At 46.8% G+C, this 57671-nt stretch carries 42 protein-coding genes; 14 read left to right on the forward strand and 28 right to left on the reverse strand.

Annotation, left to right across the window (positions count from 1 at the left end):
* Positions 1–85: 85 nt before the first annotated feature.
* Complete coding sequence (locus tag QUA99_RS11375) at positions 86–1384, reverse strand: MFS transporter (RefSeq protein WP_333245613.1); 1299 nt, start codon at positions 1382–1384, stop codon at positions 86–88.
* Between the two features lie 354 nt (positions 1385–1738).
* Here QUA99_RS11375 and QUA99_RS11380 point away from each other — a divergent pair, with 354 nt between their 5' ends.
* Positions 1739–2077, forward strand: coding sequence for a P-II family nitrogen regulator (locus QUA99_RS11380; RefSeq protein WP_265234570.1), 339 nt, complete (start codon positions 1739–1741; stop codon positions 2075–2077).
* Positions 2078–2195: 118 nt separating this feature from the next.
* On the opposite strand, the gene rdgB is transcribed toward QUA99_RS11380, so the two are convergent.
* The 8 genes from rdgB to QUA99_RS11420 all read right to left on the reverse strand — a co-directional run bounded on the left by rdgB (position 2196) and on the right by QUA99_RS11420 (position 10931).
* A complete protein-coding gene (gene rdgB / locus QUA99_RS11385) occupies positions 2196–2786 on the reverse strand; it encodes an RdgB/HAM1 family non-canonical purine NTP pyrophosphatase (protein ID WP_333245610.1) in 591 nt (196 codons plus the stop codon).
* 15 nt (positions 2787–2801) lie between these two features.
* Entirely contained in the window at positions 2802–3068 is a 267-nt protein-coding gene (locus QUA99_RS11390; RefSeq protein WP_333245607.1) for a hypothetical protein, read from the reverse strand.
* A gap of 892 nt (positions 3069–3960) precedes the next feature.
* Complete coding sequence (locus tag QUA99_RS11395; RefSeq protein ID WP_333236749.1) at positions 3961–5385, reverse strand: phosphoglucomutase/phosphomannomutase family protein; 1425 nt, start codon at positions 5383–5385, stop codon at positions 3961–3963.
* Positions 5386–5589: 204 nt separating this feature from the next.
* A complete protein-coding gene (folE, locus tag QUA99_RS11400) occupies positions 5590–6324 on the reverse strand; it encodes a GTP cyclohydrolase I FolE (protein ID WP_333236751.1) in 735 nt (244 codons plus the stop codon).
* Between the two features lie 244 nt (positions 6325–6568).
* Positions 6569–7294, reverse strand: coding sequence for an SDR family oxidoreductase (locus QUA99_RS11405; protein ID WP_333236753.1), 726 nt, complete (start codon positions 7292–7294; stop codon positions 6569–6571).
* Positions 7295–7543: 249 nt separating this feature from the next.
* Positions 7544–8524 carry an acetyl-CoA carboxylase carboxyl transferase subunit alpha gene (gene accA, locus QUA99_RS11410; RefSeq protein WP_333236755.1) on the reverse strand — a complete coding sequence of 327 codons (981 nt, stop codon included), beginning with the start codon at positions 8522–8524 and terminating at the stop codon, positions 7544–7546.
* Between the two features lie 535 nt (positions 8525–9059).
* Complete coding sequence (locus QUA99_RS11415) at positions 9060–10082, reverse strand: long-chain acyl-[acyl-carrier-protein] reductase (protein ID WP_333236757.1); 1023 nt, start codon at positions 10080–10082, stop codon at positions 9060–9062.
* A 156-nt stretch (positions 10083–10238) separates the two neighbouring features.
* Entirely contained in the window at positions 10239–10931 is a 693-nt protein-coding gene (locus tag QUA99_RS11420) for an aldehyde oxygenase (deformylating) (RefSeq protein ID WP_015174838.1), read from the reverse strand.
* Positions 10932–11424: 493 nt separating this feature from the next.
* On the opposite strand from QUA99_RS11420, the gene QUA99_RS11425 reads away from it, so the two are divergent.
* Positions 11425–12243, forward strand: a complete 819-nt coding sequence (locus QUA99_RS11425) for a carbohydrate ABC transporter permease (protein WP_333236759.1) — start codon at positions 11425–11427, stop codon at positions 12241–12243.
* 283 nt (positions 12244–12526) lie between these two features.
* Positions 12527–12859, forward strand: coding sequence for a transporter suffix domain-containing protein (locus QUA99_RS11430; protein WP_333236764.1), 333 nt, complete (start codon positions 12527–12529; stop codon positions 12857–12859).
* 60 nt (positions 12860–12919) lie between these two features.
* Here the strand turns inward: QUA99_RS11430 and QUA99_RS11435 are convergent, their stop codons facing one another.
* From QUA99_RS11435 to treZ, 10 genes are all read right to left on the reverse strand, one after another.
* On the reverse strand, positions 12920–13948 hold the full coding sequence (locus QUA99_RS11435) for a hypothetical protein (protein ID WP_333236766.1): 1029 nt from the start codon (positions 13946–13948) through the stop codon (positions 12920–12922).
* Positions 13949–14242: 294 nt separating this feature from the next.
* A complete protein-coding gene (locus QUA99_RS11440; protein ID WP_333236768.1) occupies positions 14243–17446 on the reverse strand; it encodes an efflux RND transporter permease subunit in 3204 nt (1067 codons plus the stop codon).
* Between the two features lie 186 nt (positions 17447–17632).
* Complete coding sequence (locus QUA99_RS11445) at positions 17633–19417, reverse strand: efflux RND transporter periplasmic adaptor subunit (RefSeq protein WP_333236770.1); 1785 nt, start codon at positions 19415–19417, stop codon at positions 17633–17635.
* 275 nt (positions 19418–19692) lie between these two features.
* A complete protein-coding gene (locus QUA99_RS11450) occupies positions 19693–20304 on the reverse strand; it encodes a PadR family transcriptional regulator (RefSeq protein WP_333236772.1) in 612 nt (203 codons plus the stop codon).
* A gap of 619 nt (positions 20305–20923) precedes the next feature.
* Entirely contained in the window at positions 20924–21436 is a 513-nt protein-coding gene (locus tag QUA99_RS11455) for a DUF4112 domain-containing protein (RefSeq protein ID WP_333236774.1), read from the reverse strand.
* A 340-nt stretch (positions 21437–21776) separates the two neighbouring features.
* Complete coding sequence (gene dnaK, locus QUA99_RS11460) at positions 21777–23693, reverse strand: molecular chaperone DnaK (RefSeq protein ID WP_333236776.1); 1917 nt, start codon at positions 23691–23693, stop codon at positions 21777–21779.
* Between the two features lie 425 nt (positions 23694–24118).
* Positions 24119–24643 carry a GNAT family N-acetyltransferase gene (locus QUA99_RS11465; protein ID WP_333236778.1) on the reverse strand — a complete coding sequence of 175 codons (525 nt, stop codon included), beginning with the start codon at positions 24641–24643 and terminating at the stop codon, positions 24119–24121.
* 17 nt (positions 24644–24660) lie between these two features.
* Positions 24661–24894 (reverse strand): hypothetical protein, encoded by a 234-nt coding sequence (locus tag QUA99_RS11470; protein ID WP_333236780.1) that lies wholly within the window; start codon positions 24892–24894, stop codon positions 24661–24663.
* A gap of 115 nt (positions 24895–25009) precedes the next feature.
* Entirely contained in the window at positions 25010–27805 is a 2796-nt protein-coding gene (gene treY, locus QUA99_RS11475) for a malto-oligosyltrehalose synthase (RefSeq protein ID WP_333236782.1), read from the reverse strand.
* A gap of 220 nt (positions 27806–28025) precedes the next feature.
* The gene (treZ, locus tag QUA99_RS11480; RefSeq protein WP_333236784.1) at positions 28026–29855 is read right to left on the reverse strand and encodes a malto-oligosyltrehalose trehalohydrolase; all 1830 of its coding nucleotides are present in this window, start codon (positions 29853–29855) and stop codon (positions 28026–28028) included.
* Between the two features lie 317 nt (positions 29856–30172).
* On the opposite strand from treZ, the gene QUA99_RS11485 reads away from it, so the two are divergent.
* Both QUA99_RS11485 and QUA99_RS11490 read left to right on the forward strand, forming a co-directional pair.
* Positions 30173–32239, forward strand: coding sequence for an amylo-alpha-1,6-glucosidase (locus tag QUA99_RS11485; RefSeq protein ID WP_333236786.1), 2067 nt, complete (start codon positions 30173–30175; stop codon positions 32237–32239).
* A 35-nt stretch (positions 32240–32274) separates the two neighbouring features.
* A complete protein-coding gene (locus QUA99_RS11490) occupies positions 32275–33315 on the forward strand; it encodes a glucokinase (RefSeq protein WP_333236788.1) in 1041 nt (346 codons plus the stop codon).
* A gap of 310 nt (positions 33316–33625) precedes the next feature.
* Here the strand turns inward: QUA99_RS11490 and QUA99_RS11495 are convergent, their stop codons facing one another.
* The 6 genes from QUA99_RS11495 to QUA99_RS11520 form a co-directional block, all read right to left on the reverse strand.
* Positions 33626–34213, reverse strand: coding sequence for an REP-associated tyrosine transposase (locus tag QUA99_RS11495; protein ID WP_333236790.1), 588 nt, complete (start codon positions 34211–34213; stop codon positions 33626–33628).
* 146 nt (positions 34214–34359) lie between these two features.
* Complete coding sequence (locus QUA99_RS11500; protein WP_333236792.1) at positions 34360–34809, reverse strand: EVE domain-containing protein; 450 nt, start codon at positions 34807–34809, stop codon at positions 34360–34362.
* Positions 34806–37166 carry an FHA domain-containing protein gene (locus QUA99_RS11505; RefSeq protein WP_333236794.1) on the reverse strand — a complete coding sequence of 787 codons (2361 nt, stop codon included), beginning with the start codon at positions 37164–37166 and terminating at the stop codon, positions 34806–34808. The genes QUA99_RS11500 and QUA99_RS11505 overlap by 4 nt, the downstream gene beginning before the upstream one ends.
* Positions 37167–37241: 75 nt before the next feature.
* On the reverse strand, positions 37242–38981 hold the full coding sequence (locus tag QUA99_RS11510; protein WP_333236795.1) for an ABC-ATPase domain-containing protein: 1740 nt from the start codon (positions 38979–38981) through the stop codon (positions 37242–37244).
* A 168-nt stretch (positions 38982–39149) separates the two neighbouring features.
* Positions 39150–40187 carry a M20/M25/M40 family metallo-hydrolase gene (locus QUA99_RS11515; protein ID WP_333236797.1) on the reverse strand — a complete coding sequence of 346 codons (1038 nt, stop codon included), beginning with the start codon at positions 40185–40187 and terminating at the stop codon, positions 39150–39152.
* A gap of 356 nt (positions 40188–40543) precedes the next feature.
* Entirely contained in the window at positions 40544–41122 is a 579-nt protein-coding gene (locus QUA99_RS11520) for a hypothetical protein (RefSeq protein WP_333236799.1), read from the reverse strand.
* 343 nt (positions 41123–41465) lie between these two features.
* Here QUA99_RS11520 and QUA99_RS11525 point away from each other — a divergent pair, with 343 nt between their 5' ends.
* The 3 genes from QUA99_RS11525 to QUA99_RS11535 all read left to right on the forward strand — a co-directional run bounded on the left by QUA99_RS11525 (position 41466) and on the right by QUA99_RS11535 (position 45536).
* Complete coding sequence (locus tag QUA99_RS11525) at positions 41466–44468, forward strand: PAS domain S-box protein (protein WP_333236801.1); 3003 nt, start codon at positions 41466–41468, stop codon at positions 44466–44468.
* A gap of 90 nt (positions 44469–44558) precedes the next feature.
* A complete protein-coding gene (locus QUA99_RS11530) occupies positions 44559–44708 on the forward strand; it encodes a ribbon-helix-helix domain-containing protein (protein ID WP_333236803.1) in 150 nt (49 codons plus the stop codon).
* Positions 44709–44756: 48 nt separating this feature from the next.
* Positions 44757–45536 carry a DUF429 domain-containing protein gene (locus QUA99_RS11535; protein WP_333236805.1) on the forward strand — a complete coding sequence of 260 codons (780 nt, stop codon included), beginning with the start codon at positions 44757–44759 and terminating at the stop codon, positions 45534–45536.
* Positions 45537–45751: 215 nt separating this feature from the next.
* Here the strand turns inward: QUA99_RS11535 and glgP are convergent, their stop codons facing one another.
* Positions 45752–48310, reverse strand: a complete 2559-nt coding sequence (gene glgP, locus QUA99_RS11540) for an alpha-glucan family phosphorylase (RefSeq protein WP_333236865.1) — start codon at positions 48308–48310, stop codon at positions 45752–45754.
* Positions 48311–48727: 417 nt separating this feature from the next.
* On the opposite strand from glgP, the gene QUA99_RS11545 reads away from it, so the two are divergent.
* On the forward strand, positions 48728–49180 hold the full coding sequence (locus QUA99_RS11545) for a hypothetical protein (RefSeq protein ID WP_333236807.1): 453 nt from the start codon (positions 48728–48730) through the stop codon (positions 49178–49180).
* A gap of 97 nt (positions 49181–49277) precedes the next feature.
* Here QUA99_RS11545 and QUA99_RS11550 read toward each other — a convergent pair whose 3' ends face one another.
* On the reverse strand, positions 49278–50168 hold the full coding sequence (locus QUA99_RS11550; protein WP_333236809.1) for a hypothetical protein: 891 nt from the start codon (positions 50166–50168) through the stop codon (positions 49278–49280).
* A gap of 83 nt (positions 50169–50251) precedes the next feature.
* Here QUA99_RS11550 and QUA99_RS11555 point away from each other — a divergent pair, with 83 nt between their 5' ends.
* The 4 genes from QUA99_RS11555 to QUA99_RS11570 all read left to right on the forward strand — a co-directional run bounded on the left by QUA99_RS11555 (position 50252) and on the right by QUA99_RS11570 (position 55070).
* Positions 50252–50842 carry a hypothetical protein gene (locus QUA99_RS11555; RefSeq protein WP_333236811.1) on the forward strand — a complete coding sequence of 197 codons (591 nt, stop codon included), beginning with the start codon at positions 50252–50254 and terminating at the stop codon, positions 50840–50842.
* Positions 50843–50981: 139 nt separating this feature from the next.
* Entirely contained in the window at positions 50982–51482 is a 501-nt protein-coding gene (locus QUA99_RS11560) for a hypothetical protein (RefSeq protein WP_333236812.1), read from the forward strand.
* Entirely contained in the window at positions 51479–51898 is a 420-nt protein-coding gene (locus tag QUA99_RS11565; RefSeq protein WP_333236814.1) for a type II toxin-antitoxin system VapC family toxin, read from the forward strand. The genes QUA99_RS11560 and QUA99_RS11565 overlap by 4 nt, the downstream gene beginning before the upstream one ends.
* Positions 51899–52004: 106 nt before the next feature.
* Positions 52005–55070, forward strand: a complete 3066-nt coding sequence (locus tag QUA99_RS11570; RefSeq protein ID WP_333236815.1) for a tetratricopeptide repeat protein — start codon at positions 52005–52007, stop codon at positions 55068–55070.
* Positions 55071–55307: 237 nt separating this feature from the next.
* Here QUA99_RS11570 and QUA99_RS11575 read toward each other — a convergent pair whose 3' ends face one another.
* Positions 55308–55895, reverse strand: a complete 588-nt coding sequence (locus QUA99_RS11575; protein WP_333236817.1) for a hypothetical protein — start codon at positions 55893–55895, stop codon at positions 55308–55310.
* 66 nt (positions 55896–55961) lie between these two features.
* Between QUA99_RS11575 and QUA99_RS11580 the strand changes: the two genes are divergently transcribed.
* Positions 55962–57539 carry an NAD(P)/FAD-dependent oxidoreductase gene (locus QUA99_RS11580; protein WP_333236868.1) on the forward strand — a complete coding sequence of 526 codons (1578 nt, stop codon included), beginning with the start codon at positions 55962–55964 and terminating at the stop codon, positions 57537–57539.
* Positions 57540–57671: the final 132 nt, after the last annotated feature.

Here is a 57671-nt window from a genome sequence, read left to right on the forward strand (position 1 = left end):
CCTTCTTCCTTCTTCCTTCTTCCTTCTTCCTTCTTCCTTCTTCCTTCTTCCTTCTTCCTTCTTCCTTCTTCCTTCTTTGCAAAGTTCACAGAACATCCTGCAAGACTTTGCGGGTATGTCGCCAAGCTGCCATGCCCATCACCGATACCAAAAAGCCCAAACTCAGCAACACGATCCGCAAGCCGAGGTCATCAGATCGGACGGCTTTGCTGACAGCATCAGTCAGCGGGCCGGTAATCGCTAAAGGCAGGCTCAGAGCAATATTAATCGCATTGTTTTCCAATCCAAAGACTTTGCCCCGCATAGATTCTGGAGTTTTTTCTTGAATCAGAGCCTGCATCGGCCCGTTAATTAAGGAAGCACCAAAACCGAACAGAGCACTCAATACGAATCCCACCCACAACTGTCGGGTAAAGGCAAACATTGCTAATACAAAACCCATCATCAAGAAACCGATTAACGGCAGAGGTTTGTGGTGGAAGCGACCGCCCCAGTGTCCCAAAAAGGCTGCGCCGAAGACCATTCCGACTCCCGCAGCAGCCAGCAAAAAGCCAAATTGAGTTTCTTTGAGACCTATTTTGCCTGAAAGTGCGATCGCCAGCACCTGAAGCGCAGCAAACACGGAATACAAAATCGTCAACTGCACCATCGCGTTGCTGACAAGGTGATTGTGTTTCAAATAGCGCAAACCTTCTTTGAGGTCTTGCCAAGGATGGACGTTTTTGCCACTGCTGCCGGCGTGACTTTCTTTGATCCGCATGGCATAGATCAAACCTGCCGATATCAGGTACAGCCCGCCGAGCAAAAACTCTTGAGAAGCCGAGCCGAAGCTGTGTTTGACCCAACTAAACAGCGGTTCGCCGATCGTCATCCCGACAATAATCCCGCCCATTGTGGACGAGGCGAACAGCGCATTTGCCGACATCAGTCCCTCTCGTCCCACAACCAGGGGGATTGCAGCCTGCTCTGCCGGAGCAAAAAATTGCGTTACGGTAGAGATCAAAAACGTCATCGCCAACAAAACGGCAAAAGCTTTGGGCAAAAACGGCAAAGCTATAATCAGCACGGCTCGAATTGCGTTGCAGCCGATCAGCATTTGCTTTTTGGAAAAGCGGTCTACGACGATACCGGCGGCCGAACCAAATACGATTGCCGGCAGCGTGTAGGCAATCATCACCGCTGACAGCATAGAATTTTCCGAATGCTGCCAAGAAACAGGCCAGGGTCGGTAGTCGCCTGTTTTCAGCAGAATAATCAGCAATACGTAAAAGATTTTATCCGCCACTTGGGCCAATAACTGGCCCGTCCACAAGGCGAGGAAGGGGCGATTTCTCAGTAGGGCATCAAGCCCGCTGCGGTCAGGGGGAGGGCTGGCTGGGTGCATAGGAATAGTTTAACTGACCGCCTCTGGCAATTATAGTTTTCAGCAATACGTGCAAATCTCACATAGCAAAGCGGAACCTCGGAAAACTCCTGTCTCCTGCGTTCTTTTTCTGTTGTAGCAGATGGCGGGGCAGGGCTGCTGCGGCTGTCTTCTTAACTCTACCGCGATCTACCGGAGCCGAGAACCCCCACTCCCGGAAAATCCGAGAAGATTGTTAAAGGTTGGCGTGCATTTCATCGCGAGTACAACATAGGGTAATATATTTGACAAAATACTTGCTGTTGGCAGCGACATTAAAAGATGTCACGCCGATTAAGTAATATAACGAAAGTAGTAATGTTAGGAGTGAGAAAGTTGAAAAAGGTTGAAGCTATTATTCGCCCCTTTAAACTAGACGAAGTGAAAATCGCGCTCGTCAATGCTGGCATTGTGGGGATGACTGTTTCTGAAGTTAGAGGTTTTGGGCGTCAGAAGGGCATGACTGAACGCTATCGCGGTTCGGAGTACACCGTTGAGTTTTTGCAAAAGCTCAAGGTCGAGATTGTTGTGGAAAACGATCAGGTTGACATGGTGGTTGATAAAATTATCGCTGCTTCCCGCACGGGCGAGATTGGCGACGGCAAGATTTTCATCTCTCCTGTAGAACAAATTATTCGGATTCGGACTGGGGAAAAAAACCAGGAAGCAATCTAAGATATTGGGGCAGCGGGCAATCGGTCATCTGTCATCGGTAATTGGTAATGGAGAAAGCCTCTTCCCTATTCAGTTCTGATGTCTGATTGCCAATTCCCATGCCCCTGTTTTTTTTGCCTCAGTTTGGGTTGACAATATTCGCCATTTGTGGTATTAAAGCATGGAAGGCTCGACCGCGATGAGAGTGCGATCGCTTGATATCGGGTGTCATTTCGGCAAAAGTCTGTTGCTGTGCGGGTACGCAGAAAATGGGGTCATATCCGAAACCTCCGGTACCGCGTGGAGTGTGGAGGATTTCGCCGCGGCAAATTCCTTCTACTTGCACGGCAATTGTACCGTCGGGACGGGCGATCGCGATCGCGCAGACAAATTGTGCTTCCCGGTTTTGTTCGCTTCCCAATTCTTTGAGGAGTCGAGATATCCTGTCAGCATCTGTTTTCCCGTAGCGCGCGGAATAAATCCCGGGTTGACCGTCGAGAGCATCTACCATTAAACCAGAATCATCCGCGATCGACCATTGGCCGGTTGCTTTTGCCACTTCAGACGCCTTCAAGCAAGCATTAGCAATAAAAGTTTCGCCTGTTTCCTCGATTTCCAACTCTTCCGGTTTGAGTTGCAATTCCCATCCCAAATCCTGAAGATAAACTTGCATTTCCTTGAGTTTACCCGGATTGCCCGTAGCTACAACTAGCAATTTATGATTAGTCATTATTTCCCTTAAAACTTACCCATTGATATTAACAAAAGATTCAGAAAATGGTTGCAACAAAATTCCCAAAATCTTATCAACATCTTGAATATAGTATTCAATCGGATCGATATAAACAGTAGTTTCCTCCAAAATCAAGAATTTCCAGTTAGTTCCCGTTGTCACCGCGCCGTAAATGCGATCGACCTCACTGTCTTGGTTTTGATTGAAACATTGAGCCGCTACCATTGCCGCCGCGCATTGCCCCAACCCGCCAATAATATCTTCCTTATTTTGCCTCAAAAATTGTTATAACCGGAGCACTGATGAACAATAGTTCTGGATATCCGCTAATAATATAATCGCAAAATCCTTGCAAGCCTCTTTCTGGATCGACAGTAAAATTCTTACCGGAAAAAAGAGAAACTCGTTTGTTTAACAATCGCCGAACTTCTGCTAAAATCGGGGCAATCAAAAATTCCGCTCGAGCTTTTTATGTGAAATAAAAGTTGCTAGCGGTACATAATCGCTCAGGATTGTTGTTAAGATTTCTGATGGGCAACTGGTTTTGTATAAGCAAATAAATTGCGGCTTTCATCTAAGGTTAATCGGAACTTACCCCTGCAGGGGGTAGTTTCGGTGGCTGTATTCTTTGAGCTGTATTCGTTTTAGCTATTTGGCAGTTCCAATTTTGTAGCCATGTATTTAAGATTTTCTTAATATTTAGAACCAAAGTATTGCTGTATCATAAAATTAACTCAAACCCGCTCCACATAAGGGTTGTAAAAAGTTGTAGTCATGTACTTGATTTTCCCGCTCCAGGAAAGTATTGCCCTGTAATGGTTTCAGAAGAAATGAATCTTATGTGCGGGGTAAGTTCCGGTTAATCCAAACTCTTTTTTGACTCTCGCAAGGCTAAAATCGCTGTATGCCATCTTCTTTTATCCTAAAATTAACCCGATCTAGCAATAGTATTTCATTTGTGAGTAAGATTTTTTTACGAACCGCGAAGACGCGAAGGAAGAGAAGACAAGAGAAAGAGTTGACTATTGAGGGGAGGGTTGCTATGGCAATACTATTTTATTTATGAAGAAGATTTTTTAAACCGCAGAGGACGCAGAGGACACTGAGAAAGAGAGATTTGATATCAAGTCATCCGCGTCTATCTGCGTCGATCTGCTGTCAAAAATTCCGATTAATTATGCGCCCAAGTTTTCGCCCAGTTTAAGTTTTGCATAACTTCTTTCAAGGTTGCCGCTTCTGAATACAGCCGCAACACGGGTTCGGTTCCGCTAAAGCGAATTAACAGCCAACTTTCGTCAGCTAAGCGGTATTTATATCCGTCAACTTTGTTGCAATCTACAACTGCTTTGCCGGCGATTTCTGTTAATGGTTGATTTTGCAGCAGCGACAGCAAACGCGACCTTTCTTCCATGTTTGCTAAGTGCAAGTCGATTCTGTCATAAGCTGAAGTAAAGCTGGTTTCTTGTTGCAGTCGGCTGTAAATTGCGCTTAAGTCTTCCCCGGATTTGACAACTGCTTCTAACAAGTACAGCGCTGACAGCAAAGCATCTCGTTCGGGAATGTGCGTACCGTAGCCAATTCCTCCCGATTCTTCGCCGCCGACTAAGACTTGGGTGGTTAACATTCGATCGGCTATATACTTGTAACCGATCGGCGTTTCAAATAATGGCAAGTCGTACAGCTTGGCAATTTTGGGAATTATGTCTGAACCGCTGACTGTTTTGATGACTTCCCCGGTCAAGCCGCGCCGTGAAGCTAAATGTTCGATTAATATGGGAACTAGGATTTGTGAACTGAGAAAGTTGCCGCTAGAGTCAACGGCTGCAATTCGATCGCTATCTCCGTCAAATACAAATCCGATTGACAAACCAGAACTTTTTCGCTGGTGAGTGCGCATCACCCGAAATAACTGCGACAGGTAGCGCGGCAAAGGTTCGGGTGCACCGCCGCCGAACAGCGGATCTCGATCGCTGTTGACTTCGTGCACTGTTTCTTCTAAAATTTGAGCTAGTCCTCCGGCGGCGGCCCCGTGCATTACATCTACAAATACTGTAATTTTGCCGCTGGCGATCGCTTCTTTAATCGCCTCAATATCTACCATTTCCCGCAAGGTTTTGCAGTAAGCCGGCCAAGGATTGAAATTCTCTAATTTGCCTGGAGTTGCTGAAAGTGCCGCCGGATTTTCGAGTTTTGCTTCTATCTGTTGAGTAACTTCGGGCGACACTGAACCGCCAAATCCGCCCTTGACTTTTAACCCTAAATATGCACCGGGATTGTGGCTGGCTGTCAGGACGATCGCACCCAAAGCATTTAATTGTTTGGCAGCTAAACTGAAAGCTGGAGTGGGGGCGTAGGATTCGCTCAGCAGCACGTCAAATCCTGCGTTTTGGATGGCAGCAGCCGCTGTGAAGGCAAATTCTTCAGCTAGAAATCGGCGGTCGTGACCGACAATTACGGTACCGCTGCTGCCATCGCTGCCGCCGGTTTGTGCGAGAACTTGTGCCGCTAAGGGAGCGACTAACGCTACGCGATCGAATGTAAAATCGTCAGCAATGATGCCGCGCCAGCCATCAGTACCAAATTTAATTTGATTCATTAGTCACAAGCCATGAGTCACCCGTCTATTTTATGGGTTTATCAGTCGATCGTCATCTGATTTTAGATTTTAGATTTTAGATTTTAGATTGCGACTGCGGATGAATCTGGGGGCTAGTGACCAAATTGCTTAACTGCTAGCCACCACCCAAAAAGTGATTGACTAATGACTAATGACTGATGACTGATGACTGATGACTAATGACTAAAAGAATGCAGGTTGGTGGCGGATCAAATTCAGGAATTCTTCCCGAGTTTTCTGTTCTTCTTGAAACACGCCCAACATGGCACTCGTAACCGTCCAAGCACCGGGTTTTTGCACGCCCCGCATCGTCATGCACATATGGCTGGCTTCCATGACTACAGCTACTCCCTTCGGTTCCAATATTGTCTGAACTGCTTCGGCAATTTGACGTGTCAAACGTTCCTGCACCTGCAACCGACGGCTGTACATCTCGGCTATTCTGGCTAATTTGCTCAGTCCCACTACTTTTTGGTTGGGAATGTAAGCTACGTGAACTCTTCCCATAAACGGCAGCATGTGGTGTTCGCACATACTGAATACGCTGATGTCTCGCACCAGTACCATTTCGTTGTGACCTTCGTCAAAGATAGCGCCGTTGAGGAGTTCTTCGAGGGATTGAGTGTACCCGCTGGTGAGAAACCGCATTGCTTCTGCTACCCGCTTTGGGGTTTTGAGCAATCCTTCGCGTTCGGGATCTTCTCCTACTCCCAGCAGCATTGTCCGAACGGCGGCCATCATTTCTTCCTGGCCTACTTCTGAGGGTACGGGTACGCTGGATTCGTGACCGTTGGAGGAATTGCGATCCGGTCGAGTGGGGATGCGCGGGGAGTTGTTCTCTGCGGTTTCTGAAAGTTTCATGCTGTCAGTCGAGATTGAGTTCGAGCCATTGGAATTGGTGGAAGATGCAATTGTCATAAAAAGTTGGTGTGAGGGTGAATCGATTTTCGATTTTCGATTTTCGATTTTCGATTTTCGATAGGAGGGATATAGCTAGAGATTCAAAGATTGTTGAATTCGATAAAAATTCAGCAGTCTCAAATCTCAAGTTCACAAAACTCCTGCGATCGATTTTCGATTTTCGATTTTCGATAGGGGGATATAGCGAGAGATTCAAAGATTGTTGAATTTGATAAAAATCCAGCAGTCTCAAATCTCAAGTTCACAAAACTCCTGCGTTGGACATGAGGGTGATTTCTTCAATTACTGCACTTGCTGGCAACTGAACTGCGTGCAGAATTGATTGGGCGACGATTTCTGGGGTTAACATGGCGGTGCGATCGAAGTCGGCGTCCACGGTGTCTGTGTCCCACATGGGAGTATTGACAGAACCCGGACAGATTGCTGTTACGCGAATTCCGCGAGCCCGTTCTTCGGCGGCTAAGGTTTTAGACAAAGCCATGAGACCGAATTTACTGACGCAGTAGGCTCCCCAGTTGGGGAAGGTTTGGCTGCCGGCGATCGAGGAAACGTTGATGATGATTCCCGATCCGCGATCGCGCATGGACGGCAAAACTCCTAGAATGCACTGCCAAACGCTAGTAAGATTGAGGTCTAAAACGCTCTGCCAGTCGGCTAAGGGCGTTTCCGTCAGTGAGCCGGTGTAGCCCATACCAGCGCTGTTGACCAGGATATCTATGGGGCCGAATTGAGCTGCAATCGCGCTGATGCTGCTTTGCACTTGCTCAATTTTTGCCAAGTCTGAGGGATAAGCTTCTGCTTTCACTCCGACTTCTCGGGCTGCTGCGGCAACGGCTTCTAAGTTTTCTGACTCTCGGCTAACTAAGGCCAAATTTATGCCCTCGGCGGCGAACGCTAAAGCCGTCGCTTTGCCAATACCGCTGCTGGCTCCGGTAATCAGAGCCTGCTTTGTTGTTGGATGGTTCATTCAGTGTCCTAATACTTTCGCTCGGCAACTCCCTAAAGCGTTGCAGCCTTTTTCGGCAATTTAGACAACTGTCTGCTGCGGGAGATCCCAGTTAATTATGAGATCGACATTAAGAACTGTTAAGCCGGTGTCACCTGAGAAATTATAACACTGCTGACTGATTCGCAGAATAGTGACTGGTGAGTTATCAGTTATGAGTTGGAAGTTAAGAGATTTTCACTCATAACCGATAACTCTGAATCGATCGGCTCAAGCAGAAATTTCAGTGAATACACCGATGTGGCGAAACTTTTGATACCGGAGCTGGCGTCGCTGCTGACTCGTAAGCTGTGTGAGTTCTGCTAAGTTTTCCAACAAAGCTTGTTTGAGTATGGAAGCGGCTTTGAGGGGATTTGAGTGAGCGCCGCCGATCGGCTCTGGTACTATTTGATCGAGAACGCCGAGGTTTTTCAAATCCCAGGAAGTTATTTTCAGGGCTTCTGCGGCCAAGTTAGCTTTGCCAGCGTCTTTCCAGAGGATGGCCGCACAAGCTTCGGGAGTGGCGACGGTGTAGACGGAATGTTCCAGCATCAACAGCCGCTCGCCGACACCGATACCCAATGCGCCGCCGGAACCGCCTTCGCCGATGACGGTGCAAATAATGGGAACGTCGAGGCGAAACATTTCTCGGAGGTTACAGGCGATCGCCTCTCCCTGTCCTAGCTGTTCTGCTTCTAAGCCCGCCCAAGCCCCGGGAGTGTCGATAAACGTGAAAATTGGCATTCCGAAGCGATCGGCGTGTTCCATCAACCGCAGGGCTTTCCGGTAGCCGCCGGGAGCTGCCATACCGAAGTTGCGGGCGATATTATCTTTAGTGTCGCGCCCTTTTTGATGGCCGATGATGACTGTGGGACGCCCGTCTATGCGGGCAATTCCGCCGACGAGGGCCGGGTCGTCTCCGCCGCGCCGATCGCCGTGAAGCTCGATCCACTCGTCGCTAATTGCCTGAATGTAATCGAGGGTGCTGGGGCGGCGCGGGTGACGGGCGAGTTGCAGTCGCTGCATGGGGGACAAGCTGCTGAAAATCTCTTGTCGCAGTTGGGTCGAACGCGCTTCGAGTTTGCGAATTTCGTCGGTGACATCGACGCTGTTTTCTTCGGCGAGTTGGCGAATCTGGTGAATTCGGGTTTCGAGTTCGGCCAGAGGCTTTTCAAAATCTAAGAGTAGTGGTTTGCGGTCGGGGTTTGCCACGCTGATAATTTCTATAAGGTTTTAAGGTTTTGTCGATCGACTATTTCCCGATCCTACCCTGTCAGGGGATGCTGAAAAAGAGGGGAAGTTTTGAATTTTGAATTTTGAATTTTGCTTTGCTTTGTAACCTGGTTGAAAACCCGAGGCTTGAGCCTCGTTTTTTGCTACACTATTTTTGCTTGCTTCTGATGTTTGCGCGGGTATTACTCAGCGCCGCTCGGCTCCGGACAGCCACAAAAGACCTAACGCTGAACTGTTGGCAAGTCCAATCAGCGACACCAGCGCGATCGATCTCACCTCTACGGAAGCTTTAACAGCCCTGTCTGTATTAGCTGTTGTCGCCGACCATCGAATATCAGAAAAAAGACCAACTTTTGTCGCGAATCCCCCGGGCTGGTTGAGAACTACACACAACTTTTGTTTTCGTGGTGCGATCGGGCATGATGTTAACTGTTAACTGTTAACTCTCTAAAAAAAGTTACTGGTTATTATCAGAAAAACTTTCTTCAATAACCAATAACCACAAAAAATCACATCAAAATGACATTAAAGGCCGGAAACCGTGTTTAACTGAAATCTCGCCGATTTGCTCCATCTTTTCGACAGTAATTTGATTCCGTCCCCAAGAAAAATTGGTATACAATTTTTCAAATTCCAGCAGCATTGATTCGGCAAAACAGGCAAACAACTGTCTGCCCGGCACATCCATATTGACAATCTTCATAATTTTCCACTCAATATCGAGGGAATGCTCCACAATGCCGCCATTGAGTACGTAAATTTCTGGATGCTGAACCTGAGTTGCCAAATTTTTCGGATAGCCACCGTCAATCAATAAACAGGGTTGCTTCAATGTCTTAGGGTCAATTTCTACTCCCTTTGGCATACTGGCTACCCAGACCACTATATCCGCTTGGGGCAGGGCTTCTTCCAAATCCATGATTTTGCCTCGCCCCAATTCCGATTGCAAATCTTGCAATCGTTCTTTGTCGCGGGCAATCAGCAACAATTCTGCTACATTTGTTTTAACATTGAGCCAGCGACACACCGCACTGCCAATATCGCCAGTAGCACCGCAAACCGCTACAGTGGCTTTTGAAAGTTCAATCCCCAATTTGGGAGCTGCTTGTTCTACTTGGCGGCAGAGGATGTAAGCCGTGTGAGTGTTACCAGTGGTGAAGCGTTCAAACTCCAACTTGAGATTGCGAATTTGCTTAATTTGCTGCAAATTGAAAGTCTCAAAAATGATCGAAGAAAAGCCGCCTAAAGCAGTGATGTTAATCCCGTTTTTTTGAGCGTGTGCCATCGCATTAAGGATTTTGCGAGTGGCTGCTTTAATCCGGCGAGTGGCTAGCATTTCTGGCAGAAAACAGGACTCGACATAGCGCCCTTCTATTTTTTGTCCAGTGATGCTTGTTACCGTGATATGATCAACTATTTGGGGCGGTGCGCTGCACCAAAAATCGAGACCTTGATCGCCATATTCTGGATAGCCCAGCTCGTTAGCTACTGATTGGGCGTGTTCTAAGCTGGTTAAGTGACCGATTAGACCAAACATTAAGTTGTCAAATGAAGGAAGATTGAAGATTGAAGATTGAAGATTGAAAATGGAAGAGGGAAGATGGGAAGATTAAAAATTTATATTTTAAAATGAGGTATCCCATTTTTAATTTTTAATTTTTAATTTTTTTCCCATTCCTTATGTCCGAATTAACTAGGCTGCTAAGCCTTGTGCTGACATCCGCATGATATCGCGGTTGTTAAAGCCTATGTTGCCTAGAGCTTCGCCGTAGGCAATCATAAAGTCTTCGATTAAAGCGTCTTTTTCCATTCCTAAAACGCGGGCATCGTCTGCGACAGCGTTTAGCAGCTTCCAGATGATGGGCAGGTTTTGGCGGTTGGCGGCTTCTAGTTCGGCTTTGGATTCCTCAAAGTGAGCTTGCAGCCAGACTTCCCCAAAGTTGAGGTGGCTGTATTCTTCTTTGACGACGCCTTCGGTGATTTTGCGGGCAAAGTCATCGGCGACGGGGATGTAGATGTTGTAAGCTGCGATCGCAAAACACTCAATAATTAGCGATTGAATCAACAAGCAAGTTACAATCTGACCTTGGGCCGCAGCCGTTTGGAAGTTTCTGTGCAGTTCCGAAAAGAACTCTTTGGCAAATGCCATGTCGGGCGTGACTTTAAGATTCCGGCCACAAGCTTGGAAGCCTTTCATGTGGCGGTTCTCCATCTTGGACAAGCCAACTAACTCTGCTTTTTTGTCAGCCAACAGTTCGGCCAGTGTCAGGTAATTGTCGTGAGCTTCTTGTTCGCCTTCAATCACAATGGCGTTGATGCGGCTGTAAGCATCTTTGTAAGTTTCGGTTTGAAAGTCAATTGTTGGGCTGGCCTCAAGCTGGGGCATAGATATGTAGTCTCCTTATATAAGCTTGCGGGATGTTTGGAAACCCCTTTAAAATTAGGGGTCAGTGACAGTGCACTTTACCTTTTTTGAACGCACCCCATCTAAATCAGAGATTATAGCTGAGGGTTCTTTCGACAAAGAACTTTTCTTTGACTTTCCGGGAAAAACTGGCGTCCTCAGTGTGTTTGGCAGACTTTTGCCGTCGAACACTCCAGAAAGACTATCGCTAGAATGCTATCTATTTACTAATTACTTGAATTAGTCGTTAGTCGATCTTTTGCCCGGAAATAGATGATAGAAATACGGTCTATGTCTCCCCCTTTAAGGGTTTTATAGTACCAACTCTATCTATAACATTATATCCTAATCACAACTTCCTCCCTAGGTACTCCTTCTTTCCCTCTACGACTATTATGTTGTTGTATGGGAATCTGGGAGGCGATCGGGTTGGAGAACCTCACAGGCTTATTATTTTAGGTTAATTCAGAAATTTATGGGTAAATCCTTTGACAGGTCTCAAGCGCTGGAAATGCTGAGTTTTATTTGGTTGCTGGCGGGTGCTGCGCTGGTGCTGCTGCCGCTGGCTGCTGTATTTTTGGTTTCGATATCACCATCTGGTGTCGGTGTCAAGACCACAGGCCTGACTTTTGCAAACTATCAGGAGGCTTGGCGACGGGGCAATTTTTTGTTGGCATTTGTTAATTCTACTCTAGTGGCGATCGCAGTAACTGCTTTTCAGGTTGTGACTTCTGCTTTGGCCGGTTACGCCTTGGCCAGGCTGAAGTTTCGCGGGCGACAGGCGATTGTGTTAGGGGTTTTGGCGACGTTGGTAATTCCGTTTCAGCTTTTGGTGATTCCGATTTTCTTGGTTTTGAAGTGGGGCCACCTGCTGAATACTTACGGGGCGCTGATTTTGCCGACGGCGGCTAACGGTTTTGGGATTTTTTTGCTGCGCCAGTATTTTATGACTGTTCCGGTGGAGTTGGAGGAGGCGGCAATGCTGGACGGGGCTAACCGCTGGCAGGTGTTGTGGCAGGTGATGTTGCCTTTGGCCCGCCCTGCTTTGGTGACGCTGTTTTTGTTTACTTTTATCGGGGAGTGGAACGATTTGTTTAAGCCGCTGGTGTTTACGACGCGGCCGGAGTTGCGGACTGTGCAGTTGGTTCTGGCCGAGTTTCAGGAACAGTTTACTAGCAGTTGGCAGTTGTTGATGGCGGCGGTGGTAATTGGAACTGTACCGGTGGTGTTGCTGTTTTTGGCCGGTCAACGGCAGTTTATACGGGGGATTGCGGCGACGGGGATTAAGAATTGAGGTGGAGAGAGATTGGCGATTAAGTTTCTAGTCACATCTTGAACCATTCTCCAGAACAGGCTTTCCGACCTGTTCCACAAGAATATTTAGTATTTGTGGAACAGGCCGGAAAGCCTGTTGCTGACATGGGTAAAAAGTGTGAATTTGTAGTAACACCGGAATGATATAGAGGACACGGCAGTGCCGTTTCCCTACCGGGATTCATTGTAGGGACACGGCACTGCCGTGTCCTGATTTCGGGTAATATTAATTCCGATGCTACCGGATTTGTAGTAACTCGGCGATGGAAATTGCTACGATACAAACCACGTCCACTTTCAGCAGACTAACAGATAAAGGGAATATCAAAGCTGTATTATGTGAATCTATGCAAAAACTCGGTTTATTTTTATTTGTCATATCTTTTCTGCCCTGGCTGGCAATCTTGTTTGTTGTGCCCTTCCTGCCGCTGGACATTACACAAAAAACTACTTTATCTGTCGTTCTGGCTGTTGGGGCAGAAGTTTGTTTTTGGATTAGCGTAGTGCTATTGGGAAAAGAAGTAGTTACCAAATATCGGCGTTATTTGCATCCCCGCTATCTTTGGAAAAAACTCATAAATTTTTACCGCAGATGAACAGGAATACACGCCGATAATGAGCCTGGAGATTGGCGTTTATCTGCGGTCAAGGTTGAGCTATTCGCTAAAAATTTGCAAGCGAATAGAGCGTTCTCCGTCTCCGAAATCAACTTCAATCTTTTCTCCCGAAAGAGTGTCCAAGCATCCCAAAAGCAACCGCAAATTGGGTGTGCTTGCTCCTGTATCCACGTACAATCTATCTGCCAAACTGCCTAAACGCTTCCAAATCGTGTATAGTTTGACTACTGTTTGTTCTAGCTGTGCGGCTTGTTTTACAACGTCGGCTGTCGTGCCCAAACAGCCTACTCGCAAAGATTCTTCTAAGGCCATTTCCATGTCAAGGTGCGACTGATTGAGAGCTTGCACTTGGGCGGCGGCGTCGAGATATTTTGATAAGTTCTTGGCGTCGGATGTTAGCTGTTTGACAGTATCTACGTCGGGATTTTCTGCTACTTCTTTTTGAATTTCGCTTTGGTGAGATGGGGAGAGTTTCTCCATTTCTTTGACTAAAGGAGCGAGGTAGCGGGAAGGTAGAGAACCGGTAGATGCTTTTTCTTTGACTTCTTCTGGCAATAAATCTGAGTTCATTGCCATCCATTCGTCGGAGAGTTGTTTGACTTCGCGGCGGGTGATGCGATCGCCACTTGCTGCGGCATCTGTTACCATTTGCTGCACTTCGGGAGATGCTTTAGCCGTTTCTACAAAGGCTCTTTTGCTGAAGTTTCTAATGGAATCTGGGTCTAAATCTCCTTGCTGGATCAGAGTATCGGCACTATTAGCTAATTCTATCAAAGAATAGGCTTGACTTTTGCCAATTTCTCTTTCTTTGAGCCAGTTCAAAAATCCTGTGCCCCGTCCTTCGCCGCCTTTTTTTTCTCTGTCTCGGACTGTTCGGAGAATGCGTCCCCGCCAAATGTCGGTTTGCAAGTCGAAGCGATCGCACACTTTCCAGGCATTGTCAACCTGATTGTCAAAATCAAAGTCTGGTATTTGTTCGTCTTCGGGGTCTGGCAATTGGAAATTGATATCGGTAAAGCCGTTGAGGGCTTCTGCAAGTTCTGCGGGATTTAGGGGGACTTCAGCCATTAGGAAAAATTTGTGTAGTGCAACAGCCGGTTTAATTGGGAACTTGCACGGGTTGACAGTTGAGACGCTATATGTAGCGGTAAAGTAGGCAATATTTACCTACTAATAGAGCTTTTGTGCAAGTCATATCATTATTGCACGATGGGGGGCGATCGGGCGATCGCTACCTCCACAAAAAATCTTCTCCGAGAGTGACCCCACAGCGTCGCAACAATAAAAAAGTCGGTAGCACAGATAGTCGGGTCTTGTGAATAAAGAACCACTAACCGGATAGTTAAAGGAACTAATTACCAACTAAAACGGCGATACTTTATCGCGTTCAATCTCCTCGTGGGGAGTTGTTTTGCCGTTCAAAATTGTGCCATCATCGGGGAGATTGTCTAGTCGATCGCGCTTCTTAAAGCGATCGCGAGCCGAGACAACCACCACATACAGAACCGGCACTATAAACAAACTCAAGACAGTAGAAACAACCATCCCCCCCGCGATCGCATTTCCTAGTGATCGGCGGCTGGCTGCACCCGCACCCTCCGGGTTAACCAGAGGAGCAATACCCAAAATGAAAGCCAGAGAAGTCATCAAAATCGGTCGTAAACGCTCTTGAGAAGCCTCAACTGCCGCCTTAGCAATTGAATATCCCTGCTCCCGTAACTGGTTCGCAAACTCCACAATTAAAATCGCATTTTTACTAGCCAATCCAATCAACATCACCAAACCAATCTGGCAATAAACATCATTCGCCAAACCCCGCAACGACTGAGCTAAAAGAGCACCTAAAATCGCCAGAGGCACCGATAGCAAAATAATGAAAGGATCGACATAATTTTCGTACTGAGCCGCCAACACCAAAAACACAAAAATCAGCCCCAAACCGAAAATAATCGGTGCTTGACCTCCCGATTCAATTTCTTCTAAAGAACTCCCCGACCATTCATAGCCAAAACCCGATGGCAAAACTTCAGCCGACACCTTTTCCATCGATTTTAGCGCCTGCCCAGAACTCGCTCCCGGCGCAGGAGAGCCAGTAATTTCAATTGACCTATACAAATTGTAGTGGTTAACAGTTTGCGCTCCCACCACCGGAGTAATCTTCACCAAATTGCTCAAAGAAATCATTTCATTCTTTCCAGAACGCACATACAATTTCCCAATATCTTCCGGGTTATCGCGAAACTGTTTATCCGCCTGAACATACACCCGATAATTGCGCTGCTGGAGGTTAAAATCATTCACATACTGAGCACCCAGAGCCGTTTGTAACGTACTGAAAACATCATTAATCGGAATATCTAGAGCCTTAGCTCGATTGCGGTCAACCTCCACAATTAACTGAGGTGTATTCGCCGCAAACGTACTAAATACCGCTTGCAATCCCGGTGTCTGATTTGCCTGCTTCAAAATCCCGCCCATGGTCTGGACTAAGCCATCTAAACCGCTGTTACCTTTGCGGTCTTGCAATTGAAATTGGAAACCCCCAAATTGACCTAAACCTTGAATAGCCGGCGGATTCACTGGGAAAATCCTCGCTTCTGGAATCGCGAAAAACTTACCCCGCAACTTACCAATAATCGCTTGTACAGTTTGATCTTCTCCGTGACGTTCGTCCCAGGGTTTCAGTGTAGTAAATATAATGCCTTGATTAGAAGTGCTACCGCTAAAACCAAATCCACCCACTGAAAAAGTCCCGACAACTTCAGGAAGCTTGAGGATTTCTTGTTCTACTTGATCCATTACTTTCTGAGTGTATTGCAGCGAAACACCTTGGGGTCCTTGAATAATTGTCATAAAATAGCCCTGGTCTTCTTCCGGGATAAATGCTGTGGGCACTGATAAATAAAGCCAAGCTGTTACTCCCAGAGAAGCGATGAACACGAGGGTGACAATAGTCTTAATTCCTGTGAGAAATATTAAGGATTTCCGATATTGCCGCTGTACCCAATTGAGAACTCCATTAAAACGGTCAAAAACCCAACCTAGCGGGCCCCCAAACTTCGGCCCTCGACGCAGTAATATAGCTGAAAGTGAGGGCGTGAGAGTAATAGCAATAAAGGTAGAAAGCAATACTGAAAAAGCAATTGTCAGCGCAAATTGTTTATAAAGCGCTCCTGTAGTTCCCGGGAAAAATGCCACTGGCACGAACACTGCCATCAACACTAAAGAAGTCGCAATTACAGCGCTAAAAAGCTCCCGCATTGACTCAAAAGCTGCTTCGCGGGCATTCATTCCTTGGCGGATAAGGCGGTCAATATTTTCTACTACAATGATAGCGTCATCAACCACTAATCCCGTCGCTAATGTCAGACCAAACAGAGATAAACTGTTAATCGTAAATCCGAAAACTTTGATAAAGGCAAACGTCCCAATCAAAGAAATTGGAATTGTGATGATAGGAATAATAGTGGTGCGCCAGTCTTGCAAGAAAACAAAAATCACTATCACCACTAGCAAGACTGCTTCAAATAAGGTCTTGACTACTTCTGCCATCGACTCTTCTACAAACAAAGTCGTGTCCAGCGCTACTCTATGTATCAACCCCGGAGGGAAAGCAACAGCTAGTTTTTCCATTTCTGTCTTGACGGCATGGGCAACATTCAAAGCATTACTTCCAGGCAGTTGGTAAATCCCTAAACCTACTGCATCATTGCCTCGAAATCGCAGAAATGAGCTGTAATTCTCTGCCCCTAGTTCTGCTCTCCCCACATCTTTTAATTTAACTAACGTTCCATTGGTTTCTGTTTTGAGGACAATTTCTTCAAATTCTGCTGGTTCTTTGAGGCGACTTTCAGCACGCAAGTCAATTTGATACATTTGTCCCTGCGGAGCAGGTTCTTGACCAACTCTCCCAGCACCAACTTGCAAGTTTTGTTCGTTGAGAGCGCTCGTTACATCTTGCATTGTGAGACGGCGAGCTGCTAATTTATTGGGGTCTATCCATAAACGCATTGCATAGCGTCTTTCCCCAAAAATTCGCACGTCGCCAACACCTTTTACTCTTTTTAAGGCATCGGCTAAATATAGGTCAGCGTAGTTGCTTAAAAATATGGTGTCGTATTCTTTATTTTCTGTAAATAAGCCGATCGCTAATAGGAGACTTGTAGATTGTTTTGTAACTCTAACTCCTGTGCGTTGTACGGCATCTGGTAATTGGGGTTGAGCAACTGCAACTCGATTTTGAACATCGACGCCGGCAATGTCTTTGTTGCGCGAGGAATCAAAGGTAGCTGTAATGGTGCTGGTGCCATCGTTACTACTACTGGAAGTTAGATATTTTAGTCCTTCAACGCCGTTGATTTGCCTTTCTAGGATGTTGGTAACTGCATTTTCGACAATTTCAGCACTCGCCCCGCTATAGTTAGCTGTGACGTTGATTTGGGTAGGGCTAATGTCGGGGAAGCGCTCGATCGGCAGGCTGGGAATGCTGATTGCGCCTACCAAGATAATAATTAAGGCGCAGACGCTAGCAAAGACAGGTCGTTTAATAAAGAAATCTGCAAACATTATTTGGGTAATGGGTAGTTGCGGATGGCTAATTGCTAATTGCTAATTTACCCGATATTGTAGGGGTCGTGCCCCCGTGCCGACCCCCATCCAGAAGGGATCGGGGCAGGGCAGCGACGGGGGGCAGCCCCTACAAGAATGAAACAGCCCTACTTAAAAAGGGAGACAAGAACTGGAGGTAGCATATTAATTTTTGCCCCCCACTGGTAAATTTTTCCCTACTTCTTTCCCTTCCTCTTGAGCCATAATGGGAACCCCGTCTGTCAGGTTAAGGATGCCGGCAGTAACAATTTTTTCCCCGGCTTTCAAACCTTCGATAACTTGATAATTATTCCCCTCAATCGCTCCCAATTTCACGGCTTTTTGGTGCGCTACTAAAGGAGGCATTCCAGGTTTTGGCTGTTCCGGCTTTTGAGCTGTGAAGACAAAAGTTTCCCCACCTAAGCGAGTGACTGCTGTGACTGGAACTAAAATTCCGGGGTTCTGTTTCCAGATAACTTTAGCTTTTACAAACTGGAGATTAAGCAGTTCGCCGGTGGGGTTGGGAAAGGTGGCTTTAGCTAAAATTGTTTGGGAATTGGCGCTGACGTTGGGGGAGATAAAACTGATTTGACCTTGGGCGATCGCCTTACCTTGAGCGTCGAGCATTTGTACTGGCAGCCCTAAGCGTAATTGAGGCTGCCGTTCCAAAGGAATTGATAACCGCAAGTCTAGCAATTGGTTCTCAGTCAGGGTGGCAATGGCGTTACCTTTTTGCAAGTTATCACCTACTTTCACTGGTATGTCGCCGATGACTCCCGCGAAGGGCGCGATGACAGCAGTTTCTTGCAGTTGTACTTCAAAGCCGCGCACTTGAGCGGCGGCCTCGGCAACTTGCGCTTCAGCTTGATCGAGCTGTTCTTGGCGCGTACCGTTGGCTAACTGCGCTAATCTGCTCTTGGCTTGTGCGACTTCTGCTTCGGCTTTGGCTATTTCCTCTGGGCGCGAACCGTTTTGCAATTGCCGCAAAGCTTGCCGCTGCTGTTGCAAGGCTGCTGTCCGGCGCTCGATCTCGGCTTGTCTGTTCTTTTGCCGCTGCTCAAACCGCCTTTGAGCTTCTCGGAGGTTGGCTTGGGCGGTGCCTGCTTTTTGGGTGTATTGTTCCAGGGTGTTCGCGGATTCTGCGCCTTCTTGTGCCAATGCCTGATATCTGGCAAGCTGCTGGCTGGCTAACTTTGCTTCGGCTGTGCTTGCTTCTATTTGCGCTCTGGCTTGGGCGATGTCTTCTAAGAGGCTACCTGTTTGGGCGTCGGCGAGGTCGGCTTCAGCTTGGCTAACGCGGGCTTGGGCTTGACCAATTTCTTCTGGCCGAGAGCCCGATCGCAGTTGGGCTAGGTTGGCTTGGGCTTGGGCGACTTGGGCTTGAGCTTGGGCGATTTCTTCGGGCCTGGTTCCTGCTTGCAATTCGGCTAAGTGGGATTGAGCGCGGATCAGGTTGGCTTGGGATTGCCTCAAGTCAGCTTGGGCGCTGTCGCTTTTCATGCGGGCGATGACTTGCCCTTGGTTTATGAAGTCCCCGGATTTGACAAAAATCTCAGTGACTAGCCCTTCTACTTCGGGTTTGATTTCTACCGAACGCTTGGCTTCTAAGCTGCTGACAAATTCCGAGGCATCTTGGACTGAACTGGTTTCTACGGCTGCCAGCTTGACTGGTATGCCTTGGGGTTGGGCTGCTGCTGCCGGTGGCTGTGCGCGATTATGACCCGATTGCCACGAGTACCAGCCGATACCTGCTGCGCCTGCGGCGATCGCGAGCGCGGCAATTAGAGGCCAGCGCGATCGCGGTTTACCAGGTTCGGGGCGATCGGCAACGGGGGTCAAATCCTGCGGTCGATCGCTGTCTGCATCTGCATCGGTTGGGTGAAGTTCCGGTGTGGCAGATTTTTGCTCTTCAGCTTCAACCACGGATTCTGGGGATTTAGAATAACTCATTGGCAGCACCACTTAGATTTTTTTTTACGTCTGACTGACTGAGACTTTGGCGGAATTTTTCATCCCCGGGCGTCCCCTGAAAAAAGGGGGAATCAGGACAAGCGCTTTGAAACAGGATGGAATCTGGAAAGTCTCTTTTTAATGGGGTTGGGGTATGTGAAGCGCTTTAGTCTGCCGATGATGGCAGTTAGCCAAGCTAGGGAGGGATTATTTTTAGGAAAGTTGTTTTTTATCTTTCAAAAGCTACGCTATCCAGGGAAGATTACACATCCTTCTTATGACTCACCTGAGTGGGTGAGTTGCAAGGATTTTCCCTTGGCTTCAGCGGATTCAGCGGAGGTTGGGGAGTCACGCACTCCGGCGGCGATCGCGCTTTTTTCCTTAGCTAGTTGCTCGGTTAACCACTCTATCTCTGACGCCAGCACTGACTTGCAGCGATCGCGAGAGGCGAATTGATAGTCGTCGGTTAGCGGATATTCGCTCTTGAGGCTTTCGATGTAGTCTTGTCGGGTGTAACAAGCTCGCAAGCGGTGTTCCAACAATTTCAGCCGTTCAGCGGGTTCTAAGTCGCCAAAAAAGAAAAATTTGATTTGGAACCGGGAACCGCTGTTAACCCAGCTTTCTTGAGGGTGTTCGAGCATTTTTTCCCTCCAGAGTTCGCGCCCTTTGGCGGTAATTCCGTAGATTTTGCGCGGACAGCCGGCATCTCCGGCTTCTTCGGCTATTACCGAAATCTCCCCTCGCTCTTCCAAGCGCTTCAGCAGCGGGTAAATCGCTCCGTAGTTAACGCTGATGCAACTGCTCATAAACAGCTCCAGTTGTTGCTTTAGCCGATAGCCGTGCAGGGGTTGCAACTGTAGCAGCCCAAGGGCTGATAATTCAAGCATTTATATCAATTTGATATTATAGTCTGGATTATATAACTATATCTGACTCAAGGGCGATCTGGTCAATAGCTAGTTTGAAAGAAACTTGAGAGTTACATACACATTTAATAAGCTTTGTCAATACCCTTAAGATATATTATTTTAGGTTCGAGAAAGGGCGATCGCTTTATAATTACAGAATCCATTTGAGAAATAACAAGAGTGCTGATTTACCTCGATTTCGGTCAGAGGAACGCCAGAATCTCACTTTGAACACAAGTGAGATTCTGCCTGGTCTTGGATGTCTCCGAAATGATTTAATAGACTCTGCTCAATAGCTGCGATTTCTGCCGCATATCTCTTTTGGGTAAAAGCACCAGAACTTTTCTTGGCATGGTTGGTTGAATTTTAAAACCCTGAGAAATTTTAGTATTCCTTGAGAACTTTTCGGAGCACCTAACAGTTTTTTTCTAGCTCGTAGTTAGAAATTATTTGTCAAGTATAAATCATCCTAAATCCAGATGTTTTTACTGGCAAGTCATCCTACTCAAACTTAATTTTTTAAGTACAATTCATACCAGATGAGTTCCTCTGAAACTGACACAGCTAAAGTGATTTATATTTAGCCTAAAACCCAAAATTAACGCCCGGTAATTACTTGAAATAGCCACCCAAAAAGCATCACGCTTAAGAAAATCACGCCTCCGACAATTAACATCAAACCCAACAGCAAAGCAGCCACAAATAGCCAATCGGCTTTTTTGCCTTGTTCGGGGGAACCTAAATGAGCATCCAGCAATTCTATATTTTTGACATTAGCTTTCCAAGCAACATCCAACAAGTCTCCGGCCACAGGTACAGTACCGGCAACTGTATCAAATACGATATTAGCTGCCATTTGTACTAAAGTCTCTTGAGGCACTCCCATTTGAGCGGATTTGAAGACAACATAACCTGCAAAAATTGAACTGATTAAATCGCCGCCGCCCGGTATCAGTCCCAATATCGGATCGAGTCCGATGCGGTATTTTGTGCCGGGAATTGGAATTGAATTGTCTAGTAAATGGCTGATCCGGCGGAGTCGGCGCAAGGATGCTACATGAGATGGGCTGGGAGTATTTGGGGAGGAATTTTGTATAGGAGAACGTGACATTTGATTGCTCTCGATTGCGATATTATATCGTTTTTGGTTGCATCGGAATGATACCGAGGACACGCCACGGTGCCGTGTCCCTACCCCGATTATTGTAGGGACACTCTTGCTCTCGCCGTGTCGTGACTGTGGGTAATATTAATTCCGATGCAACCGGAGTTGATATTACTGTTAGTTTATGATATTTACTGAAGCATATTCAAGTTTTTTCACTATACCTCAAGCAGATTTTTACTGATTTTGGGCGATCGCCTTTGGTTTGTTTTTGAATGCACAGAAACCCGGTTTCTGTTCAAAACCGGGTTTCTTGCTTCTAGCTGGGGGCTTTTAATTTAGCCTTTTATTTGTTGCCTTCAGTGAAGTCGGCGTCAATCACGTCGTCGCCGCCGCCAGTGGGGCCGCCGTCTCCGTAGCCGCCGGGGCCGCCGGGGCCACCAGGACCGTCAGTCGGGCCGCCTGCTTGCTGGTACAGGTTGCTGCTGACAGCGTAGAATGCTTGCTGCAACTCTGTTGTCAAGGTTTTGATGCGATCGTCATCTTCACTACCGATCGCATCGCGCAAGTCTTTGATCAACCCTTCAACCTTAGTCTTGTCAGCAGGGGGAACTTTATCACCCAATTCTGCCAACTGCTTCTCAATTTGATAGGCCAAAGAGTCGGCTTGGTTTTTGCGATCGATCTTTTCGCGACGTTCCTTGTCAGCAGAAGCATTCGATTCGGCTTCCTTCACCATGCGATCGACTTCATTGCTGGGCAAAGTAGAAGCACCAGTAATGCTAATCGATTGCTCCTTGCCAGTACCTTTATCCTTAGCAGCTACATTCAAAATACCGTTAGCATCGATATCGAAAGTAACTTCAATTTGAGGTACGCCGCGGGGGGCAGGTGGAACTCCATCTAAGCGGAAGGTTCCCAAATCCTTGTTGTCATTCGCCATTTCTCGTTCGCCTTGCAAAACGTGAATTTCCACGTTTGTTTGGCCGTCTACAGCCGTCGAGAAAGTTTCCGACTTCTTAGTAGGAATAGTGGTGTTGCGGGGAATGATTTTAGTCATTACGCCGCCCAAGGTTTCGACGCCGAGAGACAGCGGAGTAACGTCGAGCAAGAGGATGTCTTTGACTTCGCCTGCAAGTACGCCGGCTTGAATTGCTGCACCGACTGCTACCACTTCATCCGGGTTTACCGTTTGGTTGGGGTCTTTGCCGAGGATTTTTTTGACCAGTTCTTGCACCGCAGGAATGCGTGTAGAACCACCAACTAAGACAACTTCATTAATTGCAGATTTGTCTAATTTGGCGTCGCGGATCGCATTTTCTACCGGGATGCGAGAGCGATCGATCAAATCCGAGCACAGTTCTTCAAACTTGCCCCGCGTCAAAGTCGTGTCCAAGTGTTTTGGGCCGTCTTGAGTCGCGGTAATAAACGGCAGGTTGATTTCTGCTTGGGTAACGCTTGACAGTTCAATCTTGGCTTTTTCGGCTGCTTCCGTCAGGCGTTGCAGTGCTTGTTTGTCTTTGCGGAGGTCAATTCCTTCGGCTCTTTGGAATTCGTTAGCGATGTAATCGACGATTTTTTTGTCGAAGTCGTCACCGCCGAGGTGAGTGTCTCCAGAAGTTGCTAGCACTTCAAATACGCCGTCGCCCACTTCTAGAATAGATACGTCGAAAGTACCGCCACCTAAGTCAAATACGAGGATGGTTTCGTTGCTCTTTTTATCTAATCCGTAAGCTAAAGCGGCCGCTGTAGGTTCGTTAATAATCCGCAGCACTTCAATCCCGGCAATTTTACCAGCGTCTTTCGTAGCTTGGCGCTGGGAGTCGTTGAAGTAAGCGGGAACAGTAATTACCGCTTGGGTGACAGTTTCGCCGAGGTATTTGCTGGCGTCTTCTACCAGTTTGCGGAGAACTTGTGCAGAAATTTCTTCTGGGGCAAATTGCTTGCCGCGGGCGGGACAGTCGAGTTTGAGGCTGTTGCCGACTTTGAGGACTTTGTAGGAAACTTCAGTGGTTTCATGGGCTACTTCATCAACCCGACGCCCGATAAACCGTTTTACTGAGTAAAAGGTGTTTTCGGCGTTCATCACGGCTTGACGCTTGGCGATTTGTCCGACAAGTTGATCGCCATTTTTAGCATATGCTACTACAGAAGGTGTGGTGCGACCCCCTTCGGCGTTGGCTATGACGGTGGGTTTGCCGCCTTCCATAACTGCGACGCAGGAGTTTGTCGTACCTAAGTCAATTCCAACTACTTTTCCCATAGGGGTGTTCCGGCTCCAATCTCTACAAAATTTTGGTTTTCTATCTGTGCGATAGTCTGGTTATTCAGGACTGCGATTTCACCTGCGGAGGTGTACGGATAGTGAGTCCTGCTTTAATACAGTCTTCGATAGGGTGCTTATCTCTATACTGCGGGCGGTTAGACCGGGGGATGAAGGCGTGTTTACCGAACCTGTTGGGGGACGGTTGCATTCACGAGCCTTGCACCGCTACAGTTGTTGACTGCTTTTCTTTACTCTTCCTAATGTACGGGGTTCGATCGATTCGGGTATTGTGGCAAACCGTATAGGTTGTGTTGTATTTGCCGTCTTTGTTGTATGAATTTTGTTGGGGTGGTTCGGGGCGAGCGGTCGATCGGCTTCAAAATAAAAGTAAAATTTATCAGTTAGAGTGATGAGTTAGATACCTACCAATTTGCTGCTTGTTTAATTGTACTCATCAGAATAAACAGTGAAAAAGGACTATCTTGGTACTCCAAGAAACCGCACCTTTTGTAAAATTCTTTAGCTTGTTCGTCAATAGCATCTACCCTGACAGCATAAATTCCCATATTTTGGGATAAATTCAGTGCATTCTCGAAGGCATGGCGCAGTAACCGCTTCCCCAACCCTCTACCTTGCATTGATTGATCGACTGCAAGTTTCCCAAGCAGCATAGCAGGAGGGGGATAGTTGGGGAGATTTTCTCGCAAGTTAGGTGGTAGCTGGGTACGATCGAGTAAATTAGCGCTGCAAGCATAATAGCCTGCTATTGTGTAGTTATCTTCACCTGCTAAAGCTACAAAAGTTCTAGCAGTACCGAGGCGATCGTTATGCTTTGCATATCGTTTGAGATAAGCATCTAATTCTGTATTTCCCGAATTAAATGGGTCTTTTCTAAGACTGCTCGTACTTCGGTTTATATCTTCTAGACGGCTAATAGTCCAATTCACTCGCTTTACTGTTTTGTTTAATAATCTGCAAATAATGCGAGCAATCCTTCAGACGGTGCTGGCGGGTTTTCCATGACTGACAGTAAAAAGGCTCGATCGCGATCGGACAGTGCTGGAGGTGTATTATTGTAAGCTGCTGGGCCGTTGAGCGTAGCATCTGCTTCGGCAATGAATTCGTCGAGGACAAATAGGTAAGCCCACCAAGAGAGTCTGGTTTCGGTACTGGTTTCGGTTTTGACGAGCGATCGCATTTTGCTATTCCTCTCGCTACTAAGATTGCTTTCCTGCTATGATTATAACTAAAAAAGCGACAGGTCGAAACCTGCCGCTGGCTGTAAAAAGTCCCCAGGGCACACTATTTAATTGCTATTTTTTACCTATCAGCAGAGCTGCGGGAAAGTAACTCAGAGCTTCACCAATTGCCAAAGTACCGTTACTTTCTACCGCCTGATTTGTAATCGCATCTTTCCAAACCGACGGCATTTGCTCGGACAATTTCAAATTAGTATCTTTCCAGACTTGTTTGCCGATAGGCATTTCTTCCGGTTTGACAATTCCCGTCAAAAACCGGGGAGCAATGACAATAACGGTAGTCTCTCCAAAGCTTCTGGCAAAGGCAACAACATTATCTTTAAACGTGCCAACTGCTTGCAGGGGCTGATAGTCGCCTGATTGAAAAACTTGCAAGTATTTTTTTCTCGCTTCTAGCGCTCTTGCCGTCAAAAACAACTTAATTCTAGCGTCTTCTCGCGTCGCAATCAAATCTTCCACCAGTTGCAAAATATCTGTCTGAGCTTGCTCTTTAATTTCCCGCAAAACCTCGATTCTGCGCTCAAAATCAACGGGACGGCGGTTATCCGGATCGACGTGGCTTAAATCCCAGAATTCCGTCCCTTGATAAATGTCGGGAACGCCCGGAGCCGCGATTTTCAGCAGTGTTTGAGATAAAGAATTGAAAATTCCGTAATTAGCTACTTTTTTCCAGAAAGGTATAAATTTGTTGAGAAACTGATTTTGTTCCGAAGGTTCGAGAACGCTATCGACAAAGGTCATAAAACCAGCTTCGTAGTCGTTATCCGGTCTCAGCCAAGCCGTATAAACTTTGGCTTCGCGGACAGCTTTAATCACATAATCTTTCAGGCGATCGACATAATCAGTGTTTTCAATTCCTTCAAAGGGAAAACTGCCGAGCAGAGTTTGGTACAGGAAGTATTCGTCATTAGTATCGGGAACCATTCGATTCACAAAGTTGACTTTCTTAGAAGAATTTAGCTCTCTCCAAGACCTGACTTGCTGTTCCCATTCATCGGGAATTTCTGACAAAACGTTGATTCTGGCTCGCACATCTTCGCCGCGTTTGGTATCGTGGGTAGCTGTAGCATTCATTTTGTGCGGCCAAGCGGCTTGCTGCCGTTGGTTGAACTCGTGAAAATCTACTAGCGAAACGCCGAACTGACTGGGGTTTCCTCCGACTTCGTTGAGCGATAAAAGCCGATAGTAGACGTATAAAAGCGTGTCTTCAACGCCTTTTGCCATTAATGGGCCAGTCAACTGCTGGAGTTTCATGACAAAGTGCCGGCGCTGCTCTTTTTGTTCGGTTGTTAGGGTTTCTTCTTCTTCCAGCAAGAGCACCGTTTCGATAAATTTAAGTTCCTTGAGGAGTCGCGGTACTTGTTCTTTGGCGTGGGCGATCGCATATTGCACGTAAGTGCGATCGGACTCTCTCAAGCCGTCTTGATTGATGTAAGTTCGGTAGACTGGAAAAATCGTCAAAACAGCCGCTAACGCTTTTTCCAAACCGGGACGAGTAAAGTCGTTTCCCTGTCTGGATTGACCCGAGATATTTTTCAAAAGTTGAGCCAGATTGTCTACATCTCCAGCCAGATTTTTCTCAACAATCAGTCCTTTTTTATCTAAAAATAACTGTTCGTAGGGAACGTTCAAGCGAGTAAATCTCTGATATATTTCGCTAAATTGCTGTTCGCGATCGCGCCTACAGAAAACGCCGTTTACGTAGTTCAAAAAGTCGTAGCCGCTAGTTCCCTGAATCGGCCAATATGACGGCAAATCTTCTTCGTGTTCCAGAATTTTTTCAACAGTAATGTAAGTGTCTCCCGTTCTCTCCCGCAGCCTTTTCAAATATTCTGTGGGGTCATACAGTCCGTCGATGTGGTCGATTCTCAATCCCGTAAACTTTCCCTCTGCAACCAGGTCGAATATCAGCTCGTGGTTTTTGTGAAAAACTTTAATCTCTTCAACTTTTACCGAAATCAGTTCGTTGACTGTAAAAAACCTTCGGTAGTTAATTTCTTCGGCCCCCACTTTCCAGAATGCCAGACGGTAAAACTGCTCGGAAAGCAAATCGTCCAAGAAATTAAAACTTTCGGCATTGCCCTTTTCTCCGTTAAAAAAATTGATATTTTCATCTATAAATTCCTGCACCAAGGGATTTTGATTGTAGAGTTCCCACAGCAGTCCTTTGACAAAAGCTATCTGATCGTATCTGGCTTTACCTTTAGTTTCTGAAGGTGTATTTTTAATCAAATAAAGAATTCCCAAAAACTTGATAAAATCTGGATGGCGTCTGCCTAATTCCCTGGCTAAATGCCCCAAATTATGACTGATAAATTTAGCATAAGATTCGATTTTTACGGGCAATTGTAAGCTATAATAATTGATGGTCAGCCCAATTTCGCTGTATTTGAGTTGAATCTCGCCATTTTCCAGACACTCTCCATAAAAATTGCCCAGCAGCGGAGCCAGCACTCGACCTCTGAGATGTTCGTAAGCGTGATTCCATTCAATATCGAAGTAATCGAAATAGTCGGAATCCGGGCCGTGTTCCAATACGTCTAACAGCAGCAAGTTTTGAGTGTCGTAAGCCATGTGGTTGGGGACAATATCTTGCAGCCATCCCATATTCCGTTTATTGATTTCGTATGTGAGCGCTTCAAAGTTTTCTGAGGTTCCTAATTCTGGATTGAGCTGATTTGAGTCAACGACATCGTATCCGTGAGAGCTGCCTTTTCTGGCTTTAAATATCGGTGAAGCGTAAATGTCGGTAATTCCTAAATCTTCCAGATAGTTAAGGATTTGTTTTGCTGCTTCAAAGTTAAAACCTCCATGAAATTGAATCCGATAAGTTGTGGTGGGAATTCTCATCTTAATTTTACTCCTAAGTAGTTAGTTGGTGGGATTTGTTGTGTTAAATTAGAAAGAGTAGGTTAGGTGAAGAACGAACTCTCGGTTTCACTCCGCCCAACGTCATTAACTGGAGATTTTAGTGAGATTTGATATTGAAAATTTGAGATTTTTGCTCCCATCTAAAATCAGTTGTTGGGTTGAGCGGCAGCGAACCCTACGCTTCGCTCCGCCCAACCTACTATTTCTGTATTATTTCGTAGAGTGCGAAACTCTGGGGTTTAACAGTCAATTCTTGCTGTGAATTTATCTTTTCAGGCAAGCTAGAACCTAAACCCATCCATTTTTCATCAGCAGAGTCTAAAATTTTGTTCCAGTTGCCTTGGGGAAGTGCAGCCGTAAAAGCTACATCTTGCCTGTTGAAGTTTAGAATGCAGAATATCTGGCTGTCATCTGTCCAGCGACGTAGAAATAAGATTTTTTCCGCTTCAATGCTGGACACTTCGAGATTGTTTTTGTCGAGTTTTTTAAGGGCCGGTATTGTCCGCCGCAGTTGAATCAGATGTTGGTGCCATTCCCAAAGAATTTTGTGTTTGCCTTCGGTTTGTTTTTCCCAGTTTAACTTGCACTTATCGAAAGTCTCAGGACTCTGGGGGTCGTGAAACTCGCCTCGACCTTCAAAGATTTTAAATTCTTGTTGTTTGTCTTTGCGGATAGCTTCAATTAAGTTTTCGTCAGAGTGGGAAACGAAGTAAAAAAACGGTGCTTCTTCTCCGTATTCTTCTCCCATAAAAAAGAAGGGAATGTAGGGAGAAATCAAGACTGTGCCCGCCGCGAGTTTCAATCCTTCAAAGTCAACTATTTTCGAGAGTCTGTCTCCCAAAATCCGGTTGCCGATTTGGTCGTGAGTTTGGGAAAACACCAGAAACTTATGGCCGGGTTCATCTTTGGCAGAATTGCCGTGTCTCCGCTTTCTGTGGGGGGCGTACTGGCCGGAGTAAACAAAGCTTTCTTTGAAGGCTTTTTCTAAGTGTTCGCACTTACCGAAATCTTGGTAGTATCGGTCGTCTTCTCCGGTGAGCAAGGCGTGCAGTGCGTGGTGGAAATCATCGCACCATTGGGCGTCTAGTCCGAAGCCGCCGAGTTCTTTAGGACGTACAGTTCGGACATCGTTTAAGTCACTTTCTGCTATTAAGTAAAGCTGCCTTCCTACCTCTTGAGAAATGTCGGCGGTGGCATCAGAAAGTTCTTGCAAAAACGGTCTTGCACCTACTTCAAATATTGCTTGAATTGCGTCTAGTCTTAGAGCGTCGATGTGATAGTCTCGAAACCAGTAGAGGGCGTTTTCAAGAAAATAGTTGCGCACGCCGTCGCTGTATGCGTCGTCGAAGTTTAGGGGGGCTCCCCAAATCGAACCGTATTTTGATGTAAAGTAAGGGCCAAATTCGCGGAGGTAGTTTCCTTCGGGGCCGAGGTGGTTGTAAACTACATCGAGAATTACTGAAATACCGTGTTCGTGGCAGGCGTTGACAAGTTTTTTGAAGCCTTCGGGGCCGCCGTAGGAGTTTTGGACGGCGTAGGGATATACGCCGTCGTATCCCCAGTTTCGCTCGCCGGGGAATTGGGCTACTGGCATTATTTCGATGGCGTTGATTCCCAATTCTTTAAGTTGTTTTAGCTGGGGAATTATTGCTTCAAATGTTCCGGCTTGGGTGAATGTGCCGACGTGCAGTTCGTAAATAATCATTTCGGCTAGCGGCACGCCTTGCCAATTTGTATCAGTCCAAGTAAAAACATTTTGATCTATTACTTGCGACGGGGCGTGTACGCCTTGAGGTTGATATTTTGAGGCTGGGTCTGGTCGGTCAGTTTTTCCTTCGATTTGGTAGGTGTAAAGGGTTCCTGGTTCGATATCTGTAGCTGTGGTTTCCCAATAACCTTCTGCGGATGGTTGCATGGGTATCAGGCGTTTTTTTGGGGAAACTATTTGGACTGCTATTTGTTGGATTGTGGGCGCCCAAACGGTAAATTTACATTGGTTGTTGCCGAGATAATTTGCTCCTATCTTCACTTTGAGTTGTTCTCCTTATAAAATAGGTTGGTAGTTCGATCGCCCGACGCGCTATCAAATCCTTTGCCCTTAACGTTCAGCGCCTGTTTAGACGGTAATATTACTTAATATAAGAAACAACTAACTTTAGATAGAGCCATCAAAGGCTAGAATTGTGTAAGGGGCAAAAGTAGCGGTTGGTTATGTCTAAATTAGAACATGAATCTGCACGGAGGCGATCGCCAAATTAGCTGGCAGCAAGGGTTAATATTTCTTGTCGATCTCATGTCGAAAATCTACCTAAAGGTAGGTCAAAAATCAGCGCGAGTGTGGACTTTATGGTTATGGCTTTTGGACGGGAAATCTGCTGCAATCTCGACTCGGCGGAGTCTCGCGAGTGGTTGGTCACAAACGGGATCGGCGGTTACGCTAGCGGGACGATCGCGAATCTCCTCACCCGCCGCTATCACGGCCTGCTGGTAGCTGCCCTCAAACCCCCGCTGGGACGCACTTTGATGCTCGCCAAGCTGGACGAGACGGCGGTGTATCGCGATCGCGCCTATCCGCTTTATACAAACCGCTGGGCCGACGCGACGATCGAACCTCACGGCTACAACTACATCGAAAGCTTTCACCTCGAAGGCACGACGCCTGTTTGGAGGTTTGCTCTCGCCGACGCTATCCTGGAAAAGCGGATTTGGATGCAACAAGGTGCTAACACTACATATATTCAATACCGCTTGCACCGCGCCTCACAACCGATCGCCCTCGCTGTCAAAGCCCTAGTCAACTACCGCGACTACCATCACACCACGAGCGCCGGCGACTGGCAGATGAGCCTAGAAACCTTGGAACGCGGGGTTTGCGTGACTGCATTTCCCAAGGCTGCACCCCTGTACCTGCTCACAGATGCCGCACCAGAAGCCAAATTTCGAGTCTCTGCGCCCTTATACAATTGGCATTACGGATTGGATCTAGCAGCCGAAAAGCGCCGCGGATTGGACTGCTGCGAGGATCACTTGCACGCGGCGACTTTTCACATGACGATCGCGCCGGGAAGTTCTCTGACATTGATAGCCAGCACCGAGAAAAACCCCGAACTCAACGGCGGTAAAGCTTTAGAAGTGCGCCGCACTTATGACCGAGAACTGCTGCAAAACTGGTCAAAAGTCAGCAAATCTCCCGACTGGATCAATCACTTAGTGCTCGCCGCCGACCAATTTATCGTCAGCCGCCCCCTACCGGAGGAACCCGAGGGCAAAACGATTGTCGCCGGATATCCCTGGTTCAGTGACTGGGGACGGGATACGATGATTAGCTTGCCAGGCCTCACAATCTGTACCGGGCGATGGGAAATTGCGCGCTCGATTTTGCGGACATTTGCGCGGTATGTCGATCGGGGAATGCTGCCGAACCGCTTCCCGGATGCGGGCGGCGAACCGGAATACAACACCGCAGACGCCACACTGTGGTACTTTGAGGCAATTCGCGCTTATATCGATGCCACGGGGGACGACGAACTTTTAAGCGAACTATGGCCTACATTATGTGAGATTGTCGATTGGCACGTACCGGGAACTCGGTATAACATCCGCGTCGATCCCGATGACGGTTTAATCTACGCGGGCGAGAAGGGAGTGCAACTGACTTGGATGGACGCGAAAATCGGCGATTGGGTGGTGACGCCCCGGATTGGTAAGCCGATCGAACTCAGCGCGCTTTGGTACAATGCTATACAAGCTATGGCAAGTTTTGCTCGAAAATTGGGCAAGCCTCACTATGAATACGAGCAATTGGGCGATCGAACAGCCGCCGGATTCCCTCGCTTCTGGAACGCCTCAACCGGTTACTGTTACGACGTTCTCGACGGCCCCGACGGACACGATAGCTCCCTGCGGCCCAACCAAATATTCGCCGTATCCTTGCCCCTATTAACTGGGTATCCGCCTCCGAACTCTTTATCAGCAAGGGGACTGCGGGCCAAGGAAACCCACCGCTATACACCGTTACTGACGCCCATCCAGCAGCGCGGCGTGGTGGACGCCTGCGCCCAACAGCTTCTAACTTCTGTCGGCCTCCGCAGCCTCTCGCCGCAGCACCCGCAGTATCGCGGCGCATACGGAGGCGACCAATTGCAGCGCGACAGCGCCTACCACCAGGGCACAGTTTGGGGCTGGCTGATTGGCCCGTTTGTCTTGGCGCACTTGCACGTATACAAAGACCTAGCACAAGCGATCGAATTCCTCGAACCTATGGCACATCATATAAGGGGTGGCGGAGTTGGCAGCCTGAGCGAAATTTTTGAGGGCGACGCCCCCCACTCGCCGCGAGGCTGCACGGCTCAAGCTTGGACTGTGGCTGAGGTGCTGCGGGCTTGGTTGGCAATTAATACTGTGGGTGTTTAAATGGGGAATGTTATCTTTGGTTGAAAAAAAGATTTATGGCATTATTATTAGCGGGCGATATTGGCGGAACTAAGACAATTTTGCGGTTAGTGGAAAGGACTGTTAACGGTGAAATGAACGCTCTTTACGAGTTCCGCTATCCCAGCGGGGAGTTCCCTGATTTAGTACCGATGGTGCGGCAGTTCTTGACCGAAGCTGCTATTAAGTTGAATGGGCAGCTTGTACCTGAAAAAGCTTGTTTTGCGATCGCAGGCCCGGTGGTTAACAACACTGCAAAACTGACTAATTTGCCTTGGGTGCTGGATGCGAAGCGTCTGGAACAAGAATTAGGAATATCCCGCGTCAGTTTAATTAATGATTTTGTTGCGGTTGGCTACGGCGTTTGGGGTTTGGACGATCGAGATTTGCACACTTTGCAAGTAGGAAAACCCCGCCAACACGATCCAATTGCTGTGATTGGTGCCGGGACTGGTTTGGGAAATTGTTTTGCAATTCCCGATGCAAATGGCATCAGGGTTTTTTCTTCGGAAGGGGGACACGGTGACTTTGCTCCTCGCTCGGAGTTGGAGTTTGAATTGCTAAAATATTTGTTAGCAAAACACGACATTCAAAGAATATCGATCGAGCGTGTAGTTTCGGGACAAGGGATTGTTTCAATTTACCAGTTTTTGCGAGACAGAAAGTTTGCTCCTGAATCGTCGGAGGTAGGGGAAGTTATCAAAAAATGGGAGTCAGAGCTCGGTAAAAGCGAGAAGAGTGTCGATCCGGGGGCGACAATTGCACAGGCGGCACTCAAAAAGTGCGATCGGCTTTCGGAACAAACAATGCAAATGTTTGTAGAAGCCTACGGTGCAGTGGCGGGAAATATGGCTGTATCACTTTTACCTTACGGCGGTTTGTACGTAGCCGGCGGCATCGCTGCTAAAATTTTGCCGCTGATTCAAGAAGGGGGTTTTATGCGAGCTTTTACCCACAAAGGCCGGATGGATTCGCTGTTAGAAATGATGCCAGTTCGATTGGTTTTGAATGATAATGTAGGGTTAATTGGAGCCGCAGTTTGTGCGGCCGGTCTTTAGGAGATTTCAAATATTTGGGGCGGGCAAGATGCCCACCCCACAAGAAGTTTTGTGGCACAGGCATCTTGCCTGTGCAAATATTTGGGGCGGGCTAGAAGCCCACCCCACAAGCAATTTGTGGCACAGGCATCTTGCCTGTGCAAACATTTGGGGCGGGCAAGATGCCCACCCCACAAGAATCTTTGTGGCACAGGCAAGATGCCTGTGAAATCCTTGTGGCACAGGCATCTTGCCTGTGAAATCCTTGTGGCACAGGCATCTTGCCTGTGACGGGCTAGAAGATCCCACCCCACAAGAAATTCAGAAAAAGCTAAACTTCATACATTTGCCAGAAAAAAGGATATTCCTCTGGAGTCACTGAAAGACCAGCTTTGACAGGATTTTGCCTAATATATTCCCAAAAAACCTGAAATTCTCGTTCATCTCTGACAATGTGGTCATGTCGCTCATCCTGCCAAACAGTACCAATATGCTTCATCACCTTGGGAATTTGTTTAGAACTGTAGCTTTTCATACTGTGCAGAATGCTGCTGAGCGACCAGAATTTATTATCCGACTTTGCTAAAGGCTGCATTAGCATATGCACATGATCGGGCATTACAACTAAGCAAAATATTTGATACCTTTGCCTATCAAAAAACTTGCAAGCATTGAGCACAACTTGTCTCGCCGCTGGATTTAATTCCAGCTTTTCCCAAGTATTAAAAGTGATGAAATAGACCGCTCCTTCTAACTCCCAATGAGGTAAATTTCTGTAAGTAACTTTTAATTGAGCATCTCTGAGTTTAAGTGGCAGACTAGAAGCCTGTCCCACAAAAAGCTGATATTGACCTGTGGGGTGGACATCTTCCCCGCCCAAATCCTGATTGCTTCCCTGACTCAAATTTTCGCGAATCATATTACTAAGCAAAACCACAACTTAATCTAAAATAGCCTTCATCAGGCAAGAGCTCAATACCCTTACAGCTCATTTTCCTAAAGTCTTTAAATTTTTGTGGGTGGGCATCTTGCCCGCCCCAAATATGCAGGTTAAAGTGCCACAGCTTATCTTATCTTCAAAATCTTCTGGGCTGCACTTTCAGACACCGGCATCACCGATAACCGATTGCCTTTCCTCACCAGCAAAATCTCATCAGCACTAAACTTTTGTTTCAGTATATCCAAAGATATTAATTTAGCAAATTCCTCAACAAACTCAACTCTCACAGTTTGCCAGCGAGGAGCATCAAGCTGCGATTTACGATCATAATATTCGCTATTTATATCGAACTGAGTCGGGTCAGCAATCCCAGTTTCCACGACGCGCACCAACCCGACAATTCCCGGAATTTTAGTATTAGAATGGTAAAAAAATACTAAATCTCCCCGAATCATTTCTCGCAGAAAATTGCGCGCTTGATAGTTGCGAACGCCATCCCAAGTACAAGTGCGATCGCCCTTCAAGTCCGCAATACTGTAAACATCCGGTTCCGACTTCATCAGCCAGTAATTCATAAAATATCTTTCCGCTTCTGCAACCACAGAGTCAACATCAAATAAACGCAAATATGCACGCACAAAATACCCCAGTTCAAACCCAAATTCTCCCACGTTGGATCGTAAACAGGAGTAGGCTCAAAGGGCTGAGGAAGTATGCTGCCGTCCGGTAATCTAGTAGGTGCGGGAACCATCCCATTCACATTAACTAAAGAGCCGTAAGCACCCACAGACCAGCGGCTTAACATCAGCCAAGAAAACTTGCTCGCGGCACCTTCCATCTTAAACAAAACTCCAGAAAAAATAATCTGAGGCAGCAATAATAGAGGCAAAGCGCTGTTAGCTTGAGAGCTATTTTTAACAATCGCGGAAACGACTAATCCGAGACTTATGCAGCTCATTAAAGTTAGGAATGTGGTAATACTTGCTCCCACATTCCAAGAAATAAAACTCGGTTCGGGGGATTTAAACGCACTCAGAATAACTCCTACCATTAACAGCGTTTGCAATACGGTCAAACCGGAAAGTATGAAAAACTTTGAACCCAAATAAGCAAACAATCCTAAATTAACCAAACGTTCGCGCAAATAAATAGCAGATTCTTTAACAATTTCTTGCAGAGAAGTTGCCAGTCCTACCCAAATCGCCGCGCAGGTAAATACAAACAAAACTCTGAGCGCTAAAGGTGCTAAAGTTGCCTCCGGCGCTCCAATTAACGGGTCTTTATCTCTGACAGCAAGCCGCAGCAAACTAATGCCGATCGGCGCTGTCAAAAGAGCTAAACTCAAGTTAATTAAGTCGCGGGAAATAAGCTTAAAATAGCGCTGGGCGAGCAAAACGAGTTGTTTTACAAAAGATTGAGATTTTGGTACAGAAGGTGCTGAAGGTGTTTTTGCATTAGCGTTGCCTGTGCTGAAGTGGTTGACAATATAGCGCTGATAGTAGGGAGATTGTTTAAACTTTTCCGCCCAGATTAAAAGGTTGTTTTCTCCTGTTTCTAATTCGTTGTAAATGTCTGCAAAATCGCCAGTTTTGACATCGAAAAAATCGAGCGCTTCCGCAGGCGGGCCGAAGTAACAAAGGCGTCCGCCGCGACCCATAAACACAATCCGATCGCACATCGTGATATTTGCCGTCGCGTGAGTCACCAGAATCACCGTCCGGCCTTGATTTGCCAACTTTCGCAGCAGTTGCATCATCTTCTTATCCAAACCCGGATCGAGTCCTGAAGTCGGTTCGTCTAAAAAGAAAAGTTTCGGGTCTGCTAACAGTTCGACTCCGATGCTGACCCGCTTCCGCTGTCCGCCGCTAAGCTGTTTTACCAAAGCAGTACGGCGGTGACTCATTTCAATATCTTCTAAAGTTTTGGCAACTACCTGATTGACATCTGTATCGGGAGGTAAGCGCAATTTAGCTGCATAACTCAAGACTTCTTCTACTGTCAAATCGGCGTGTACAATATCATCTTGAGGCACGTAACCGATTTGATTGCGGTAAATATTGAAGTTTTGACGCAGGTTGTCGCCGTTGAGAAACACAGCGCCGTTAGTAGTTTTTTCGATGCCTAAAAGCGTCCGCATTAAAGTAGATTTACCCGCACCGCTACCGCCGACTAAAGCCACAAACTGCCCCGGTTCGATCGCTAAAGTGATGTTATCCAAACGCTTCGGAATCACCAGACTGTCAGCATCCACACGAATTTGATGGCCGGAGTCTTGCATCTGCAACTCACCGCTGCGGTAAGTTAGAGTAAACGGGCCGATCCGAATTGCATCTCCCTCGGACAGTTGTACAGAATTTGTGACTCGCTGACCGTTCACAAAAACCCCGTTAACGCTGTGGTCTCGCAAAATATAATTACCGCGACTGTCTTGGTCGATTGTGGCGTGGCGTCTAGAAACAAGCGGCGCATCTAATTGCAGCGAAGCGTTTGGATCGCGACCCAACAAAACCGACCGATTTTTAAGAAGAATTGACTGCTTGCTAGGGACAGCAATCTGATTCGCCAGCGGATTAAAATAAGTCAGCAAAACTTGATTTTGAGGATCGAGACCGATTTTAATTTCTGTGCCGTCTTTCAGACAATAACCGTCATTGGGAGTGATGCGAGTGCGATCGACAAATAAGCCATTAGTGCTCGGCCGCTGCCCGTCACCGTCGTAAATCCAGTAATTATCCCCAATTTGCCGCAAAACAGCGTGAACGCCCGAAACTGCCCGCCAAGCATCGGGAATGACTAAATCAGCACGAGTGCGATCGCGCCCCAATACGTGCTGCTGCTGTTTTAACTCTAACTGTAAAACCTGCCCTTGATTGCTTAATACTAAATAAGGTCGATCGCTTAAAGCAGTTATTTGTCCTATATTGCCGGTCATACTTCAATCGCGGTTTTTGCACTCACTTTTGTCAGCATATCAAAAGTAGGACAACAATACTTATATTAAGCAAGTCTACTTAGCAACAACCGACAAACTGCGAAGCCGATTAATTGCCGCCGCCAATTCAAACCGCCGAAACATGGCAAAATCCCCTTCAGGAAAAGGCGATAAAATATCCATCCCCTGCGCCTCAATATCCGCCATCACCAAATCTATGATTTCCGACAAAGTGCGTTTTCCGTCCATGTATTGCTGCTTAGCATAAACCATTGCCGCAGCGATCGCCCTTAACTGTCCGCTGTCAACAATTTGCTCAACAGCACCCAAATCAATCTCCTCATTTCCGAAAGCCAATTCATCAACATCCCGCACCTTCACCCGCACATCTCGCCCCCCCCGACTCGGATCTAAACTAGCAGGAATCGGCACTCTTTGAGTAATCTCACCAAAATTTTCTCCCCCTTCAGCAGCACGGCTAATCGAGTAATTTTTAGCAATCTCTTTAGCTTTTTCCGTCACATTATATGCTTGAAAATTATCCAGTGCAATCACAGTATCTGCCACATCAAAATAATCGCCGCTTCCGCCCATTACTAAAATAGCCGATACGCCATAATCCGCATACAATTGTCTCACTTTATCAATAAAGGGCGTAATCGGTTCCTTATCCTTAGCGATGAGTTCCTGCATTCGGCGATCGCGAATCATAAAATTCGTCGCCGCCGTATCCTCATCCACCAATAAAACAGGCATTCTCCCCACTTCCAACGCCTCAATAATATTAGCAGCTTGCGACGTACTGCCACTCGCATTTTCAGTATAAAATTGTACAGTATCTCTACCTTGTGGCAAGTGGTTAATAAAAGGTGAAATATCAACTCCCGCCACACTTCTGCCATCTTCCGCTCTAATTTTAACCGCCGCAGCATTAGCCACCACAAATTCCCGACCGTCTCCCGGAATTCGGTTGTAAACTCCCAACTCGATCGCCCTGAGTAAAGTAGATTTACCGTGATAGCCACCGCCAACAATCAAAGTAATGCCAGCGGAAATACCCATACCGGAAATCAAACCGCGATTCGGACAATTAAACTCAACTTTTAACGACGGCGGCGACTGAAAAGCCACAGCATTATTTAACAAAGGACTGTTGTCAACACCACTGCGGCGGGGTAAAATAGAACCGTCAGCAACAAACGCAACTAATCCGTTTTGAGCTAACTGTTCCCGCAGCCAGTCAGCATCTTCTACAGTTTCAACGTGACGGCGACATTCAGCACCATTTAAGTTAGCATACTTCAGAGATTTACTGACAATTTCCGGGATATCTTCGCACAGCATTTCAGCAGCTTGTCGCCCTAAGATACTGCGTCCGCCCGCAGGAAGTCCGACGGCAAATCGCAGTTCAACTCCTCCTAAATTTTCAAGATTCGATGTATTTGAGGAAATGATAAATGCGGAAGTTCGCTCTAAAACTTCTTGTCCGAAGCGAGTCACTGCAATCATACCGCTTTTCCCCGTGCCGCGTTTGCTGCTGATGCTGTGTGCGGCTTTGTAAAACTGGCGAGTTAGGTAATCTCGCAAGGCTATTTCTCGACTGCGAGAGTTGAAAAGTTCGCGGGGAATTTGAGCAATTTTGGGGGGAACTCTGACTCTAAATTTACTGGGAGAAGCAAAGGGATCTCCCTGCACGTAATCAATAATTAATGTGAATTCTGAAAAGTCGTAACTACCTTGAATGTCTTTGTAGGCTTTGTAGCCTCGATTGTCTAGTTGCAGTAAATGCCGTTGCAGGCTTTCTTTGTTAGTCATTGGTTATTAGTCATTAGTCATTAGTTATTAGTCATTAGTTGGCAGTTGGCAGTTGGCAGTAGTCAGTTGGCTGTTGGCAGTATCAATAACAGTCATCATGCCCAATGCCCGATGCCCGATGCCCCATCCCCAATGCCCAATTCCCCATGCTCAATTCCCAATTACCAATTATTGAATTTCCAGTAATTTAGCCGTAGCATTAACAACAATTTGAGCAGAACCGGCGAAAAAAGGTCGATCGATAGTTGCTAATGTATCGCTAGATTGGTGATAGTGGGGCGATCGCAAATTTGCAGTATCCGTCACCAACACAGCACCAATTCCTTTATACCAGAAAGGGGCGTGGTCGCTCCGCAAAACATCGGGAGTCAGCAACCCTTTCAGGGGAACCGGCAGCGCCACCACCGGCGGCAAATCGGCTTTTGCCGACTCCGCAAAACTTTTCAAAAGCAGCGGATGTTCCGCATCTCCAATCACAGCGATAAACTCGCCTTTGTCGGGAGATTTTACCCCCGATGCTTCTAGAAAAGGTTGCGCTGTCAATCCTTCGGGATATTGCTGGCATCCGGGCGTGCGGCAGGCATAACCTACCATATCCAGGACGATCGCACCCTGCAAATTTTTTAACCGCGCGTCGCTACCGGTGAATGCTAAACTGCCTAAAAGTCCGATTTCTTCCCTGTCGAAAAAAGCTACTTGCAGTGTCCGAGGTGTGGCACTAGAACCCAGCAATCTTGCTACTTCTAAAACTACAGCAACTCCCGTCGCATTGTCGTCAGCACCTGGGGAGTTTGGTACAGTATCGTAGTGGGCTGCCACTAAAATTGCACCGGCGTTTGAGTCACTACCTTTTCTCTCGGCGAAGACGTTGATTCCGCGATCGAACGACTGCAAATCCGGGGAAAATCCTAATGTTTGCAGTTGTTTGGAAATGTAGTCTCTAGTAAAAGAGCGAGATCGTTCTCCGTCACGTTCTCCTGCTAAAGTTTCGACGTGTTTCCACAACAAAGACGGGTCAATTTGGGGCCCGCCGGCCGCATTTTTTGCAGCAGGAAGCGGTAAGGGAGAAGGGTTTTGAGAAGTGTGGATATTGCGATCGATCGAAACTTCGGGTACAGCCGACAACCGCTGCCACGAGTCAGAACGCCAACCCACAGCCGCCACCGCAACCAGAATAAATAGCGCTATCCAAATCAATTGTTTCATCAGTAAGTCTATTTGAGATTTTAGACAGGGCTTACGCACTCCTCACTCTCATCAACGGTTTTTTTTAGCAGGAGGGAGGGTTGCAACGAAGTCTTTTCGTACAACCCGATTTATCTGTCTATGACTGTTAGATTTTAGATTTTATCTTGATACCCGACTTCAAAATCAACCTGTTTCCAAAAATGAAACTCAAAAATCTTAATATTAGCTGCGGCAGAGGCAGCTTTGTGTGTTTTTTTTACCTAAGCAACCAGGTAAAAATCTTTGAATGTCGCCGTCAAATGGGTTTTGCTTATTCGAGTATTCGACGGCGATATTCACCTTACTAATTTACCTTTAACATTCACAACTAAAAACTACTTTTTTTCCCACTCAATCTCCTTGTTCTCCAAGATCAAGCCACTGCTGCTGGGAAAAGCATAAGGAATAGTTCTTGCAGAAAATTCAACTATTTGAGTTGGTTGTTGAAACCACTCGGAATAACTCGGATTGAGTTGGTCGTACAGTGCTTTTAAAGCTTGGATTTCTGCCTCTAGCTGCGCTGCTGCTTGATTGATTCTGCGAGCTTGTGCTTGCAAGCGTTTTTCCCCGGTTTGAACGTGGTTTTCTACTTCTTGCCAGTGCTGTACGGCCAGCAATTTTTCTAGTTCACCTTGTTGGTAATTGAGTACAGCCTGTTTTTGTTGCAGTTGCTTTTCAATAATTTTAGTCTCTCGGTCAATCTCCTGGATTTGCTGCAACCACTGCTCCCCAAAAGCAGCAGTTTGCTGGTGGAACTCGGCAATGGCTTCAGGAGTATTATTCTTCGGAAAACTGACTGCCACTCGGCACTCTGAGCGCTGTAAGCCAAGTTTTTCCCGCGCCTCTTGCAGGGTGGCAACTTCTGCTTGCAGCGCGCGGACTTCTTTTTGGAGTTCTGGGATGGTCTGACTCATGGGTTCAATTAGTGGACCTCTGCATCGATTTTAAGCTAATTGTTTATTTTTATAACAAATCCCGGTCGCCTTCTTGCGGGAATTATCTAATTTTAGCGCGCTCCCACCCGGTGTCTAGGCATAATGGCGCATAATTTGTGGCACAATGGCTGATGCCGCAGTTTAAATTAAGATTAAAATTATAATTACTGGCGAACATAAAATCTGAATGGGTGGGCATTTAATTTAAAAAATCAACATAAATTAAGGTGCGATAGTTTTTTTATCACTTCTGAAACTATGCTTATTTATTTGACATTTTTTACCCAATCAAGAATCTATTTAAAATTACGCAGCGGAGCAAATGAAAATCATCTATAGATTAATATTGGGATATTTAACTGCTGCTATTTTTAGTGGGGAAGGCTGCATCAACGCAAAAAAAATGGTGGCAACTGTAGGGGAGGGAGACGGCAATCGGGCTGTAGAGACAATTTTGGTAGCGCCTCAGAAACTTAGCTATTTGCGATCGGCATCTCGCCCTCCTGCGCCTGCAAGCACCAACTTATTTTTGGATAAATTATCCCACCTAGAGTCAGTAAATTTACCGAGCGAAAATTTTATACAATCTGAGGAAGTTACTGGAAAAGAGCGTACTTTTAGATTAAAAATAATCGGTGCTTATCTGGCTTTTATTTCTGTAGTAATCTCCTTATCGATCGGAACGAATACAGTAAATATTTTATCCCAGGCGATCGCATTAATCAAAGCGAAGTCTGAAACCGGGAATGACAAGCTACCAGAAGCCGAAACAGTGTTGCATCCAAAAGAAGAGGATATTTGGAATACTATTGCCAACATGACCCAAGATTTGCAGCAAACTGCCGAATATGCCCTCGATATTTGCGAGGAAATGAACGTCTCGATAATTGCCACCACCCCGGGCGGTCATATCCTGTCGTTAAACCAAGCTACCTGTCAACTTTTAGGATACTCTCAAAAAGAGTTGTTAGGCAAACCAGTAGCGGAACTTTTTCAGATAACTGAATCACCTGAACCAGGGTTAGAATTAGCCAATTTAACAGCCGAAAGTTCTGTCCGCAGCGTCGAAAAAGTCTACCTTTCCAAACAGGGAAAAAAAATAATTGTACAGCTTTCTATTTCAACTATTCGCGACAGCAAAGGCGAGGTCAGTGGCAAGTTGTACGTATCACAAGATATTACGTACAGCAAGCGGGCTGAAAGAAATTTGCGGCGCAGTGAAAAAAAGTTTCGGCAACTGATAGAAACTGTTAATGCTGCTGCATTAATATATCACCGCAGACAGTTGCGCTATGTCAATTCTCACACCGAAGCTGTGACTGGATATACTCGCGAAGAATTGCTAGGGTTGGATTTATACGATTTAATTCATCCAGATTTTCGAGAAACAGTTAAAAAATGGGGCAAATCCAGCCAGCCGCGCTCAAGCGCAGGCTCAAGATATGAAGTGAGAATTCTCACGAAAACCGGAGAAACACGCTGGATAGAAGCAACTGTACATCTTATAAAATTTGAGAGAAAAGGGTCAATATTAGTCACAGCGTTTGATATCAGCGATCGCAAATTAGCAGAGTTAGAATTAGAAACATCTCTTTCGTTGCTTCAAGCAACCATTGAATCTACTGCTGACGGCATTCTCGCGGTTGACGGCGGAGGAAAAGTTCTCAGCTTTAACCGCAAGTTTGCCGAAATGTGGCAGTTGCCGGATTTCCTGCTCGATTCGAGAGATAACAACCAATTTTTGGGGTTCGGAATCAACCAGTTAAAATACCCGGAAATATTTATCAACCGCGCTAAAGAATTGTCGGATTCCCCCGCAGCAGAAAGTGTCGATCTCATCGAGTTTAAAGATGGCAGAATTTTGGAACGCTACTCCATACCCCAGCGCACGGGAGGCAAAATTACTGGTCGAGTATTCAGCTTTCGAGATGTAACCGAACGCCTGCAATCCGAAGAAAAACTCCGCAAAAGCGAAGAACGCTTTCACCTGCTGACGCGGGCGACAAATGATGCGGTATGGGATTTTGACCTATTAAAAAATGAGTATTGGTTGAGCCAAGAGTTTGAAAAACTTTTTGGATACAAACTCAACGAAACTCAGACGATAGAATTAGAATCATGGTGGCTAAATATTCATCCAGAAGAACGGGAAAGAGTCAAGTCAAGCTTCAACGAAACAATGAATTCACACGCTCAATGTTGGTCGGAGGAATACAGCTTTCGCCATGCAGACGGGGGATATGTTTTTGTACTAGATCGCGGACACATCATCCGCAATGCAAGCGGCAAAGCAGTGCGGGCGCTCGGCACAATGATGGACATTACTCAGCGCAAGCAAGCTGAAGAAATTATTCGCTATCAAGCTGTTTACGACCAACTCACAGGTTTACCGAACCGGATTCTTTTTAACGAGCGGCTGCTGGTGTCATTAAAACAAGCTAAAAAAACCAAAAAAATGCTAGCGGTGATGTTTTTAGACTTGGACAGATTCAAAAAGATTAATGATACACTAGGTCACGCTGCGGGCGATCGCCTGTTAGAAGGTTTTGCCGGACGCATCACCGATACTTTGCGATCGACTGATACGGTGGCCCGCTGGGGAGGCGACGAATTTACCGTACTGCTTCCCGAGATCAATTGCTTAGAAGATGCAGTTAAAACAGCTCAAAGAATACTCGATAATTTAAAGCCAGCATTTCAACTAGAAGGACAGCCGTTTCATGTTAGCAGCAGCATCGGCATTGCCCTTTATCCAAACGACGGCGAAGATGCGGGTGCTTTAGTCAAAAATGCCGATGCCGCCTTGTACCGTGCTAAAGAAATGGGAAGAAACAATTATCAGTTATATACTTCAACAATTAATCCCCGAAGCAGCCAGTTGCTGACAGTAGAAAACAGGCTGCACGAGGATATAGAACAAGGAAAATTTGATTTTTTCCACCAGCCAAAAGTCAACATAACTACTTGGAAAAGCCCCGGTATGGAAGCCCTGCTGCGCTCGCATTCTCCAGAATTAGGTTTAGTTGCTCCCGCTACATTTATTCCCATCCCCGAAGAGAAGGGACTAATTGTACCTATTAGCCAAGGGGTGCTAGAAACTGCCTGCACTCAGAATCAAGCTTGGCAGGATGCTTGGCAACCAGATTTGGGGATAGCCGCCAACTTTCCGGCCAGGCAGTTCCAGCAATTTAATTTATACCAAATCGGGGTTAGCTACCCCCTCTATCAGGGGAGAAAAAAACTCCCAGCGATCTCGTTATTTTTCCCCCAGCACGATTGTCAGCTTCCCCCGATCGTCGCGCGCATACATAGTGCAGCACAATAGCATCATTGTGCTGCACTTTCGCCAAAATTGTCTAAAATACTCGACCGTGGAGAGCCGCTTAAATAAACAACATTAACTTCTTAACCTCAAATGGCTAAACGCATATCAACCTCTATAGCAGAAGGAATCTATGACATACTGCAAAAGTGGGCAAATGAGCAAAGCCGTTCAATCACCGGCTTGTCAGCATTCATTTTGGAACAAGCTGTCAGAGAACTCCAAAAACAAATACCAAAATAGTCCCCGCCATCTGATGATAAACCAAATCAAATTTGAGCCAGGTTAGCAATGAAATTTATCGGCATAGACTTAGGTTGGAGCTCAGGAGCAAGCGGCTTGTGCTGCTTAAATTGGGAAAACAATCAATTACAATTAATAGATTGCGATCGCAAACAATCTCCTAACGACATTCTCACCTGGATCGACACCCAAGTCTCCCCAACCGAACCAGCCATCATCGCCGTAGACGCGCCCACAATCATCGCCAATCTAACAGGAATGCGCCTCGCCGACAAACTCACGCACAAACACTTCGCGCGCTACCACGCAGGCTGCTATCCCGCCAACCTTTCCCGCCCCTTCGCCCAACAAACCGTAGAATTCGGCCTTTGTTTAGAAGCCAGAGGATTTGTCCACGCACCAATAATGGAAGCTCAAAAACTAGGCAGATATCAAATAGAAGTCTATCCCCATCCAGCCACAATAAACTTATTTAAATTAGACAAAATCATCAAATACAAAAAAGGAAAACTGGCAGAACGTCAACTAGAATTGATGAAACTCTGCCAGTATATTGTAGATATTTTACCGAGCCTTGAACCCTCTCTAAATCTGTCTTGTGGCACAGGCATCTTGCCTGTGAGCTGTGGCACAGGCATCTTGCCTGTGAGCGGTTCAAAACTCCCCGAAATCCCCACCAGTATTGCCACCCTCAAAGCCTTAGAAGACCAGCTAGATGCCTTGCTGTGCGCTTATATAGGTGCTCACTGGTGGTACTGGGGAATAGAGAAGAATTTGGTATTGGGCGATCGCACAAACGGCTACATAGTCATTCCCCAACCTCGATAAGGAGAGTGGGAAAGGGGGAGAATTAGGAAAATATTCCTTTATTCTCCTGACTCCTGACTCCTGACTCCTAACTAATGACTAATGACTAATGACTAAGCTGTTCTACATTTAAATTGTCTGTTAAAAAACAATTCCCCGTCTTGTGGGGTGGGCGTCCCGCCCGCAGAGAACATACAATTTAAATGCGCGACAGCTTACTGACTAATGACTACTGACTAATGTGCCCAGAGAATCACGCCAGCTTCATAAGGACTGCTGAGATTGTCGTGCTTCGGCAAAACCCGCAACGACAAACCTTGCAAGCCGCTAGAAGTATAAGTAATGTCAGCCGTATAAAGGCTAGCATTCTGAGAATCTTCTCCCAAATACTCCATTACCACCGGCACGCCACCGACAATATCTCCGTTAGCATCAACCGAACCTTGATAAAGTTCAACTTGCACGTCCGCAGGCGTTAATCCCATCAGATTAATGCGAGATTTAACAGCGATCGACTGATGGACCTTAACTTCCTTATCCTCGGAAATATCAACAGCCTCAATCTTAATATCCTTCCACTTCGCGAGAACGTGCTTCTTCCAATGAGACAACTCCTTGGCGGGAGCGCAATTATCCGAAGTCATGGTGTGGAAGCGATCGCTCACCGGGAAATAAGCCCGCCGCGCGTAATCCTTCACCATCCGAGCCGTATTGAAGAAAGGACAGTTCAAGCGAATCGAATCCTTCATTTTCTCCGTCCAACCGCGGGGAATGCCATCAGCATCCCGGTTGTAAAACAGCGGTACAACTTCCTTTTCCATCAAGTCGTACAAAGCATTCGCCTCGACCTCATCCTGATACTTAGTATCTTCGTAAAACTCCCCATGTCCGATCGGCCAACCGGTACGAACATAATCAGCCTCATCCCACCAGCCGTCGAGGATGCTGAGATTAGGCAAACCGTTCATCGAAGCCTTCATCCCCGAAGTACCCGAAGCCTCCCGGGGGCGGCGCGGCGTATTCAGCCACACATCGCAGCCCGACACCATCATCCGAGCGACGTTAATGTCGTAGTTCGGCAAAAACACCATTGAGCTCATCGTTTCGTGTTCGCGGATGAAGTGAACGATATCCCGAATCAATTCCTTACCCGGAATATCCATCGGGTGAGCCTTCCCAGCAATCACAAACTGCACGGGGCGGTTTTTGTCCCGCATGATCCGCATAATTCGATCGACATCGCGCAAAAACAGCGTCGCCCGCTTGTAAGTAGCAAAGCGGCGGGCAAACCCGATCGTCAGCACCTTCGGATCGAGAGCCTCCCGCGCGTGTTCGATTTCCGTTTGGGCCGCACCGCGCTCGCGCAAAGTCTTTTGCAGCCACTCCCGTGCGAACACCACCAACTCCGATCTGCAGCGTTCGTGATTGCGCCACAGTTCCTCATCAGGAATCGATGACATCCGATCCCAGAGACGATCGTCCTTGCGAGTCATTTCCCACTCCGGGCCGAGGTATCGATCGTACAATTCCTGAGTAGACTTCGCCACACAACTGCGAGCGTGTACCCCGTTGGTAATCGAAGTAATCGGTACTTCTTCCTGCGGCAAACCCGGCCACAAACCTTGAAACATCGGGCGCGACACCACGCCGTGCAAAGCCGCCACCCCGTTGACAAAACTCGACATTTTAATTGCCAAAATTGCCATATTCAGAGGTGCGGACAAATCGCCAGTGTTCTCCCGGCCCAATCCTAAAAACTCATCTTGCGACAAGCCAAATATCTTGGGATAGTGACTCAGATAGTGCATCACCATATCCGGCTCGAACAAGTCAAATCCAGCAGGTACCGGCGTGTGAGTCGTAAACATACTGCTCGAAACCACCACCTGTTCCGCTTCTACGAAACTCAGGTGATATTCCTCCATCAGCATCCGTATGCGTTCCAAAGCCATGAAAGCCGCGTGACCTTCATTCATGTGGTAAGCAGTGACAGTCAAGCCTAATGCCTTGAGCATTTTCACGCCGCCGATGCCCAACATGATCTCTTGGTGCATCCGCAGAGTTTTATCACCGCCATACAGTTGGTCGGTAATATCTTGGTCGTAGCGGCTGTTAGGTTCAATATTTGTATCCATCAGGTACAAAGGAACCGTTCCCACTTGTACCCGCCAAATCCGGGCATACACCTTGCGGCCGGGATAGTCCACCTCAATCCGCAATTCCGAACCGTCGGGATTGCGTTCTGGGTGCAGCGGCATATTGTAGAAATCATTGAGCGGATAGCGTTCTTGCTGCCAGCCGTCGGCGTTGAGATACTGCGAAAAATAACCTTCTTGGTATAGCAGGCCGACACCGACTAAGGGCAAGCCCAAATCACTAGCTGATTTGAGGTGGTCGCCTGCGAGTACGCCCAAACCGCCCGAATAGATCGGTAGGGCTTTAACTAAGCCAAATTCCATCGAAAAGTAAGCGTAGCATTCTTGCTGCTCGGTGCCGCGCTGTTTGCGGTACCAGGCGCGATTTTTGAGATAATCGTCTAACTGCTGGGCTGCTCGGTTCATTTGGGCAATGAAGCCTTCGTCTTCTGCCATTTCTTGCAGTCGCTCTTGAGATATGGTTCCGAGCATCAGCACCGGGTTTTGGTTGCTGGAGTCCCACAGGTCTCGATCGAGGCGGCGGAAGAGGTCTTTGGTATCGACGTTCCAATCCCAGTGCAGGTTGTAGGCAAGTTTGCGCAGGGGTTCGAGAATTGCTGGTAGCGAGGGCGAAACGTTAAATGTGCGAATTGGCTGCATAGACAAAGCATTTATATGAGGGTAGCGATATTTTCCTCTGTCTTTAGCCGCAAGTCGGTTATTCTGCACACTATTTTAAGTTTTAACAAGCGGGGGCGAGCGCTCCTCAAGTCGATCGACTATCCGTAAAGACACAGCAGTACCGTGTCCCCAGCACAGGTACGCTTTTAACTGCGGTCGCCCTCTGCAAATGCCGATCGCCCCTAAAACGGCTTTTCGCACTTCCAGATGAGATGTCTCAATGCCTGTGAGCTATGGAAACGAATATAACCCAGTCCTGGACGCATCCGGGCCTAGAAACCTGGTTTTTTATCGAATTTACGGTCTACAACCCGTCTTTTCGTAAAAAAAACCCGGTTTCTCAACAATCGTGCGTCCAGGATTATAACCGTGGCTATCAACAAGCTTTGAATAATTTTGGCATCACGCAACTGCTGTCGGGTATCGGCAGCTACGTCTGATGGGGACTTTGAGGCCGATCGCGCGCGCATGACTGGGCCAGAGATTGAAAGCTTTGCGGTGTTTCTGATTCTGCGCGTCGGGGCGAATCTGAAAGGAAGTACGATCGCCCGCTACCTGAACTCTCTCAGAAAAGCAAATTCTCCGACGATCGCCGATCGCCCCGCGATCGAACTCAACTCTAATTCGATCTCGAAAACACCTGAAAAGTCAAAGCAGGGCGATCGCAATTCTTGGGCGATCGTCCGAATTTTACCGAATGCTGAGCACTATACAATTGCGCGTTTTGTCAACCGCCAAGATGCGGACGATCGGCGGAGGGCTTTGTGTCGGTTTATTCCGGGGGGTGTGTTTGAAGTTGTGTGCGATCGGCTCTTTAAAGATACCAGGATAGGACTTACGCGCCGCTAGTCAGAAACCGGGTTTTTTACGAAAATCTTTCGTTGTAGTCCACAGATTAAGTAAAAAACCCGGTTTCTTGGGTATTGACGATCGACCCGCGCCGACTTTATTTAGACTGTTGAGAAGCTTCGGGACTTACAATTAACAATTGATCGCCGGATTGACTTTGTTGAATAGCCATCACTGGCGGTCGAACTTTCGGGTCTTTTTGCTGTTCTTTTGTTAAAGCCGGAAACAGATAAATCCAGTTTCCTCTCTCCAAAAGCAACCGCCAAATTCTAGGTTCTTTGGGATTATTGATATCAGTATAATCTCTTTTGCTCAAATCAGCAAATAAACCTGCATCGCCGATCGCCTTAAATCCTTTGGGGTCTAGTCGGAGTGTTGGATCGTCGAGTTTTCTGCCTAAAGCAATGTTGTCTTGCTTGGCGATTAAGGCAACGGCGGGTAAAGACGAATTTTCCCCGGCATCGCGTCGGGCATCGGCAATACCTTGGTGGTATGCTGACCAAAACAACACTAGCAATACCCAACCGACGATGATAATTTCGTCAACGAGCGATCGCAATAATTTGATTGAGTTATATCTATTGATATTAAATCGCTGCCAAGATTTCAGGAAGCGATGAAGCAACCCTAATCTTCTTCTGCGAGCAGAGAAACGCCAACGTCTAGCTCTGCGATTAATTTTAGCAGCAACTGTCTTGTTTATACTATTAACCAGCCACAAACTGAGGTAAATCGCCAGGGCTGTCAGCAGAAGGGCGATCGCACTTTTGACGATTGTCTGGCCATCACCTAAAAACACCTGAAGCGGTACTAGGAAAAACGATTCCACTGGTAAATCGAGGGTAATTACATTTAGCTGAAAGCAGGAAAAATAAGACCAGCGATAAATCCAGCCGGTGAAAAACAGGGCGGCACCAAGCAAGCCAACAACACTGGCAAAGTTGCCTAAAATATTCGATTCGGGAGTAGGTTGGGGAGAAGCGGTCACGGAATCACCTTCAAGGGATGTGGAGTACAATTTTAGGACAGTAGCACGGGTAACGCTTATCCTTGAAGGGGGTCTAGGGGACGATGAAACGCAGAACACTTTCTTTTCTAGTTGTAGCACTTTTTACGGTAACAGCGGGTATGGCTGCACAAGTTAATGCGGCCAGTCAGGAAGTCCAGAAACAGAATTTGCCATCCGTACAAGCACAGGCTAACGCTAGTCAGCCGATACCCGTAGCGTTGCCGACGCAAGCGGAAATTGTGATGAAAGGGGGCGGAAAAAGAGACGGTCGAGTTGTGCAGATTGACGAGAAAGTGCAACAATTATGGATACAGCTAGGACAAGAAAAGCGATCGATCCCGTTGGGTCAAATTGATAAAATCGTGTTTTCCAAAAGTGCGGTAGTTTATCGCAGTAATGGGGTGCAACTTATTCGGGGCGAGCTCCCGCCAGCCACTAGCACTCAAGCCAAATGGAATGGCATTCCCATAAGTGCTTTTGAGCTGAAAGATGCTGTTAAAGGTCAAGCTGTGGTGAAATTGGGGCCGCCTGTCGTGAATCGGGCGCAATTGCGGGGGATTTTGGGAGTATCGAAAGACCGGCAATTTTTCGTGGATGAAATGCAATTTGATGTGCAGAAAAAGACGATGACAATTGCAGCGACTCCGTATTGAGTCCGTCGGGAGGTCAGAAACCGGGTTTTTTTACGAAAATATTTCGTGCAGCGCGCAGATTCCGTAAAAAACCCGGTTTCTTTGGTCGGAGTGTGTAAACCCTGTAGAATTAAAATACAAACTCTCTTTACTAAAACCGATGGAAACCATCAATATCAAAGAAGAAGCCCGCAGCTTAATTGATAAGTTGCCTGAAAACTTTACCTGGTCTGACCTAATAGCCGCAATTTATCTCAGACAAAGGATGCAATCTCAACCAATTCACATTCAAGGCATCAAACCAGAAATTGAACCAGAAACTTTAGATAAAGTTGCAGAAGCTTCGCCTAAACGCAGCAGATTTGGGAGCGAACGAGGACTAATTACAACTTCTGATGAATTTGAGGAGCCACTGGAGTTGTTGCCATCGCCGCTGGTCGATCGCCTGCTTGAAAAAGCTAAGGAATTGACTAACTTACCAACCGAACTAGCTGGAATTATTGCCAGAATCGAGAAAGAACGGCATATCGATCGACCTCAGAATTTTTGGGAAGCGCTTCAAAAGTTTCGTCAAGAAAACAATTTAGAAGAAGAAGGAATTGAGCCTGAAGTTTTTGAGGGAGTCAGAGATTTATCACCAGGGCGCGAGGTTATTTTGTGAGTTTGCGATTTTTATTAGATACTAACGTACTTTCAGAACCGATTCGACCAATACCAAATCAAAATGTAGTGGAAATGTTAGAGCGGCACAAACAGGAAATTGCGACAGCAACTGTCGTATTTCATGAACTTCTTTTCGGGTGTAAACGACTTTCTGAATCAAAAAAACGTCGAAACCTAGAAAAGTATCTCAACGAGGTGGTTAAACCTCAAATTCCTATGCTGTCTTATGATGTTAATGCTGCCCTTTGGCACGGGACAGAAAGAGCGCGTTTAGCTAGTATTGGCAAGACACCTTCATTTGCAGATAGTCAAATTGCGGCAATTGCTAAAGTTAACGACTTGATACTTGTAACGAATAATGTGTCTGATTTTGCAGATTCTTTAGATTTAAAAATAGAAAATTGGTATGTCTAAATATCGCTGGATCATCGCACAAGCAATGGTGGAAGGGATACCGATATTGAGTAAAAATTCTGCGTTTGATGCCTATCCTATTAATCAAATTTGGTGAATTATAAAAATGATGAAACGATTTATCAGCAGTGTTTTGGTTTTGGGTGCGTGTCTGACTCCTCTGACTGTGCCGATGATGGTTCAGCCGAGTTGGGCGCAAAGTCAAGATTCACGAGATGAAGAAATAGAGACACTTATACAGCAAGCAGTACAACAGCAACAACAAGAAAACCACCGACAAGCGATCGAAACGTTTCAGCAAATTCTAGCCATTGCACGACAACTTCAAAACCCAGAAAATGAAGCATTGGCTCTTTTAGGACTAGGTATAAACTATGATAAGATTGGTCAGCCCCAGCCAGCATTAGAGTATTGTAACCAAGCACTTGTCATTTATCAAAAAGTGGGCAATCGTAGTTGGGAATCTATTACTTTGAATTATATTGGTAGAGTTTACGACAACATCTCTCAACCGCAAGAAGCATTAAAATACTATAACCAAGCTTTACCAATTATGCGTGAAGTTGGCGATCGCGTGTGGGAAGCTGCTAATTTGAATAATATTGCTTCAGTCTACAAAAGACTCTCTCAACCACAAGAAGCATTGAAATACTATAACCAAGCTTTACCAATTATGCAGGGACTGGGCAATCGCTCTGGAGAAGCTACTACTGTAAATAATATCGGTGCAGTTTACGAAAGCATTTCTCAACCACAAGAGGCATTGAAATACTATAACCAAGCTTTGCCACTTATGCGGGAAATCGGCGATCGATATGGTGTTGCTGGTATTTTGAATAATATCGGTGTAGTTTACGAAAGCATTTCTCAACCACAAGAGGCATTAAAATACTATAACCAAGCTTTACCAATTATGCAGGAAATCGGCAATCGCGCTGGAGAAGCTACTACTTTGAATAATATCGGTGCAGTTTACAAAAGCATTTCTCAACCACAAGAGGCATTGAAATACTATAACCAAGCTTTGCCAATTAGCCGGAAAGTTGGCGATCGTGCGGGGGAAGCTGCTAATTTGAATAATATTGGTTCAGTCTACCATCGCATTTCCCAACCCCAAGAGGCATTGACATACTATAACCAAGCTTTACCCATTATCCGGGAAGTGGGTGATCCCAGAGGAGAAGCTGCTACTTTGAATAATATTGGTTCAGTCTACGATAGCATTTCCCAACCCCAAGAGGCATTGACATACTTTAACCAAGCTTTGCCAATTATGCGTGAAGTGGGCAATCGAGCAGGCGTTGCTGCTACTTTGAATAATATTGGTTTGGTCTACGATAACATTTCCCAACCGCAAGAAGCATTGAAATACTATAACCAAGCTTTACCAATTATGCGTGAAGTTAGCAATTTAGCAGGCGTTGCTACTACTTTGAATAATATTGGTTCAGTCTACCACAGCATTTCTCAACCGCAAGAAGCATTGAAATACTATAACCAAGCTTTACTAATTACGCAGTCAGTGGGCTATCGCTCTGGGGAAGCTACTACTTTGACTAATATCGGTTCAGTCTACAACACCATTTCTCAACCACAAGAGGCATTGAAATACTTTAACCAAGCTTTACCAATTAGGCGGGAAGTAGGCGATCGCTCTGGGGAAGCTGCTACTTTGAGTAATATTGGTGTCGTTTACCGAGATACTAAGCAACCGACTCAATCCATCGAAAAATTGGAGCAATCCCTCAATATTACCCTAGAAATGCGGAGTGGTTTACAGCGAGAAAATCGTCAAAAGTTTTTAGAAGGTGAAAGAGGAAGCGCCGTTGCACTTGTTGATATCCTCATCGACCAAAACCAACCCGATCGCGCTTTTCAATGGGTCAACATCGCCACCACAGCCGATCTCGCCGACTACACCCGCCTCATCAACGCCAAAGTCGCAAACCCCGAAGCACAAAAAGCAATAGACGAGTGGAATCAAAAAAATCAACAACTGCAATACCTCCGCCGCCAACTCCAAGACAAATTCTCAGAAAATCTCTCCCGACAAATGCGCGACTTAGAAACACAAGTCAACCGCCAAGCAGAACAAATCTCCCGCAGTTTCCCAGAAGTCGCCGAACTATTTGAAACCACACCCAAAGACATCGCCCAACTGAAAGCAAGTATCGCAGCAGATACCGTAGTCATTCAACCCGTCTTGCTGACAAATATCAAAAATGTTCCCAATACGATCGCCCTATTTGTCTTGACAAAAGATAGTTTAAGTGTTAAAATAATTCCTATAAACCCCGCAGAATTCGACAAACTCCTCACTCAATACCGCGAACAACTGCAAAATACTGGCGACCCCAACGTCACCGTAACTGGCAGCAAACTCTACGACATCCTCATCCGGCCAGTAGAAGACCAAATCAAGGCATTCTCCCCCAAACAATTGAGCATCATCGCTACGGGAAAACTGCGCTACATCCCCTTTGAAACCCTGTATGACGAACAAACCGATGAATTCCTCATCCAGAAATATCCCGTCAACAATCTCACCCGCATTTCAACCAGGTCAATTCCCGCTTCCACATTACAAGGCGGCATCTTAGCATTAGGAAATCCCGTCCCCCGCAATCCGCAAAATCTACCCGGAAGCGAAGCCGAAGTTAAAAATATCGCTCAATTATTGCCCGGAAGTTCCGCCTATATCGGCAATGCCGCCACCCTCGATCAATTCAAAACCCAAGCCTCCCGATTTCCCTTTTTGCACCTAGCAACTCACGGCTGTTTCCAACAGGGAGGCTGTCAACAATTGGGCATGGAGGAAAATACACTGCTATTTGCTGACAGCCAATTCAATATTCGCGATGCCGCCTTATTAGGATTGCAAAACACCAGACTCCTCACCTTAAGCGCGTGTCAAACTGCTATGCAAGCCAATTCTAACGGTGAAGAAATATCGGGAGTTGCTTATGTATTTGAGCGTGCGGGTGCACAAGCTGTGATGGCGAGTTTGTGGAGTGTTGATGATTCAGCTACTAAAGATTTAATGGTTCAATTTTATCAAAATATCAATAAAGGGATGAGTAAAAATGAAGCTTTGCGGCAAGCTAAGTTGAGTCAAATCCAGCGGCATCCGTTTTATTGGTCGCCGTTTATTTTAATTGGCGATGCGCGGTAGGATGGGTAGTAGATTGTTGTCAACAACCAGGTCAAATCCGCAGTCCGGCGGGGATTAAAACTGATCCCCCCTAGCCCCCCTTAAGAAGGGGGGGACAAGAGCATTCAAAGTCCCCTTTCTTAAGGGATAAGAGCATTCAAAGTCCCCCTTCTTAAGGGGGATTTAGGGGGATCTAGACTTCGATATAAACGAGAGATACAGAATAAATACTGTTGTCCCCCGATCGCACATTTCCAGCTAAACTCTCCCCCACAAAGCCAACCCGCCACCTCTTCCCCTAGCCGCAATTATCCCATCTTCTACCAGAAAATATGCAAAAAATGCCTGCTTCCCCACACTCAAACTAAAAAATTCCGCCTCCCGCGCTTCTCCACCGCGAATAAATCCTTGATACACAGTTTTACCCAACAATTTCACCGTAATTCTGGTAAAATCAAAAGCTAAAATATTTTTATTAACCAAAAACTTAGTCGGCCCGGAAAGAGTTAGTACGATCGCCCCAACTTGCACCGAATTTTCCACCCTGCCGGTTTCGCTAGGCGCTTCCCCTTCAACAACAGGTTCCGCCAAATAAGCAATTTGAATTTTCGCAATCCACTCAGGGATATAACGTCCCGCACCCAAGACAATTCCCGCTTTTTGTCGAGTCTTTTTGGTGCCGGTGATAAAGCAGAGTTGCCAGTTGCCGATTAATTGCTCGAAGGAATAGCGAGTTTTAGTTTTTTTCGCGCTTTTCTCAGCTTCTAGGAGGGCGGCAACTACGGCGTTGGAAGATGGTTTAGAATTAGATTTAGCGGCTTGTTCGAGAATAGATATATTTTCCATTTAATATACAAACCAGTTTTATTGTTGGTAACAGAGATAATATTAGCTGATGTAGCGGAGAAAAACATGGTTGCGATCGCCCCCACAGACACAGAAATCATCGTCATCGGCAGCGGAATAGGCGGCTTGACTTGCGCTGCAATGCTCGCCCGCTATGGCTTTGACGTGATTGTCTGCGAAAGCCATTCGATCGCGGGCGGGGCCGCACACGGTTTTGAACGCGACGGATTTAGCTTCGACTCCGGGCCCTCCCTGTACTCAGGATTATCCTACAGCCCGTCGGCCAATCCCCTGCGGCAAGTTTTGGATGCGATCGGCGAAAAACTCCCCTGCATCACCTACGATACCTGGGGTTGCTGTTTGCCAGAAGGCGATTTCGACACATCCGTCGGTGCGAGTCAATTTGCCGAAGTGCTCGCACAACTGCGCGGCGCCGCAGCAGTCGCCGAATGGCGGCAACTCCAGCGCATCATGGAACCCTACGCCAAAGCTGCCACAGCCTTGCCCTCCCTGGCTTTGCGCTTCGATTTGGGCGCTGTTTTTACCCTCGGCAAATTTGCGCCGGCTTTCCTGCAAAGTGCTGGCGACGCGATCGCACTTGCAGGCCCTTTCAGCAAAATAATGGACAAAAATGTCAAAGATCCCTTTGTCCGAAATTGGCTGAATTTGTTGTGTTTCCTGCTGTCTGGACTTCCTGCAGACGGCACGATCGCAGCCGAAGTCGCTTTCATGTTCGCCGACTGGTATCGCCCCAATGCAGTTTTGGACTATCCGACCGGCGGTAGTGCAGCTTTGGTAAACGCCCTGGTACGCGGTTTAGAGCGCCACGGAGGGCAGTTGCTGCTAAATTCCCACGTTGCAGAAGTTTTGGTGGAAAACAACCGGGCTGCGGGCGTGCGGCTGCGTGCGGGCAAAATTATTCGATCGCACAAAGCCGTCGTCTCCAACGCTTCCGTTTGGGATACGCTGAAACTGTTACCTGAAACCTCAGTCCCCCAAAGGTTTCGGCAACAGCGACAGGCGACGCCCGAGTGCGACAGCTTCATGCACCTGCATCTGGGAATTGATGCAGCCGGAGTGCGATCGGACTTGGCTTGTCACTACATCTTCGTCAAAGACTGGGAAATGGGCGTTTCGGCCCCTCAGAACGTCGTTCTCGTCTCGATTCCCTCCCTCCTCGACCCCCACCTAGCGCCTCCGGGAAAGCACGTCATTCACGCATATACGCCCGGAAACGAGCCTTACGATTTGTGGCAAAAGCTCGTGAAGCGAAGCTATCCCGTAGGGAATCGCACCAGCGAAGAGTACAAGCTGCAAAAACAAGCGCGCGCCGAGGTAATGTGGGAAGCCTTAGAGAGAATTATCCCCGATATTCGATCGCGCTGCGAAGTCACCTTAGTCGGGACACCCCTCACCCACGAACGGTTTTTGCGCCGCCATCGCGGTTCCTACGGGCCCGGAATTCGGGCTGGTAGCGGCTTGTTTCCCGGACCGACAACACCTTTAGCGGGGCTGTTTTGCTGCGGAGATTCGACATTTCCGGGAATTGGTTTGCCGGCTGTTGCTGCTAGCGGGGCGATCGCAGCCAATACGATCGCACCTTTGTACAAACATTTGCAATTGATTCGGGAAGTTATTAGTTAGTTGTTATATCGATTCCGGTTGCACCGTCCGTGCTTGTTGACTAATGACTAATGACTAATGACTAATGATATCATTTCGGCGCAGCCGGAATTGATATTATTAGATATCTGCCATAATTCTTGTGGAACAGTT

Origin of the sequence: Microcoleus sp. F10-B2, assembly GCF_036704965.1 — a bacterium.
GTDB lineage: Bacteria > Cyanobacteriota > Cyanobacteriia > Cyanobacteriales > Microcoleaceae > Microcoleus.

Bases quoted from the DNA above. Each gene is read 5' to 3' on its own strand.
- QUA99_RS11425 (WP_333236759.1), top strand. From the start codon at position 11,425: ATGGGTAAATCCTTTGACAGGTCTCAAGCGCTGGAAATGCTGAGTTTT.
- QUA99_RS11420 (WP_015174838.1), bottom strand. From the start codon at position 10,931: ATGCCCCAGCTTGAGGCCAGCCCAACAATTGACTTTCAAACCGAAACT.
- treY (WP_333236782.1), bottom strand. From the start codon at position 27,805: ATGAGAATTCCCACCACAACTTATCGGATTCAATTTCATGGAGGTTTT.
- QUA99_RS11535 (WP_333236805.1), top strand. From the start codon at position 44,757: ATGAAATTTATCGGCATAGACTTAGGTTGGAGCTCAGGAGCAAGCGGC.
- QUA99_RS11450 (WP_333236772.1), bottom strand. From the start codon at position 20,304: ATGCTTGAATTATCAGCCCTTGGGCTGCTACAGTTGCAACCCCTGCAC.
- QUA99_RS11560 (WP_333236812.1), top strand. From the start codon at position 50,982: ATGGAAACCATCAATATCAAAGAAGAAGCCCGCAGCTTAATTGATAAG.
- QUA99_RS11435 (WP_333236766.1), bottom strand. From the start codon at position 13,948: ATGGCTGAAGTCCCCCTAAATCCCGCAGAACTTGCAGAAGCCCTCAAC.
- QUA99_RS11580 (WP_333236868.1), top strand. From the start codon at position 55,962: ATGGTTGCGATCGCCCCCACAGACACAGAAATCATCGTCATCGGCAGC.
- QUA99_RS11490 (WP_333236788.1), top strand. From the start codon at position 32,275: ATGGCATTATTATTAGCGGGCGATATTGGCGGAACTAAGACAATTTTG.
- QUA99_RS11485 (WP_333236786.1), top strand. From the start codon at position 30,173: ATGGTTATGGCTTTTGGACGGGAAATCTGCTGCAATCTCGACTCGGCG.
- QUA99_RS11375 (WP_333245613.1), bottom strand. From the start codon at position 1,384: ATGCACCCAGCCAGCCCTCCCCCTGACCGCAGCGGGCTTGATGCCCTA.
- dnaK (WP_333236776.1), bottom strand. From the start codon at position 23,693: ATGGGAAAAGTAGTTGGAATTGACTTAGGTACGACAAACTCCTGCGTC.
- QUA99_RS11530 (WP_333236803.1), top strand. From the start codon at position 44,559: ATGGCTAAACGCATATCAACCTCTATAGCAGAAGGAATCTATGACATA.
- QUA99_RS11555 (WP_333236811.1), top strand. From the start codon at position 50,252: ATGAAACGCAGAACACTTTCTTTTCTAGTTGTAGCACTTTTTACGGTA.
- QUA99_RS11505 (WP_333236794.1), bottom strand. From the start codon at position 37,166: ATGACCGGCAATATAGGACAAATAACTGCTTTAAGCGATCGACCTTAT.
- folE (WP_333236751.1), bottom strand. From the start codon at position 6,324: ATGACAATTGCATCTTCCACCAATTCCAATGGCTCGAACTCAATCTCG.
- QUA99_RS11500 (WP_333236792.1), bottom strand. From the start codon at position 34,809: ATGAATTACTGGCTGATGAAGTCGGAACCGGATGTTTACAGTATTGCG.
- QUA99_RS11525 (WP_333236801.1), top strand. From the start codon at position 41,466: ATGAAAATCATCTATAGATTAATATTGGGATATTTAACTGCTGCTATT.
- QUA99_RS11575 (WP_333236817.1), bottom strand. From the start codon at position 55,895: ATGGAAAATATATCTATTCTCGAACAAGCCGCTAAATCTAATTCTAAA.
- QUA99_RS11440 (WP_333236768.1), bottom strand. From the start codon at position 17,446: ATGTTTGCAGATTTCTTTATTAAACGACCTGTCTTTGCTAGCGTCTGC.
- QUA99_RS11430 (WP_333236764.1), top strand. From the start codon at position 12,527: ATGGAAATTGCTACGATACAAACCACGTCCACTTTCAGCAGACTAACA.
- QUA99_RS11405 (WP_333236753.1), bottom strand. From the start codon at position 7,294: ATGAACCATCCAACAACAAAGCAGGCTCTGATTACCGGAGCCAGCAGC.
- QUA99_RS11570 (WP_333236815.1), top strand. From the start codon at position 52,005: ATGATGAAACGATTTATCAGCAGTGTTTTGGTTTTGGGTGCGTGTCTG.
- QUA99_RS11510 (WP_333236795.1), bottom strand. From the start codon at position 38,981: ATGACTAACAAAGAAAGCCTGCAACGGCATTTACTGCAACTAGACAAT.
- QUA99_RS11520 (WP_333236799.1), bottom strand. From the start codon at position 41,122: ATGAGTCAGACCATCCCAGAACTCCAAAAAGAAGTCCGCGCGCTGCAA.
- QUA99_RS11415 (WP_333236757.1), bottom strand. From the start codon at position 10,082: ATGTTTGGTCTAATCGGTCACTTAACCAGCTTAGAACACGCCCAATCA.
- glgP (WP_333236865.1), bottom strand. From the start codon at position 48,310: ATGCAGCCAATTCGCACATTTAACGTTTCGCCCTCGCTACCAGCAATT.
- QUA99_RS11455 (WP_333236774.1), bottom strand. From the start codon at position 21,436: ATGTCACGTTCTCCTATACAAAATTCCTCCCCAAATACTCCCAGCCCA.
- QUA99_RS11395 (WP_333236749.1), bottom strand. From the start codon at position 5,385: ATGAATCAAATTAAATTTGGTACTGATGGCTGGCGCGGCATCATTGCT.
- QUA99_RS11495 (WP_333236790.1), bottom strand. From the start codon at position 34,213: ATGATTCGCGAAAATTTGAGTCAGGGAAGCAATCAGGATTTGGGCGGG.
- QUA99_RS11445 (WP_333236770.1), bottom strand. From the start codon at position 19,417: ATGAGTTATTCTAAATCCCCAGAATCCGTGGTTGAAGCTGAAGAGCAA.
- QUA99_RS11470 (WP_333236780.1), bottom strand. From the start codon at position 24,894: ATGCGATCGCTCGTCAAAACCGAAACCAGTACCGAAACCAGACTCTCT.
- QUA99_RS11515 (WP_333236797.1), bottom strand. From the start codon at position 40,187: ATGAAACAATTGATTTGGATAGCGCTATTTATTCTGGTTGCGGTGGCG.
- rdgB (WP_333245610.1), bottom strand. From the start codon at position 2,786: ATGACTAATCATAAATTGCTAGTTGTAGCTACGGGCAATCCGGGTAAA.